Consider the following 43,718-nt stretch of genomic DNA (forward strand, 5'->3'; position numbering starts at 1 on the left):
TCGAGAACCCGGACTCGTGGGATAGAAACGCCTTGGCCGCCGAGCTGGGTGCCTGCTGCGACGAGCTGGCTTCGGGCTGTGCCGACTCCTGCATCGCGGCGAGTGTTGCGCTGCGGCTGTCCGGGTATCTGCGGCGGCTGGAGCCCTGCCGGAATCGGCAGGACCGGAGAGCGCGTCGCTGACGGACGCGCTGGATATTCTCAATCAGGCGGTGTGCGAAATGACCCGGCCGCTGGACACCATCCGGCATCAGGCAAAGACGGTAACGGTCGGTATCAGCCGGGCCTGATCGCTCAGACACAGTTGGGGCTGCATAGATTGATGCGGTTCCTGTGGGACTGGCGCGCTTCGTCGTATGCCCGGAGCGCGCCCGCCATGATGTCTTCGGGCGCGTCCACGCCGTTGCAGCCGAGGCCGCAGATGCCGAAGGCCGGGACGACCCGCGCCCCGAGCTTGTGCTTTCTGACTTCCTGATTCAGATGGCTGGCGATGCGGTTCGCCACCACCTGCGCCCCGTCCGTGCCGCTGTTCGGCAGCAGCAGGGCGAAGCTGTCCTCCCGTAACCGGGAAAAGATGTCACTGGTCCGAATGGATTTGAGGATGGTCTTGTCGATGGCCTTGCCGATGCCATTCGTCTTGGCCTGCGCCTTGATGCCGGGGCCTTCGAGGTCGTAGGAAAAGACCATCACGGCCATGGGGAAGTCGTGTCGCCTGCTGCGGTTGAATTCCAGCCTGAGCGAAACCAGAAAGAACCGCTCGTTGAATATCTGTTGTTGCGGGTCGAAGTGCTTGATGGCGTCGTTTTCCCGCTTGCAGGCCCTGAGCGCCACCAGCGCGCCGCCCACGCACCCGGCGGAATATGCCAGGAAGGGGATGGTCTGCGGCAGAATCCACTGTCCGGTCCACATGGCTGAAATGAGCAGCCACCCGATGGGGTACAGGCAGAATATCAGCGCGGGCAGGGCGTATGTCGAAATGCCCATTCGCCGGGCCAGAGGAATGCCGCTGCCATTCTTGCGCCTGTCCGGGCCGCCGGGATCGTTGATGCACCCGAGTTCTCTCGCCACGGTCCTCCTCCTTGCTTAACTAGTGGAAATTGCAATAAGTGTGCAATCTCCAGCGTCCTGATTTTCAAGGGGAATCGGGGGCTGAACGGTGTGAGAATGTAAGGATTTCCGACGGAACTGCGGCGGGTTTTAACAGAGGGGGGCCGATCAGGCGTAGGCCTTTTCCGCCTGTTTTTGCAGGGTTTCGGCCAGATTCTGGCCGGAATCCGCCAGCTCGCGGGCAGAATGGATGTCCTCGACCCGGCCGTTGCGGTAGATGACCACGGACTGGGCAAAGGCCGCCACGTCGTCGGAGTCGTGCGTGACCATGATAACCGGGATGTTGAAGCTTTTCAGCGAGCGGGAAAGCTCGTCGCGCATCCGGACGCGGAGGGGTTGGTCGAGTGCGGAAAACGGTTCGTCCAGCAGGAGGAGCCTCGGAGAGGTCCCCAGTGCTCTTGCCAGAGCGGTTCGTTGCTGTTGGCCGCCGGACAGGGCTGCCGGTTTCTGGTCGCCCACTGCACCCAGTCCAAAAGCGTCGAGCAACTCTTCCACCCGATCGCGGTCGCGTTTTGCCAGCCTTCCGAAAAGGGGCTTGAGGCCGAAGCCGATGTTTTCGCGCACGGTCAGGTGCGGAAACAGGGCGTAGTCCTGAAAGAGATAGCCGAGATTGCGGCGGCGGGCCGGGACGTTGATGCCCTGAGCGGAGTCGAAGAGCACCCGGCCGTTGCAGCGAATATGGCCCTCATCGGGCGTGAGCATTCCTGCAATGGCCTGAAGCGTCAGGGTCTTGCCCGACCCCGAAGGGCCGAAGAGCACCAGCGCCGCGTCCGTGGTCGCAAAGCGCGAGCGGAGGAGAAACTCGTCCCCTCCGCAGCGCAGGCGTTTTGTTATGTTCAGTTCAAACTGCATGGTCCGTTTGATGGTCAGGGGCGTTTGAAGCCGCGCGCTTCCAGCAGTGCCGCGCCTTCGTGACTCAGCACAAAGTCCACGAACGCCTTGGCCATGTCGGGATTTGCGCTCTCCTTGAGCACTGCCACGGGATAGGTGACCGGCTTGGGCAGGGGGATTTCCGCGATGATCTTCACCGCATCCCCGGCCTTGACCGCGTCCGTGCGGTACACGAAGCCGCAGTCGATCTCGCCGCGGGTCAGATAGTCGAGCACCTGCCGGACGGATTCGCCGAAGATCATTTTGGGCGAGAGCGTCCCGTAGAGGTTCTGCGCGTCCAGTGCGCTTTTGGCGTACTGCCCGGCAGGGACGGTCTCGGGCGTGCCGATGCCGATGCTTTTCACGTTCCCGCCGGTGAGATCCTTCAGGGCGGAGATTCCCGCGGGATTGTCTGCGGGCGTGGCGAGCACCAGCGAGTTGCGGGCAAAGATCACGTCAGAGCCCTTGGCAACGAATCCCTTGTCCACGGCCTTTTTCATCCACTTGGGATTGGCGGAGGCAAAGACGTCTGCGGGCGCGCCCTGTTCGATCTGGCGATAGAGCGCCCCGGACGAGGCGAAGTTCATGACCACGTCCGTGTCCGGATGGGCCTTTTCAAAGGCGGGTTCGATGTCGCTGAAAGCATCTGTGAGGCTCGCGGCGGCGGAGACGATCAGTTCCCCGGCAAATGCGGTGCCGGCGGCACAGGCGAGGACGAAAGACAGCAGCAGGACGGTAGCGGTGCGTTTCATGGTTGCTCCTTGGTTTCGAGTATCAGAATCCGGGTTGCAGCAGTTTGCTGGTAATCATGAGGATGACCACGCAGACGATGCTGATGATGAACACCAGTGTGTTTGCCAGTGCGTCGTTTCCGGCCTGAACGGCCGAGTAGACGGCAAGCGAGAGGGTCTGGGTGCGGCCCGGGAGGTTGCCCGCCACCATCAGGGTGGCCCCGAACTCGCCCATGGCCCGGGCAAAGGCGAGCATCCCGCCCGACAGCACGCCACGAAAGGCCAACGGGAGCGAGACGCGCAGGAACACGGCAAGTTCGTTCTGGCCCAGTGTGCGCGCGGCGTTTTCGTACTGTTCGCCAACGCTTTCCAGTGCGGCCCGGGCGGACTTGAAGACCAGCGGGAACGCTACCACCGTGGCGGCCAAGGCCGCACCCTGCCATGTGAACATCAGGGTAATGCCGAAGGTCTCCTGCAGCCACTGGCCGATGATGCCGCGTCGCCCGATGAACACCAGCAGATAGTATCCGAGTACGGTGGGCGGCATGACGATGGGCAGGGTGCAGACCGCGTCCAGAAAGTCTCTTCCGAAAAAGTTGCGCCGGGAGAGGGCGTATGCTGCGGCAACACCGAGAATGAGCGAGAGCAGCACCGCCACCCCCGCGACCTTCAGGGTCAGCAGCAGTGGGGAGAGGAATTCGGGTGCCGAAAGGTCGATCCAGACCATGCTCATGATTCACGCACTTCCTGTTTGGTTTTCCGCACTGTTCAAAGGGGTATTCATAGTGCTCTCGGGAACGCGGGACAACGCTGTCACGAAAATTCCGAAAATCGTGACCATTGGACGAATTTCCCGGTTGTGCAGGGCGGGCATGAATTGACATGAAACGCTCTTGGACCTATCCCTTTGCCTTCCGCAACGAGCTGAGCCTGCAGTGCGAACACGTACCGATCCGGAGTCATTCATGAGCGTCGAACAGAAGCTGCTTTTCGCCTTTCCCGAGAGCCGATCTGCCGGAGGAATATGCATCGGCCATCCCGCGGGAGTACCCCTACTATCTGGCCGACGGTGAACTGATCGAGTGGGACGGTCCCATGGAGGACGTCTATTCCTCCATGGAGGTGCGCGAGAACGGTGAGTCTTCGCCGCTGTTCCTCGGCCGTTGCCCGGTGCTTGACGACAAGGCCGCCATGCGGGCCGCCACTGCCGCGTCCCGAGCCTATGCCGACGGGCAGGGCCAGTGGCCGCGCATGCCCATGAACGAGCGCATCGCACATCTTGAGGCGTTCGCAACCCGCATGGCCGAGGTCCGGGACGAGGTCGTGCGGCTCATGACCCTGGAAATCTGCAAGCCCCGGCAGCAGGTTGAGGCGGAGTATGACCGTACCGTGGAATACATCGGCGATACCGTGGACGCGCTGCGCGAGGCTGGCGGTCGCGAGTTCAGCGCGGAGCAGGGCATCTTTGCCCACGTGCGCCGCGCACCGCTTGGGCCGGTGCTGTGCATGGGGCCGTATAATTTCCCCTACAACGAGACCTTTGCCACGCTCATCCCGGCCCTTGTCATGGGCAACACCGCCGTGGTCAAGCTCCCGAGAATCGGCAGGCTGCTTTTCACCCCCGTCATCAAGGCCCTGCGCGACTGTTTTCCGAAAGGCGTGGTCAACGTCATCACCGGCGACACGCACCTCGTGCACCCCATTCTCGAATCCGGCCTGATGAACGTGTTCGCCTTCATCGGTTCCAGCCGCGCAGCCAACGCTCTGCGCGGGCTGCATCCGCAGCCGCACCGCCTGCGCTGTATCTTCGGGCTAGACGCCAAGAATCAGGCCGTGGTGCTGCCCTGCGCGGACATGGACCTTGCCGCACGGGAAATCCTGACCGGGAGCCTCGGCTTCGGCGGCCAGCGCTGCACGGCTGTCAAGATCGTCTTCGTGCACCGCAGCCGGGCCGATGAACTGCTGGACAGGCTCAAGGACGGCATTGAAGGACTCAGAGTCGGGATGCCTTTCGAGGAGGGAGTGGACATCACGCCCATGCCCGAGCCGGGCAAGGTGGACTACCTGAAAGGGCTGGTGGATGACGCGCTGGCCAATGGCGCGCGTGTGGTCAATCCCGAGGGCGGCGCGTTTGCCCGGAGCCTGTTCCACCCGGCGCTTCTGTATCCTGTCACGCAGGATATGCGCGTCTACCGCGAGGAGCAGTTCGGGCCGGTGGTGCCGGTGGTGCCCTATGACGACGAAACCGAGCCGGTGCAGTACCAGATCCATTCAAACTTCGGGCAGCAGGCCAGCATTTTCGGTCAGGACCCCGAGGCCGTGGGGCGGCTCATCGACGCGCTGGCCCCGCAGGTTTGCCGTTTGAATATCAACAGCAAGTGTCAGCGCGGGCCGGATACGCTGCCGTTCAGCGGCAGAAAGGATTCGGCAGAGGGAACGCTCTCCGTGCGCGACGCGCTCCGGGCCTTCTCCATGCGCTCCGTGGTGGCGGCCAAGGATACGGCTGCCAACAGGGACATCCTTGAACGCATGATTCGCGATGGCGGGTCCTGCCTTTTGAACACCGATCACCTGCGCTGATCGTTCTTCGAAGAACCTATTTGTAACGCCCCGAGACCTCCTCCGGTCCGGGGCGTTTTTTTCTTTGTTACCCCAAGGGGATAATGCTTATTTTTGTACGTTTTGTGAGCTTTTTATTCAAGGTTTCAAAGGCATTGGAGGGTATATGAAGATGCGGCCCCAAATATCGCACCCCCGTTGACGACATGAGAGGACAGGGATACATTATGCCAATTTCGGCATGATGCTCGTTTGTCGTGCCATGTGATCGTTAAGGAAGTGCGTTCTTTTTGACTGTTATATAGCTGCTCAAGGTATTATGTCTTTTTAAGCATAATAAAAGAGGCTTCGCTTGTGCTTCGCCAGAGCGCTGATGATCGACTGCAAAATGGTTCACGGAGTCTTCCACATATGAAAACAGTACCCGTTCAAGAGGCCGTCGGCATGGTCCTGTGCCATGACATGACGCGCATTGTCCCCGGAGAGAGCAAAGGGCCCGCGTTCAGGAAGGGGCATGTCATCAGCGCAGGGGACATCCCCATGCTGCTGGAAATCGGCAAGGAGCACGTCTACGTGCTCAATCTGGAGAAGGGCCGGATTCACGAGAACGAGGCCGCAGAGCGCATCGCAAAGGCTGCGGCCGGACCCGGCATCACCCTGAGCCCCGTGTGCGAAGGGCGCATCAATTTCGAGGCCGCGCCCGGCCTCCTGAGCGTGAACGTCGAGGCATTGAACCGGATAAACTCCATCGACGAGGTGGTGCTGGCCACCATGCACGACGGCCAGCAGGTAACGGAAGCCCGCCCGGTTGCAGGAACACGCGTGGTGCCGCTGGTCATCGACGAGAAGAAGATCGAGGCTGTGGAGGCCATCTGCGCGGAGTACCCTTACGTGGTCGGCATCCGGCCGTTCATGCACCGCAATGTGGGGCTCGTGACCACCGGGAGCGAGGTCTACCATGGCAGGATCAAGGACAAGTTCGGTCCGGTCATCAGAAAGAAGTTTTCCCGCCTCGGCTCCACGGTCATGGATCAGCGGCTGACCTCGGACGACCCAAACATGACCCGTGATGCGATTCTCGACTTCATCGCCGAGGGCGCGGAGATGGTGGTGGTCACGGGCGGCATGTCCGTGGACCCCGACGACCAGACGCCCACGGCCATCCGCTCAACCGGAGCCGAGGTCGTGACCTACGGTTCCCCCACATTCCCCGGCGTGATGTTCATGCTGGCCGAGCTTGCAGGAGTGCCCATTCTCGGCCTGCCGGGGTGTGTCATGTACTACCGGGCCTCCATTTTCGATCTTGTGGTCCCCCGGCTTCTGGCCGGAGAGAAGATAACCCGTGAGGACATCGTGCCCATGGCGCACGGCGGATTCTGCGCGACCTGCGAGGTCTGCCGGTATCCGGTCTGTCCCTTCGGAAAATAGGACGCGCTGCCTCGGCCCGGTACGGGCCGGACAGGGCGGAGACTGGTGTATCACACTTTAAGGAGGATAGTTGTCGTGATTAAACGGACACTCCAGGTCAACGGCGTAGCAAAGCAGGTCATCTGCGAGCCGGACGAGTCGCTTGCGAACGTCCTGCGCGAGAACCTCGGGCTCACCAGCGTCAAGGTCGGTTGCGGAACCGGCCAGTGCGGAAGCTGCAGCGTCATCAAGGACGGCAAGCTCATCCGCTCCTGCTCCATGAAGATGAGCAGGGTGGACGACGGCTCCGTCATCACCACCACCGAAGGGATCGGTACCCCGGACAATCTGCACCCCATCCAGATGGCGTGGATCGCTCACGGCGGCGCGCAGTGCGGGTTCTGCACCCCCGGATTCATCGTTTCCACCAAGGCGCTGCTCGACGCCAACCCCAAGCCGACCCGCGAGGACGTGCGCGACTGGTTCCAGAAGTACAGGAACGCCTGCCGCTGCACCGGCTACAAACAGCTCGTGGACGCCGTTCTGGATGCGGCAGCCGTCATGCGCGGAGAAAAGACGCTTGGCGACCTGAGCTTCAAGCTGCCGGAAGACGGTCGCATCTGGGGCACCAAGTATCCCCGCCCCACGGCTGTGGCGAAAGTCACCGGCACGCTCGATTACGGCGCGGACCTCGGCATCAAGATGCCGCAGGGCACCCTGAAGCTCGCATTGGTGCAGGCCGAAGTCTCGCATGCGAAGATCCTTTCCATCGACACCTCCGAGGCTGAAAAGATGCCCGGAGTGGAAAAGGTCGTTACCTACAAGGACATCAAGGGCAAGAACCGCATCACCGGACTCATCACCTTCCCGACCAACAAGGGTGACGGCTGGGACCGTCCCATCCTGTGCGACGAGAAGGTCTTCCAGTACGGCGACGCCATCGCCATCGTCTGCGCGGATACGGACAAGAACGCCAAGCCGCTGCAGCCAAGGTCAAGGTGGAACTGGAGCGTCTGCCCGAATACATGAGCGCCCCCGCGGCCATGGCCGACGACGCCATTGAAATCCATCCGGGTACGCCCAACGTTTACTTTGAGCAGCGCATCGCCAAGGGCGACGAGACCGCACCGGTCTTCGACTCCGCAGCGCATGTCATTGAGGACGACTTCTACGTGGGCCGCCAGCCGCATATGCCCATCGAGCCGGACGTAGGGTTTGCCTACCTCGATGACGACGGCAAGCTCTGCATCCATTCCAAGTCCATCGGGCTGCACCTGCATCTCTACATGATCGCGCCGGGCCTCGGCGTGGACCCCGAGAAAATCGTCATGGTCCAGAACCCGGCGGGCGGCACCTTCGGCTACAAGTTCTCGCCCACCATGGAAGCCCTCGTGGGCGCGGCCTGCCTCGCCACCGGCAAGCCCGTCTTCCTGAACTACGACTGGCACCAGCAGCAGACCTACACCGGCAAGCGCTCCCCGTTCTTCATGAACGTGCGGCTGGCCTGCGACAACGACGGCAAGCTGCTGGCCATGGAATCGGATTGGACCGTTGACCACGGCCCGTACTCCGAGTTCGGCGACCTGCTGACCCTGCGCGGCGCCCAGTTCATCGGCGCGGGATACGACATTGCCAACATTCGCGGACTGGGCCGCACCGTGGCCACCAACCACGCGTGGGGTTCGGCCTTCCGTGGCTACGGCTCCCCGCAGTCTGAGTTCGCCTCGGAAGTGCTGGTGGACATGCTGGCCGAAAAGCTCGGCATGGATCCGCTGGAGTTCCGCTACAAGAACGTCTACCGCAAGGGTTCCACCACGCCCACCGGGCAGGACCCCGAAGTATACTCCCTGCCAGAGATCATCGATTCGGTTCGCCCGAAATACGAAGAGGCGAAAAAACGCGCTGCCGCCGAATCCACGGACGAGGTCAAGCGCGGCGTCGGTATCTCGCTGGGCGTTTACGGCTGCGGCCTTGACGGTCCGGATACCGCAGAGATCGACGTGGAGTTGAACGAGGACGGTACCGTCACGGTCTACGCCACCTGGCACGACCACGGGCAGGGCGCGGACATCGGCGTGCTGGGCACGGCCCACGAAGCCCTTCGTCCCCTCGGGCTCGCTCCGGAGCAGATCAAGCTGGTGCTCAACGACACCCGCACCTGTCCCAACGCAGGCCCGGCGGGCGGCTCCCGTTCGCAGGTCGTGGTCGGTCGCGCCATCAAGGCGGGCTGCGAGCTGCTGCTTGGCGGCATGCGCAAGAGCGACGGCAGCTTCCGCACCTACAAGGAAATGGTCGATGAGAACATCGCCGTGCGCTACAACGGCAAGTGGAGTGCTCCGGCCACGGAATGCGATGAAAACGGTCAGGGCAGCCCGTTTGCCAGCTACATGTACGGCCTGTTCATGGCCGAGGTCGCCGTGGAGGTCGCCACCGGCAAGACCACGGTGGAAAAGATGACCTGCGTGGCCGACGTGGGCAAGATCAACAACAAGCTCGCGGTGGACGGTCAGCTTTATGGCGGTCTGGCTCAGGCCATCGGTCTGGCGTTGTCCGAGGACTACGAGGACATCAAGAAGCACTCCACCATGAAGGGTGCCGGGTTCCCGTACATCAAGCAGATTCCGGACGACATCGTGCTCGAATACGTCGAGTCCGACCGCCCGGAAGGCCCGTTCGGCGCATCCGGCGTGGGCGAGCTGCCGCTGACCAGCCCGCACGCGGCGGTCATCAACGGCATCTACAACGCCTGCGGCGTCCGCATCAAGGAGCTGCCCGCGCTGCCTGAAAAGGTGCTTGCGGGTCTCAAAGGCTAACCAAAAGACACAACCGGGGCGGCGGTCCGAAACCGGACCGCCGCCCTGACATTTCCGGCGGAGACTATGGAACAGCATGAACTCAGGCAGTGGGAGCACAGGTGCATTCAGGAAGAGAAACCCGAATGCGTGGCCCGGTGTCCACTGCATGTGGATGCGCGCCAGTTCTGCTCGCTCATGGCGCAGCGGCGCTGGGACAAGGCGTGGGTGGTGCTCGTCAAGACCATGCCGCTGCCCGGCGTGCTGGCGCGGCTTTGTGAAGCTCCGTGCCGCGAGGCCTGTGTGCGAAAGGACGCCGGAGGAGCCATTGCGCTCGGTGCGCTGGAACGCTTTTGTGCGCACGAGGCAAAGCCCGCACCTCCGCCGCGTCCCTTGCCGTCGCGCGGGAAATCGGTCGCCGTGCTGGGCGGCAACATGGCCGGACTGTGCGCCGCGTGGGAGATGTCCCGGCGCGGCTTTGACGTGTCGCTGCAATGCGGCGACCCCGCCGTGGACCTTCGTGAGCTTGCTGCTGGTGCTCTTCCGCAAGGTACAGTTGAGCGCGAGTTGGAGAATCTTTCGCGTCTGGGCTGTCGCATTGAGTCGGGCGTGGACTGTTCCGCAGAGCTTCTTGAATCGCTTTTGGAAGATAACGACGCGGTGTTCGTGGACGCAGATGCGGTTCCGGACGATGTGTGGGGTTTCGGAGAGCCGGACGAACTGACCCTCGGCACGCGGCGCAGCGGACTGTTTTGCAGCCGGGCGGGAGAGACCCGGATTATCGAAAAGGCCGCAGCCGGGCGCAGGGCCGCCAACTCCATTGAACGCTACACGCAGGGCGTGTCCATGGTTTCCGGGCGCGAACGCGAGGGTGCGTATGAGACGCGCCTGTTTACGAGCCTTGCCAAGGTTGAGCCCTTGGGGCCAGCCTGTGGTGAAACCTGCACCGAAGCCGAGGCCCGCGACGAGGCGCGGCGGTGCCTTCAGTGCGAATGCATGGAGTGCGTGAAGGTCTGCGAGTACCTGCGCCACTACAAGTCATACCCCAAGATTTACGTCCGCCAGATTTACAACAACGACTCCATTGTCATGGGCACGCGGCAGGCAAACACCATGATAAATTCCTGTATGCTCTGCGGACTGTGCAAGACCGTCTGCCCCGAGGATTTCGACATGGCCGAAGTCTGCCTTGATGCGCGAAAGAGCATGGTGGAGAAGGGCAAGATGCCGCCCTCGGCGCATGAATTCGCCCTGCGGGACATGGACTTCGCCAACAGCGAAAAATGTACGCTCGCCCGGCACGCGCCCGGTGCGCAGTCCAGCTCGTACGTGTTTTTTTCCGGGCTGTCAGCTCGCCGCATCGGACCCTGAAGGAGTGGAAGCCGCATACGCCGATCTTCGCGCACGGCTTGGCGATGTGGGGCTAATGCTTCAGTGCTGCGGCGCACCGGCGCACTGGGCCGGACGACGCGAGAAGATTGGTGAGCTAGCCGGGACGTTGAACCAGCGGTGGCGAGAACTTGGCGAACCGCGCATCATCGCGGCCTGTCCTTCGTGTGTGTCCATGCTGCGGCAGGAGCTTGCCGGTGCCGAGATAGTCTCCCACTGGACCGTGCTTCGGGAGCTCGGTCCTCCGGAAGGTGCCGTGACGCCTCAAGAGGTGCTTGCAGTCAACGACCCCTGCGCCGCACGCGACGACAGGATGGTGCAGGAAGATTTCAGGGCCATGCTCAAAATGATGGGCGTCAGCTTCGTGGAACCGGAGCTGAGCGGCGACCTTACTCAGTGCTGCGGTTACGGCGGCCTGCTCAACGAGGCCAATCCCGAGCTTGGCAAGCGCGTCAGCGAGCTTCGGGCCGGGGCCGTGAACGAAGACTGGGTCACCTACTGCGTCATGTGCCGCGACCTGTTCGCCAAAAGCGGCAAGCGCGCCCTGCATCTGTATGATCTGTTGTACCCGCGCTCGGATGAGGCCGCGTCCCGGCCAGCGCCGGGGTATTCCGCCAGACGCGAGAACCGTGTGCGTTTGCGCGAAGGGTTGCTGAGGGAGTTGTGGCGTGAATCGGGCGAACATGTGGCGGAGCCGCATGAAACCGTTGCCGTCACGTTCAGCGACAAGGCATTAGAGGCTATGGAGACCCGGCGCATTCTGAAAAGCGATGTGCAGAAGGTTCTTATGCAGGTCCGTGAGACCGGCCGCTATCTCGTCAACGATGACGGGCGTCGGCTGGCGTCGTTCCGGCCCGCGGTGGTGACGTACTGGGTGGAATTCGAGCAGGACGGAGAGGCGTTTGTGGTTCAAAACGCGTGGAGCCACAGAATGTGCATCAAGGGAGGACAGCCATGAGCGTGATAAAGGTGCCGGAAGCGGACGTATCCGGCTGGAAATGCGCTGCCTGCGGCGAAGAGCTTGTCTCCATGCCTGTCGAGCTTGAATATCTGGAATCGCTTTTTACCGTGGAACTGCCTGCCTGTCCCGCGTGCCGGTTCGTGCTCATCCCCGAGGAACTGGCGCTGGGCAAGATGCATCAGGTGGAGCAACTTCTGGAGGACAAGTAGCCGTGGTCTGGCGCGAAGAACCGTTGTGGGAGCGTCCCGAACTGCGGGTGGCTGCCGGGCATACCCTGCGGCCGGGCGGGTTTGACCTTACGGACAGGGCCTTGGAACATGTGGGTGCGCTGCCGGGATGGCGTGTACTGGACGTGGGCAGCGGCCTCGGAGCAACGGTGGACCGGCTGCGGTCCCGGTACGGCGTCGAGGCGTGGGGCGTGGAGCCTTCGGCTGTGCAGATTGCGCGGTCGGGCCGCAGTGACGCGGTGATTCAGGCTCGCGGCGACTGCCTGCCGTTTGCGGGCGAATCGTTTGACGCGGTGCTCTGCGAGTGCGTTCTTTCCCTGCTGGATGACCGCAAGGCCGGGCTTGCCGAATTCGGGCGGGTGCTGCGTCCGGGCGGTTTTCTGATTTTATCCGATTTCGACGCGCCGGGGGCCTCGTCCGGAGACTCTTGCGTAGCGCGGGCCGAGCCGCTGTCTTTGGTGCAGGAACGGCTGGTGGCGGGCGGATTTTCCGTGCGGCTTGTGGAGGACCATACCGAACGGCTCAAGGAGCTTGCCGCGAGGCTTGTTTTTGCCGGTGGCGGTACGGGGACAATCTGCGGCGGCACCGGGCGTCCGAGGTATTATCTGATGATCGCGCAAAAGAAAGGAACCGACCATGATGGATGACGCCGGATTGGCGATAATGGAGCTGGCCGGAAAGGGGTACTGCTGTACCCAGATCATGCTGCTGCTCGCCCTTGACGAGATGGGCAGGGAGAACCCGGACCTTGTGCGTGCTGCCTCCGGGCTGTGCGACGGAATGGGCGACTGCTCCGGGCCATGCGGCGTGCTGAGCGGCGCGGCCATGGTCCTTGGCCTGTATGCGGGCAAGGGCACTGACATTGAAGACGCCGCCGAGGTCCTGCCTCTGATGCAGGAGGAATTGCGCGACTGGTTTTCCGCTGCCACGGACCCGTTCGGCGGCACGGCCTGCCGCGACATTCTTGACGGGCAATGCGGGCAGCCGGACCCGTCACGCTGCGGCGGGCTGATGAATCAGGCCAGCGCGCGGGTGCGGGAAATTCTGGTGAACAACGGATTCGACCTTGCCGAAGGGCGGGAGCAGGCGTGAACAGGGCCACTGAAAGCGTCTGCCCGGTCTGCCTGAGCCGCATCCCCGCACGGCATGAAACCGTGGGGGGCGACACCTTTCTGGTCAAGGTCTGTCCCGATCACGGGGCGTTCCGCGCAGTTGTGTGGCGGGGCGATCCCGGCTTCAGGGAGTGGTCGCGTCCGAAGATTCCTTCGCGTCCGGGAACGCCGTTCACCAAGGTGGAGCAGGGATGTCCGTTCGATTGCGGGCTCTGTGAGGCCCACCGCCAGCACTCCTGTACGGCGGTCATGGAGGTGACGTGGCGGTGCGACCTCGGGTGCCCGGTCTGTTTCGCCTCTTCCGGGGTTGATGCGCCGCCGGACCCGTCGCCCGAGGAGTTTGGCATGCTGCTCGACAGGGTTGTCGAGGCCTCCGGGTATTGCAACATCCAGCTTTCAGGCGGCGAACCGACCATGCGCGACGACCTGCCGGGCCTTGTCCGGCAGGCAAAGTCGAGGGGGTTCGGCTTCGTGCAGCTCAACACCAACGGCATCCGCATCGGGCGGGAGGGCGGTTATGCCAGCGCTCTGGCTGACGCCGGGCTAGACTCGGTCTTTCTACAGTTCGACGGAACACGCGACGGTATTTACAAGGCTCTTCGAGGCCGCCCGCTGCTGGAACGCAAGCTGGCCGCCATCCGTGCGCTGGCAGAGGCGGGCATAGGCATCGTGCTGGTTCCCACGGTGGTGCCGGGGATCAATGACGACGACCTCGGCGCGATTATCCGGTTCGCCGCTGAAAACTCCCCGGCTGTTCGCGGGGTGCATTTCCAGCCAGTCAGCTACTTCGGGCGGTATCCCGAGCCACCTGCCGACGCCCAGCGCATCACCCTGCCGGAAATTATGAATCTTCTGGAAGAGCAGAGCGGCGGAGTGATGCGTGCTTCGCACTTTCAGCCGCCGGGTTGCGAGCATTCGCACTGCTCCTGCCACGCGAACTATGTAGTGATCGAGGATGGCGGCCTGACCCGTCTGGCAGGCAACGGCGGTTGCGGATGCAAGCCCCGTCCGGCATCCGAGGGCGCGGACAGAGCCAAGGCTTTTGTGAAACGGCAGTGGGCCGCCTCCGGGCCGGACCTGCCCATGGCCGGTTCCGGGGACGATCTGGACCGTTTTATCAATCGGGCGTCGTCGCACATGCTGGCGGTTTCGGCCATGGCCTTTCAGGACTGCTGGACGCTTGATCTGGAGCGGCTCAAAGGGTGCTGCATCCACAGCGTCGCTCCGGACGGGCGGCTGATTCCGTTTTGCGCCTACAACCTGACGTCGCAGCGCGGTGAAACAGTGTACAGGGGAAAGTGTGATGGGCCAGTCCGCGCTTGACCGCTGGCTTCTTCGCCGCATGGGACGCCCGCCGGGAAGCGCGATGCCTTCCGGCGACGAGCTGCGCGACTGGCAGCTCGCGCGTTTGCGTGAGCTTGTGGCGCATGCGCGGGATAGCTGCCCGTTCTATGCGCAGCAGTTCGAGGGCGTGGATACGGATTTCAAGTCCCTTGAAGAATATGCTCGGCTGCCATTTGTCTTTCCGTTTCAGGTCCGTCAGGCTCCGGAGCGGATGCTTTGCGTGTCGCAGGATGCGGTTGCGCGGGTGGTGACGCTGAACAGCTCGGGCACCACCGGAAGCCCGAAACGGATTTTCAACACGGCCGAGGACCTTGAGGCGACCACCGAGTTTTTTGATTACGGCATGGTCAATCTGGTGCAAGAGGGCCAGACCGTGTTCGTGCTCATGCCCGGCGACAGGCCGGGGGGAGTGGGGCGGCTTCTGGCCGAGGCCCTCGGCAGGCGTAACATCAGGGTCGTGTCGCACGGTGTTTTGGAGAACGCGGACGAGGCTGCCCGGCATTGTCTCCTTGAAAAGGCGCACTGCGTTGTCGGTTCGCCCGCGCATGTCAATCTGTTTGCCCATGCATGGCGGAGAAGCGGCTTTCCGACCGGTGTCGTCCGCTCCGCGCTGCTGTGCTGGGACGCGATCCCGCAGGCTGCGGTGGGGAATGTGTCACGACTGCTCGGCTGCCGGGTGTTTCGGCACTGGGGCATGATCGAGACCGGCCTCGGCGGTGCGGTGGAATGCGAACCCTGCTCGGGCCTGCATCTGCGCGAATCCGACGTGTTCGTGGAGATTGTTGACCCTGTCACCGAGCGTCCGGTGCGCGATGGCGAACTCGGCGAGATAGTGGTGAGCACCCCTTTGCGAAGGGGGATGCCGTTCATCCGCTACCGCACAGGGGATACGGGGCGCATCCTGCCGGGTGCCTGCGTCTGCGGCAGTCCGCTGCGGCGGCTTGACCCGGTCATATCCCGCGCGGCCGGAAGCATTGATCTCGGCTCCGGATGGCTGTCGCTCAGAGTGCTGAACGAGTGCCTGTACTCAGTGCCGGGCCTTGGCGATTTTGCGGCGAGTCATGCGAACAAGACGCTGACGGTTGCGGTCTGCGGAGACAGGCCCGGACTGGAGGGCGAAGTGCGTGCCGCGCTTGAAAGTCTTGCTGTGGTGAAGCATGCTTTCAGGCGAGGTACCCTCAATCTGGAAATAGAACTGCGCGACGCCGCAACACCGGCCGTTGCCGGGCTCGGCAAGCGCAGGATAGAGCATACACTGGAGAACTGAACGTGAAATCATTGGTGCGTTGCGTGTGCGAGGCTGCCGGAAGGGGCGAGTCCGTGGTTATCGCCACCGTGGTGGAAAGCAGCGGGTCGACCCCCAGAACCTCCGGCGCGAAGATGATCGTGCGTGCGGATGGCTCCATCGAGGGCACCGTGGGCGGCGGGTTGGTCGAGGCCGCATCCTGCAAGGCCGGATGCGAGATGTTGAAGGCCGGGCACCCGGACGGGGCCGCGCGGCTGATGTTCGTCGACATGACGCAGGAGCTGGCGGCGTCTTCGGACATGATCTGCGGCGGCGGCCTATCTGTATTGCTGGAGGTGGCGGCCCCGGACGGATCGTGCGCAGAAGCGTACGGCATGCTGGACGATCTGCTGCGACGCGGGCGGAAGGCTGTTCTGTCCACTTCTCTGGAAGAAGGGGAGGCACTGGTTTCGGTCCGGCATGAGGTGCGGTGCGACAGCCTTCTCGGCGAACCGCTCCGGCTTTTGCGCGAGGGGGATGCCATGACGCTGGAAGAGGCCATGACACCGCCGCAGCCGCTCTATATCTTCGGTGCCGGTCATGTTTCACTGTTTACGGCCCGCGTGGGGAGCATGATCGGCTTTCGCACCGTGGTGCTTGACGACAGGGCCGATTTCGCCAGCCGGGAGCGTTTCCCCGAGGCTGACGAAGTTGTGGTCCTGCCGTCTTTTGACAAATGCTGCGACGGGCTGGATATAGACGGGGACTCGTTTGTGGTCATCGTCACCAGAGGCCACCTGCATGACCGCAATGTGCTGGCCAAGGTCCTTCGCACCAAGGCCGGATACGTGGGCATGATCGGCAGCAGCAAGAAGCGCGACAAGATTTACGAGTCCCTTCTGGCGGATGGCTTTACACAGGCGGACATCGACCGTTGCCATTGTCCCATCGGGCTTTCCATCGGCGGGCAGACGCCCGAGGAGATTGCGGTGAGCATCGCGGCCGAGCTTATTCAGGTCAGGGCGGAGGGCCGTGCATGACCGGGCTAGCGGCCATAATCCCGGCCGCCGGGTTGTCGTCGCGCATGGGCCGGTTCAAGCCGCTGCTTCCTCTTGGCGGCGGCACGGTGCTGTCCCGCTGTATCGGCGCGTTTGCCGGAACAGTGGAGAAACGCATCGTCGTCACCGGGAAGCGTGCTGACGAGGTCGCTGCCGAGGCCGTGTCTGCCGGGGCGATGGCTGTCCATAACCCGGCGTTTGAAGAGGGAATGTTTTCCTCGATTCAGACCGGTGTCCGGGCTCTGGATGATTCTGTCCGGGCATTCTTTGTCCTGCCTGCGGACATCCCGCTGGTCAGGCCCGAAACCGCGGGCAGGATCGCCGGGGCGTTCTGGGAGGCAACGCCGCCGGTTTTGTACCCGGTATTTGCGGGAAAGCGCGGTCATCCGCCGCTCGTTAGCCGCGAGTTGATACCAGAGATTCTTGCCCATGACGGTACGGGGGGCCTTCGGGCCGTGCTCGAGCGGCATGACTCCGGGGCCTTGGATTTGGATGTGGCGGACTTCGGCACGACCCACGATCTGGATTATCCGCAGGATTACGAGCTGGCAGTGCAGGTGGCGGAGTTTGAGGGACCGCTGGAGAGCGAATGTCGCGTGCTCTGGAAACTGCATGGCGTTGCCGAGCGGGTTCTGGACCACTGCCGGGCGGTTTCCGTTGTGGCTGCCGCACTGGCTGAGCGACTCAATGCACGGCAGGAGGGCGCGAAGCTCGACCCGGTGCTCGTGCGGGGTGCGGCCCTGACCCATGACATCGGGAAGGGAACCCGGCGGCATGAGGCGGCGGGAGCGGAAATTCTTCACTTACACGGGTTCCACGCGGCAGCGGAGATCGTGGCGGTCCATTCCGACCTGTCCCTTGCTCCAGATGCTCCGACCACGGAGCGTGAGGTGGTGTTTCTTGCGGACAAGCTGGTGCGGCGATGCGATCCGGTGGCGCTTGAAGACCGGTATCTGGAAAAGATTCAGATGTTCGGGCATGAACCCGGTGCCGAGGAGGCCATTCGCGGCCGCATGGAGCGGGCAAAGACGGTTTTGCGGCGGGTTGATCGGGAAATCGGCTGCTCCTGTGAGGCGTTGGCCCGGGAGGTGCTGCGGTGATTGTGCTCATGCGTCACGCACGGACAGAGGGCGGCGAGGGGTGTTGCATCGGCAGGACCACCTTGAAACTGTCGAAGGATGGCGCGCGGCAAGCCGTTGAAGCGGCGGAGGAGCTGCGGGACTGCGGATTTGCCCGGCTGGGCTGCAGTCCGTCCCTGCGGGCGTGCGACACGGTTGCCCCGCTGGCGGGACGCATGGAGCTGGACCCGGTCGTGATGCCCGGGCTCGACGAGATCGACATGGGCGCATGGGACGGCCTGACTTTTTCGGAAATCAGGGAACGGTTTCCCCGCGACTACGAGCTGCGCGGAAAGGATTTCGCCGGTTTCAAGCCTCTGAACGGAGAAAGTTTCAATGAGGTTGCCGACCGCGCCGTATCTGCTCTGGAGCGTTCGGCAGCCGGGCCTTTGCCACTTCTGGCCGTGACGCATGCCGGGGTCATTCGGGCAGTGCTCTGTCGCCTGACAGGGCATCCCATGAACAAGCTGTTCGATTATACGCCGGGCCACCTTGAGTGTTCCATACTCAAGAGTACGCCCACCGGGTTGAGCTTTGTCGCAACGGGCCTGCAGCCCGCTGCGGTCCGGTCTTTCTTCTGCGGCTGAATCGTCTTGTGGCGAGCCCCCAACACGCGCCTATTGTTGTCCGTTGCCTTGAATCACGGACACGTCTTTTGTGCATATGGCATTACTTCACTTGCCAACGATATGGCACTGGTCTTTTCAAGTCCGTAACAACTACTTTTGTGCATCTTATTTGCCTGTATTTGTTTATGATATGTCGACACTGTCGTTCGGCGTAATCAGTAATTTACCCTCCTTGTTACATGTTTTATCTCCACAAATACGGTGTGTTAGATTGCCTTGGTGTCAAACCTTGAGGTGGTCGAAAGGTGTTGTGCAGGTCATGGCAACTCCATAGGTGAGAACTATGCCGACTTGGGCATAGTAAGTCGTCCGGGCAATGCGTCCGGCGGACCTTGCACCGGCGTGCGGGGTCAAAACGCCTTTTCGGAGGATGTCATGCGTAGTCTACAGACAATGCCGTCAGGCGGTGATGTGGAAAGCTCGCCCACCATGCGAATGCACCTTTGGCTGGAAACGGCCGGGGGAGTGCTCTTCGGGCTGGGCAGGCTGCAACTGCTTCGCGAGGTGGAGCGTCGCGGCTCGCTCAAGGCAGCGGCTGAGTCTCTCGGCATGTCCTACCGGGGCGCGTGGGGGAAGATCAAGGCCACCGAGGAACTGTTCGGCGAAAAGCTCATCGAGCGGGCAGCCAGCCGCCGCGCCGGGTACCACCTCACGACGTTCGGCAGCGGCATCGCCCGCAATTTCGACGAGTGGTTCCGGAATGTCGAGTCCTATGCCCTGTCCAGCAGCCGGGAATACCTTCCGTTTTCTCTTGAAAAATATACCTGATGCTTTTCGTTGCTCTTTAATATGTTAAATATAACATATTGAAATAGTTGATTTTTGTGTTAAATTGGCAGTGCTCGCAAGTTGTTTTGCGAGTGAAATCACTGCCAAGCGATCGTTGCGAGGCACATACCAAGGAGGCCATGGGTTATGAAACTCGACCGCCGACGCTTTATGAAGCTCGCAGGTTCCGGAGCGGCGTGTCTCAGCCTCGGGCAGCTCGGAGTCAGTCTTGCTCCGGTCAAGGCCTACGCGGCGGAAATGAAGATTTCCGGTGCCAAAGAGGTCGTGACAGTCTGTCCGTTCTGTTCCGTGAGCTGTCACGTCATCGGCTATGTCAAGGACGGAAAGCTCGTCAACACCGAGGGCGACCCGGACTATCCCATCAACGAAGGCGCGCTGTGCGCCAAGGGCGCGGCCATGTTCACCATGACCACAAGCCACCACAGGCTGCAGAAGCCGCTTTACCGCGCTCCCTACAGCGACACGTGGGAAGAGAAGAGCTGGGAATGGATGTTTGACCGCATCGCCCGGCGAATCAAGGATACCCGCGACAAGGATCTCATCCTGAAAAACGGGAAGGGCGACACCGTCAACCGTCTCGAATCCATGTTCCTGCTGGGCACCTCCCATGCGGGCAACGAGGAATGTGCCATCGCCCATCAGGCGATGCGCGGCCTGGGGGTCGTCCACATGGACCACCAGGCGCGTATCTGACACAGCGCCACTGTTGCGGCTCTGGGAGAGTCGTTCGGACGCGGTGCGATGACCAACACTGGATCGACATCAAAAATGCCGATTCCATCCTCATAATGGGCAGTAATGCTGCCGAACACCACCCGATCTCGTTCAAGTGGGTGTTGCAGGCCAAGGACAAGGGCGCAACGGTCATGCACGTTGACCCCAAGTTCTCGCGCACATCCGCCAGATCGGACTTCCACGTCCCCCTGCGGTCCGGAACGGACATCGCCTTCCTGGGGGGCATGATCAAGTACATCCTCGACAACGAACTCTTCTTCAAGGAGTACGTGGTCGAATACACCAACGCCTCGCTCATCGTGGGCAAGGACTACGGTTTCGAGGACGGCCTGTTCTCGGGGTACGACGCCAAGACCCGCAGCTACGACAAGAGCAAGTGGGGATTCGAGCTGGACGCTGACGGCGTGCCCAAGCGCGACAAGTCGCTCAAGCATCCGCGCTGCGTGTATCAGCTCATGAAGAAGCACTATTCGCGCTACGGCATCGACGCGGTTTCGTCCACCACGGGCGTGTCCGCCGAGAACCTGCTGAAGGTCTACAAGGAGTTCGCGGCCACCGGACGCGCGGACAAGGCCGGGACGATCATGTACGCCCTCGGCTGGACCCAGCACACCGTCGGCGTGCAGAACATCCGCTCCGCAGGCATCATTCAGCTCCTGCTCGGCAACATCGGTGTTGCGGGCGGCGGAATCAACGCCCTGCGCGGCGAGCCCAACGTTCAGGGCTCCACGGACCACACGCTGCTGTACCACATCATTCCCGGCTACATGGCCATGCCCAACAACGAGTGGCAGACCTACGACGACTACGTCAAAGCCAACACCCCGGTCAGCAACGATCCCATGTCCGCCAACTGGTGGCAGCACAAGCCCAAGTACTTCGCCAGCCTGCTCAAGGCATGGTTCGGCGAGAACGCCACCCCCGAGAACGGATTCTGTTACGAGTATCTGCCCAAGATCGAAAAGGGCGAGGACTACTCCTACATGTACCTCTTTGACCGCATGTACGAGAACAAGATCCGTGGCGGCATCATCATCGGCCTGAACCCCATGAACAGCGTGCCCAACTCCAACAAGGTCAGGAAGGCGCTGGACAATCTGGACTGGCTGGTGACGTCCGAGCTGCACCACTCCGAAACCACGGACAACTGGAAGCGCCCCGGCGTCGATCCCAAGACCGTGAAGACGGAAGTGTTCCTGCTTCCCTCGGCCCACAGGCTGGAGAAGGAAGGCTCGGTCACGAACTCCGGGCGCTGGCTGCTCTGGCACTACAAGGCCATTGAGCCCGCCTTTGAGGCCAAGCCGTTCGGCGATATGTTCGTGGGCTTCATGAAGCGGGTGCAGGAGCTGTATCGCAAGGAGGGCGGAACCCTGCCAGAGGCGGTGCTCAAGCTCGATTATCCCGACAGGTATGACCCCGAAGAGCTCTGCGCCAAGATAAATGGCCGCTTTACCAAGGACACCGTGGTCAAGGGCAAGAAGTACAGGAAGGGCCAGCTGGTCCCGTCCTTCACCGCTCTTGCGGATGACGGGTCCACCAGCAGCCTGAACTGGCTCTACGCGGGCAGCTATACCGAAGAGGACGGCAACAAGGCCAAGCGCCGCAGCACCAGCCAGACTCCGATGCAGGCCAATATCGGCCTGTTCCCGAAGTGGGCGTGGTGCTGGCCGGTCAACCGCCGCATCCTCTACAACCGCGCATCCGTGGACCTGAACGGCAAGCCGTACAACCCGGAAAAGGCCGTCATCGAATGGAAGGACGGCAAGTGGGTCGGCGATGTGCCCGATGGCGGCTGGCCGCCCATGGCCACCGGCAAGGGACGGTACCCGTTCATCATGTCCAAGCACGGCTTCGGCCAGATATACGGTCCGGGCCGACAGGACGGACCCTTCTCCGAGCACTACGAGCCGGTGGAGACCCCCGTTGCCCGCAACATGTTCTCCAAGCAGCTCAACAGCCCGGTATACAAGTACGTCTCCAGCGAGATGGACAAGCTCTCCGCCCCGGCGGACCCGAACTATCCCATCGTGCTGACGACCTACAGCCTCACCGAGCACTGGTGTGGCGGCGGCGAGACTCGGAACATCCCGAATCTGCTTGAGGCAGAGCCTCAGCTCTATGTCGAGATGAGTCCGGAACTGGCAGAGGAAAAGGGCATTGCAAACGGCGACGGCGTGATCGTGGAGAGCGTTCGCGGACGTGTCGAGGCCATTGCCATGGTCACGGTGCGCATGCGGCCGCTCAGGGTGCATGGACGCATCATCCACGAGATCGGCATGCCGTTCTGCTTTGGCTGGACGACCCCGGGTACCGGCGACGCCACCAACAGGCTCACCCCTTCGGTCGGCGACCCGAACACCACCATCCCGGAATACAAGGCCTGCTGTGTCAATGTACGCAAGGCCGACAGGCTCACCGAGCTTGCAACCTAAAAGGAGGTCGTCATGCCCAAGTCGTTTCTCATCGACACATCCCGCTGCACCGCGTGCCGCGGCTGCCAGATAGCCTGCAAGGAATGGCATGAACTGCCCGCCAACAAAACCACGCAGTACGGGTGGGGGAGCCATCAGAATCCGCAGGACCTGAACGCCAACAACTACAAGTTGGTGCGGTTCAGCGAACACCTTGAAGATGGAGTGGTGCGCTGGAACTTCTTCCCGGACCAGTGCCGCCACTGCGTGGAACCCCCGTGCAGGGACATGGCCGACATGGTTCAGGAAGGAGCCATCGTGCGCGACGACAAGACCGGCGCGGTGCTCTTCACCGAGAAGACGGCCATGTTCAGTCCGGAGCAGTTCGAGGAGGTGCGTCAGGCCTGTCCCTACAACATCCCGCGGCGCAACGACGCCACCGGAATGATGCACAAGTGCACCATGTGCAACGAGCGCATTCACGGCGGAATGCTCCCGGCCTGCGTCAAGGTCTGCCCCACGGGCACCATGCAGTTCGGCGAGCGGGACGAGATGCTGCAGTTGGCCAGAACACGTCTGAAAAGACTCAAGAGGGACTGGCCCAACGCCATGCTGGCCGACCCAGAAGACGTCAACGTCATCTATCTGCTCACGGACAAGCCCGAGAACTATCATGAGTACTCGGTGGCATCGAACACCTTCGGCCCCATGTCGAAGAAGCAGTTCTTTGCCGCGCTGGCGCGTCCGTTCCGGGCCATGAAGGCCTAGCAGTCACACCGTAACACCCAGCCTCTCCGGGCCGGGGCGCATCGGCGTCCCGGCCCTGCGGGGCCCTCCATGGAGCGTTTCATGAATACCGCATCTGCCCCCGACACCGTTGAGAGAACGCTTGAAATCATTCGCAAACGCACCCCTGCCTACGGGGAACTGACCGACCGTTTCGGCTCGCTTTTCACCGCCTCCGCCAAGGTGTGCGACGAAGTGGCGACCAAGGGCGTGGCTGTGCCGGAGGTCGACCCGGCGCGCGTGTCTTCCGGCGTACCGGTTCTGGTGGGCTTTGATTTTGGGCTGTGGCGCGAAGCCTTTGCGCTTTCCGCCGAGCGGCTGATTCCGGTATTGTGCGAGGCACTTGAGTTGGAGGATACGGCCGCGAAAGAGCTGGCCGCCGTTTTTTCGGATGCCGATACGATTTTGGGACTCGTCCGGGCGCGGATCGAAGGCGACCTGCAACACTTTGAGAACACCTCCCTGCATTTCGATGCAACCCCCTCGGCCGTGTTGTTGTTTGCGTTGGAAACCGTCTGTTCGCCGGTGCTTCGAGCCGCTGTCCAGTCCATGGGCGAGTCTCTTTCCTCCCTTTCCTGGGACGAAGGCCACTGTCCGGCCTGTGGCTCCACGCCGTCCATCTCGCAGCTCTCGCCCAAGGAGTTTACCGATCTGGACCAGCTTGTGGGCGGCGGGGGCAAGAAGTTTCTTCACTGCTCTCTCTGCGGGCACGACTGGCGCTTCAAGCGCAACGCCTGTCCGTCCTGCGGCAATGACGACAGCGAGACCCGCGAGATTTTTTATGTGGATGATGTGCGCTTTGAGCACATCGAGGCCTGCCACAAGTGCGGCAGGTACTGTCTGAACATCGACATGCGCGAGTTCGAGCCGCGACCCGACCTCGACGCCCTGCAGATGGGGCTTATTCATCTCGACGTTCACGCGCAGGAAAACAGGCTGAGCCCGCTGACCGCGACGCTCTGGAATACCGTGGAGTAGGAGCAGCCATGGCCTTACCGCATTTGCATCCCGTCGGACGGGCCGACGAACGGACTCCCGAAGACCGGGGACTGGGTGCCGCGCAGGTTTCCCGTCCCGCCACCCTGCAGCGGTACGAAAACGGACGTTTCGTCCTGCGTGATGACGCCATTGCCGTGGAGACAGACCTGCGGTTGGTGGTCAACGGCAGGCAGGCGGGCGTGCTTTCCAGAACACCCGGCGACGACCTGAATCTCGTGGCCGGGCATCTCTTCTCCAACGCCCGCATCCGCGAGGCTGCGGATATGGCGGACGTGCGCTTCAATTATCGGGGCGTGAACCGCGCGGAGGTCACCCTCGGCAGCGATCCCGGCATCCGCAGGCTATACCCTTCGCCACGGCCCGTGAGAATCCGGCCCGAGCAGCTCTTCGAGTTCAAGGAAGCCTTTGAGAATCGGCAGAAGCTCTACCGGAACACCGGTTCGACCCATGCTGCGGCGTTGTTCTCGGCTGACGGGGAGTTCATCTCGTTCGGGGAGGACGTGGGCCGCCACAACGCCTTTGACAAGGCCATAGGCCGTGCTTTGCTGGAGGGGTGTCTTGAGCATGTCACCATTGCCATGCTCTCGTCCCGGCTCGCGCTGGAACTTGCGGTCAAGGCGTCCACCGCCAACATCCCGATCCTTTGCGGATTCTCGGCCGCCACCAGCTCGGGTATCTGTTACGCGGAGAGAAACAATCTCACCCTTGTGGGACGCCTGCGCCGACAGTCGTTCAACGTCTATTCCAACGGCTGGCGCATTCTGGCTGTGGATCATGACTGACGGTCCTTCGCAGCTTGTTTATCGCACCGCATTTCCGTATTGTCTGTGCGAGTTTTGGATGTAACATCGTGACCGCGCAACCCTATCAGCCGGGTGAGGATGAAAGTCGACAAACCCTCGGGCAGAGTCTGCCCGAAAGATTTCTTCCGTGTTTCCGAAGAGGTGAAGTACCTTGAACCGCCCATGATCGAGGCGTTCGAGGCTGCCTTTGCCGCGTGGAAGGATGGTGCAAGACGGGCAGACAGCATCCGTGCCCGAGCCCGTGCGTGGCTGATATTCCGGTTGCTCAGGCATTCCGGAGCGCGCCTCGGCGAAGTGCTCTTGCTGGACGATAGCGCCGCCTTTGACGGTCCCGGACCGTCCGTGCGGCTTGGGACCAACGGTCGCACTCGCGTGGTGCCGCTGCCTGAGGAGGTCCATGCCGAAATCATCCAGACTCTGGAAGGTCCCATCGGGTGCGGAATGCGCGGCGGGTTCTTCCGGCTCGACCCCGGCTATTTCCGGCGCATCTGCTACGCCCGCGGCGCAGAATGCGGCCTGACGCGGGACATGTCCGGTCCGACCGTGCTTCGCAACACCCGCGCCGTGGAGATGCTTCGCAGCGGCGTGCCCATCACGGTCGTCAAGGAAGTGCTCGGCCAGTCCTCGCTCGATCTCACCGCCGCATATCAACAGTTCACGCAGGGCGACGTGGTTTCCATCGTCCAGAAGAGCGTCCGCAACCGCACCAGCGCGCGCAATGCCTTTGTGGGGCATGTCACCGATATCCGCACCGACACAGTCATGGCCGAAGTCCGCATGGAAACACGGTCCGGAGTGCATATCAGCGCGGTCATCACCATGGACAGCCTGCATACGCTGCAATTGGAACCGGGTGCGCCGGTGGCTGCAACCGTCAAGGCCCCGCTGGTGAACGTTGTATCCCGTGACGATGCCGTTCTCGGCAGCGCCCGAAACCGCTTGCGGGCCAAAGTCATACGTCTTGTCGATTCTCCGGTGCTGACCGAGGTGCTTGGCCGCTTGCCCGATGGCACGGACGTTTGCGCCCTTGTCTCCTCGGAAAGCGCCAACTCGCTCAAACTGGTGCCCGGAACCGAAGTCGAGTTTTGGTTTAAGGCCCTATCCGTCGTCCTGAATACGGTCTAGCCGTTCACGCATCTCCGCAAATACATCGCAGCACCTTCGTTTGTCGAAAGGGTGCTGCTTGTGATTGTCCTGTACTATCGTGGTAATGCATCTTGTATTATGTTGTGCAGTGTATGACGATACACTTTCTGCACTGTTGAATAGTGTAAGTCAACAGGGGAAGGATTTGTACTACAGTGGTAAATTTAACCCCTTTTTGAAAGGGTTTTAGGTCGGAAAAAAGTGTGCTATACGTGCTCCCGAAAGGTCACTCGCGATGGGAGATAGTACATGCGAGTGGCCTTTTGACGTATAGCATCAGCAATTAATCGGGAGGACGACGTTGTTCAAAAACATGAGCATGCGGAGCAAGATTCTGGTTCCGATCTGTACGGCGGTGGTGATCGTTTTCATCGCCACCATGACCATAACCGGCATGAGCATGAGCGACACGCTCAAGCGGGATGCCGAGAAGCTGGCAACAGCGGTTGCCAAGGACTACGGCAGCGAGATCGGTTCGTCCGTGGACAAGGCCATGGAGAGCGCAAGGACGCTGGCCTCGTTTATGGGCGGAGCCAAGGAAGTTCGCGGCGTATTCGGCAGGGAGAAGGCCGTTGCCATGCTGAAGGCCGTCATTGAGAACAGTCCGTATCTGGACGGAATCTGGACTGTCTGGAAGGAAGACGGCTTTGACGGCGTGGACGGCGCCTTCAGCAACACACCTTTGCACGACGATACAGGCCGCTTTGTGCCGCGCTGGTTCAGAAAGGGCGGAAAGATAGAAGGCGAAGCGGTTGTCGACTACGCCGCAAAGGGCGAGAAGGGGCACTTTTACAGCGTGCCCGTCAAGACGCGAAAGCCTTATGTCACCTCCCCGCAGCAGGTGACGATTGATGGTGAAAAGGCCATGAAGGTCAGTGTCAGCGTGCCCATCATCGTGAAGGACGAGGTCTACGGCGTGGCCGGGGCCGACGTCATTCTCGACGACATGCAGGACATCGTCAGGGGCATTTCCCTGTTCGGGTCCGGTTACGGCTTTGTCATCAGTGACGAGGGCAAGCTTATCGCGCACCCCAAGGCGGAACTGATCGGCAATGACGCGCTTCAGTATTTCGAGGGCGAATACGGCGAGCGGCTGGCCAAGGCCGTGAAGGAGGGCACGCCGCTTGAAATGCGCTCGGTATCCGCTGTCACCGGCAAGGAAACATTTTACGTATTCGTGCCGTTCGAGCTTGCCGGAGCGGGCGTGAAGTGGCTGTTCGGGGTGAATGTGCCCATGGACAGCGTTACCGCCGAGTCGCAGCATCTCATGCTCATCAATGCGGGCATGGGCGCGGTCGCCCTCGTCATCATCGGGCTTATCATTTTCTTTGTGGCCGGGACCATCGTACGGCCGCTCAAGCGGATTGTCGCCTCTGCGGAAGACGTGGCGGCGGGTAATCTCGAAACCGACGTCGACATCCACCAGAAGGACGAGATCGGCGTGCTTGCGGACGTTCTTCGCAAGATGATCGCCAACCTTGTGGAGATGATCGAGACCGCCAAGCAGAAGACCGTGGAGGCCGAGGAGCAGACCCGCGCCGCCGAAGTGGCAACCGAAGAGGCGGAGGAGGCCCGGAAGAATGCGGAATCCGCCAAGCGGCAGGGCATGTTGCAGGCCGCAGAGGCGTTGCAGGACATCGTGCAGCGCATCACCTCTTCGTCCGAGGAGCTTTCCGGACAGGTTGCGCAGGCCAGCAAGGGTGCGGAGTCGCAGAGCAACATGGCCTCGGAAGTGGCTACCGCCATGGAACAGGTCAACGCCTCCGTGCTTGAAGTGGCCCGCAATGCCTCCCTTGCCGCAGAAAGCGCGGACGGGGCCAGCACGCAGGCGCATCGCGGCTCTGATGTCGTCTCCACGCTGGTGCAGGCCATCGGCGAGGTGGACAACCGCGCGGGCGAGGTCAAGGAACGGCTCTCCGGTCTTGGCGAAAAGGCCGAGGGCATCGGCCAGATCATGAACGTCATTACCGACATCGCGGACCAGACCAACCTGCTTGCGCTCAACGCGGCCATCGAGGCGGCGCGTGCGGGCGAGGCGGGACGCGGGTTCGCCGTGGTCGCCGACGAGGTCCGCAAACTGGCCGAAAAGACCATGACCGCCACCAAGGACGTGGAGGACTCGGTCAGCCAGATTCAGCAGGGCACGCGCGACAGCATCTCAAGCATGGAGTTCGCTGCCGACGCGGTTTCCCGCAGCACCGACCTTGCGGGCGACGCGGGCCAGTCCCTCGACGAGATCGTGACCATCGTCCACGAGACTGCGGATCAGGTCCGCAACATCGCCACGGCCTCGGAGGAACAGTCCTCAGCCAGCGAGCAGATCAGTCGTTCCGTGGACGAGGTGAACCGCATAACCGAGGACACGGCCGAGGTCATGCAGCAGTCCAGTCAGGCCATCACCCGTCTTGCGGACATGGCCACTGAACTGAGCGATCTCATCGTTCGGCTCAAGGAAGAATAACGCTCCAGCAAGACAGGCAACAAAGCCATGTCGGTGCTCCCCGGTTCAAACTGGTTTTATCCAGAAAAGACGAACCTGAAGGAGCCCGGCATGGCTTTTTTGTTTGCATGACGTTATCGGGTACGCCCGGCCAGAAAGTTGGCCAGCATGCCGCCCGGGGGGCCGGTGAGTCGCTCCGTGCCGATATATTGGGCGCTCTCGGCAAGTATCTTTGAGCGTTCGAGAACCTTGCGCAGCGTTTCAATGTGTGATGTGCGGCGCAACTTGACGCGGTAGCTCGTCTTGCCGGATTTGTGCATGAACAGGACCTGGGCATCACCAAGGCGGGGGAGCGTGAACTCGTGAATTACCTCGGTGAAGTCTCCGGAGGTACGAAGAAAGGTGGCCTGATCCCTTGCTTCGGGCAGGAGGAGCGGGCTGTAGCGCAAGCAGTACTTCCTGTGGGTGCCGTTGACGCTATCCACGCTCATTTGCGTTTGTGCATAGGCGCTCATGAGCTTCGGGTCGTTCAGGAGTCTTGCGAACTGGATGATCCGCTGCCTGAGGTCCAGTTTTTCAAGGGACGGCGAGTGCGGCTCCATGGCTGTCTGGAATTTGCGGCGTGCCTCAGTGAAGGCCATGACGCCGGTCAGTGCCGATGACATGCCGCCGGCGTCGAAGATTTCCTGAAGATGGATATGCGGATGCAGGCTGACGATCTTGAAGGCCAGCACTGACCCCGGGGCGGGACGTGAACTGAGGTTGGCAAGCAGTGGCTGGCCGTCAATGGCGATCCACGCCATGGCAGTCTCCTGCCACTTGAGGACGCGGCCGCGTACCTTCTGGCCCACGCGATGCGTTTTGCGGAATGCTTCGGTGCGGGATGCGCTCCCGCCGTAGTTTTTGCCGCGGCCGTCCACGCGCACGGGCTACGCCTGCCCGATGATGAGTTCCACTTCCTCGATGCTCAGGCCGAACTTGCGGGCAAGGTCTGCCGGAGTCTTGCCTGCCTTGTGGCCCGCCAGGATCACGTTGCGCATGAATTGAGGGGACTTGGCGTACTCGTCTGCGCGGTTGATGAGTTCCTTGATCGTATTCGAGCGGGCCTCGAGCTCTTCATTCAGCGAGGCCAGCTCCATTTGACGCTGTTCAAACGTGGCTACCAGCTCGCTTTCCAGTTTGGCGTTGAATTGCAAGCGGTTGATGAAGTCTTCCTGCTTGGCCTGCAGCTTGGACAGCAGGGCCTCGGACTTCTTGAGCCTGATGAAGAAGAGAATGACCACGCCGAGCAGGGCGAGCTCGCTGACGGTGAAGAAAATGAGAATGAAGGTGGAGGTGTTCATGAAATCCACGGGTTCGGGTTGCAATGTGTCCCGAGTATCGGGGAAATGCCGGGAAACTGCAACTGTCGGTCAGACCTTCATGTTCACGATGTTGCCGGACCATGGGGAGGATTCGGAGCCCTTGGTGTCCTCGTCCTGCTTCTTGCGTTCGCCAGCGGCCTGCTGTTCCTGACGGCTGCCGCCTTCGGGTTGATCCTTTTCGCGGTGGACGGCGTTGGGAGCTTCCTGTCCGTCCACCTTGCCGACGCGCTTGCTGTCGCGACGAAGGTGCTCGGCAATGAGCGGGGCGAAAAGCGACCGCTGGATTTCCGGCTTGCTCTGTTCCGCATTTTGCAGCTTCGCCACATGGGGGAGCTGCGAAATGAGAATGGGCAACTCAAGGGGGGATGAACTCATGGCTCACCTCACAAAGTATTGTTCGAAAAGAATCGTTTCGAACTGTCCGACACCGATATACTGGTTTATGACCGCCAGTAGCTCTTTTTTGAGCTTTTCGCTGTACTTTTTGCCGGTGAGGAACGTGAGGTCCTTGTTCTTGAGGTAGTAGTAGAGTGCGTTTCGTACGGCGTATGTTTCCTGATTAAACTGCAGGGCCATCTGCTGGTCGGTCGTGCTCAGCACGATCCTTACCTGCAGGAAGCGGATGTTGCCTTCTTCGTCGAGCTGTTCGACCAGGAACGGATCGAGACGAAGCAGTATGGCGTCCGGCTCGGTCTCTTCGACTACTGGTTCAGGCTGAACCGCTTCCGGCTTCTCTTTCGGCTCGACGGTTTCAGGAAGAGGAGCCGTCTGTTCAGCGGGCTTGCGTGCAAATATGAGCACGACGATGATTATCAGAAGGACGGCGATGATAAGCCCCATGTAGAACAGTTTGTTCTTCAGTATCGCGGGCAGTTGCCGCTTGGGCTTCTCTTCCGGCTCTTCCTCGAGGGGAGCTTCCTCGATTTCCTCCAGTTCCTCTTCGTCATCCTCGTCTTCGAGAAACGGAGCATCGTCCAGGTCGAGTTCGACCTTCTGTGAGGCCTTTGTGGCCTCGGAATCATCCAGTTCCGCTTTCGGTTGCTGGGATGAGTCGGAGGGAGTCGCAGTGTCTTCCGCGCTCTCTTCAGGCTCGTCCGGCACAACCATCAGAAACATATCACCGTCCCATGGAGCCTATGGCTACTGGAAAATCTTGTCGATCTTCTGGCTCATGGTTTCGGGGGTGAACGGCTTGACGATGTAGTTGGACACCTTTGCCTGTACGGCTTCGATGATGTTCTCCTGCTGCGCTTCAGCGGTGACCATCAGGAAGGGCACGTCGGCGTATTCTTCGCTGCCGCGGACCTTGCGGAGCAGTTCGATGCCGGACATGTTGGGCATGTTCCAGTCGGAGACGATGAAGTCGATGTTGTCCTTGTTCAGGACGTCCCATGCGGTGGTGCCGTCATCGGCTTCCACGATGTTCGTGTAGCCGAGCTGGCGGAGAATGTTCTTGATGATTTTCCTCATGGTGGAGAAATCGTCAACGACGAGGATGCGCATGTTGGTATCGGTGCTCATCGATATGCTCCTTTTTTATTCGTTTTCGAATCGTGCCCGGAAGTGAGTCCGGAGTTTCTTGAGTGCTTGTGAGTGTAACTGGGAGACACGGCCTTCGGTGATTTCCATAACCTCGGCGGTCTCCTTCATGTTCAGTTCCTCGCCATAATAAAGAGATATGACCAATTTTTCTCTCGGGGTCAATTCCTCAATGAGATTGGCGACTTTGTCAACTAGTTCCTGAAAGGCTGCGGACTGGTATGGTTCGTCATCAGACTGGCCGTTTCTACTCACCAGATGCTCGTTAAAGGCGTCCAGACTGACGCACATCTGGTTTTGAAGCGCTTCAAGGCCGTGCTGGACCTCTTTTTCGCTCAGTCCCGTGTGGTCGACGAGCTGGTCGCTGGTGGCCGGACGGCCGGTCTCGTGTTCGATCTGGCGCATGGCGTCTTCCAGCACCTTCACTTTCTGCCTGAGTCCGCGCGAGAACCAGTCCATGCGGCGCAGCTCGTCCAGCATGGCGCCCTTGATGCGGTTCTCGGAGTAGGTGTCGAACTTGATGCCGAGCTTGGGGTTGAACTTTCCGAGGGCGTCAAGCAGCCCAAGACTGCCGGCGCTGATGAGCTCTCCGAGCTCAACGCTTTGCGGCAGCTTGGCCTTCATCCTGAGAGCGAGAATACGAATCTTGGGGGCGAAATGGCGCACGAGGTCTTCGCGTTCACGTTCCGTGAACTCGTCCCACGCACGCTCACCCGACTCGAGTTCACGCCACGGATTGCTCCTGGAAGAGGAGCTTTTTCCAGAAGAACTTGATATTGCCATCGGTATTCGGTTCGGCCTTCCAGTTTTCTATGCTGCCAGCGGCCTGAACAATGGCCTGACTGGCGGGACTTCTCGGTGTCGCGTGGCAGAAGGGCACTTGGCTGATGACGCCCTTTCTCACGTTCGGGTCGTACGGGATGAATCCCACGAGATCCAATGATATCCCGTCAAGGAAATGGTCGCAAGCATTCAAAAGCTTTACGTATGCTTCCTTGGCGGCCCGCTTGTCCTTGACCATGTTGACCAGCACACGGAAGCGCTCTACGCCGTGATGCAGCTTGAGCACCTTGATGAGCGCGTAGGCGTCTGTCAGGGACGTGGGTTCCGGGGTCAGGACCAGCAGGCGTTCCTGAACCGCGAGATTGAAATAGAGTACGTTATCGTTGATGCCCGCGCCGGTGTCCACGATGAGGTAGTCGAGGTCGTCGTCGAGGGTATCCATGGCGTCGAGCAGGTCGAGTTTCTGTCCTCTGCTGAGGCTGACCATGTCGCTCACCCCGGAGGAGGCCGGAAGAATCCGGAATCCGTAGGGGGTTTCCATGAGGATTTTGTCCAGCGTCATGTTCTCGTGGAACAGATGGAACATGTTGTATTCCGGCGCAAGGCCGAGAATGACGTCCACGTTCGCCAGTCCGAGGTCGGCGTCAAGAAGCATGACCTTCTTGCCCGACTTGGCGAGCGTGTAGGCAGATTGGTGGAGATATTGGTTTTTCCCACGCCACCCTTGCCGGACGTGACCGAAAGGACCATGGGGAAGTTCGGGTTCATCGGATGGGCGCTCCTTTACTGCTTGTTCCCGGTGCCGGGAAACTGACGCTTGAAGATCAGTCGCCAGAGGCTGTCTCTGTCAGCCGGGGCGATGCTGTTCTTCAGCCCGTTGCCAAACGACAACGCGGAGACCGGCAGACCGGTGGCATGCGCCACGTTCAGTATGGCACCGAATGTACAGGCTTCATCGAGTTTCGTCCAGATAACGCTTGCAAGCTTTGGACATTCATATTTTTTGAGAAACATCTCGTATTGCGGCTGTGCGTAATACGGGTTCAGCACCAGATGCACTGCCACGTCCTCCTCGCTGGAGAGACCCATGATGTCCATCCAGTCGGAGAGGGTCGCTTTTCCATTCATTCCGGGAAGATCGATAAGCATTACGTCGAACTGGGACGCTTCGCTCATGACGTCCCGGCAGTCCTCGCGGGAATTCATCTCCCGGAAGGCCAGTCCGGAGAGGTCCGCGTAGTGCTTGAGCACCATGCGGCCCTTGCCGCGTCCGGAGTCTGCGGAAACGAGGCAGATGCGGGCGTCAGGCCGGTTCTTTTTTTCCTTGAGGGCCAGCCGGATGAGCGCGGACGTCTTGCCGGAGCCGTGAGGACCGGCGAAAGCGTGGATGCGGCGTCGCCACGTGCCGTTGCCGAAAGCCTTGGTGTAGGCCATGCGGTCCATGACCGGCAGGATGGGTGATTCGGGCGATTCGCGCAGGTCGCAGAAAACCTTGAGCAGCACCTCTTCACCAACGCCTTCGCGTTCGAGGTATTCCAGGGCCAACCGCTGCCGGGGCGCCAGCGAGTCGAGGCGCATCTGCGGCTTGAGCAGGGCCATGAGGTGCCCCTTGATCTGGCCCCATTCCTTTTGCCAGCCCACCGCGTCGTTCATGGCGGTGTCAAGAAAGGTATCACGGGTTGCCGCGGCCTGTTGGGTGGGCTGTTCAGCCGCCTTGGGCTTTTGGCCGTGGTCGGGGTCGACGGCGGCGACGACTTCGCAGACGCGTGCGCCTTCTTCGTCCACCGTGCGGTTGGAGAGGATCACGGCGTCGTCACCGAGTTCGGCCTTGACCTTGGCAAAGGCGGCAGGGGTGCTGGCGGCTCTGAATGTCTTCATCTTCATGGCTGGCTCGCTCTGTCAGTTCTACAGGTCTACGGTTGCAACGGCTTCGAGCTGAATGTCCGCCGGAATCTCCGCCTGGGAGATGACCGGAAGCGTCGGAATAAACCGGGTCAGCAGAGTGGCCAGATGCGGCCTGATCTGCGGGGTCGTCAGCAGCACGGGCTGTCCGTCGCTGATGAAGGTGCCTTCGAGGGTCGCGTTGATGTTCTGTATCATCTGCTGCGCGACGCTGGGCTCGAGGGCGAGGTAGCCGCCCTGTTCGACCGGCCGGATGGCGGTGGAGAGCGTCTGCTCCAGATCCGGGGCCATGGTCAGGATGGGCAGGTTGTTGTTCTCGCCCAGATACGGCTTGACGATGGTGCGGCCGAGCTTGGAGCGCACATACTCGGTGAGCTGCTGCGGGTCCTGCGTGGCAGGGCCGTAGTCGCCGAGGGTTTCCACGACCGTGAGCAGGTCGCGGATGGAGACGTTTTCGTCCACGAGGTGCTGGAGCACCTTCTGGACCACGCCGAGGGGCAGCAGGCCGGGAACCAGCGTTTCCACCGCCTTGGGGGCGCGCTTGGAGAGGTTGTCCAAAAGGTCCTGCACTTCCTGCCTGCCGAGGAATTCCGAGAGGTTGCGGCGGAAGACTTCGGTGAGGTGGGTGGCGATGACCGTTGCCGGGTCCACCACGGTGTAGCCTGCCAGCATGGCTTCTTCCTTCTGGGCTTCGGGCACCCAGACGGCCGGAAGATTGAATGCGGGCTCCACGGTTTCCACGCCGTCGATACGGTGCTTGGCATCGCCCGGGTCCATGGCCAGATAATGGTCGATGAGCAGTTCCGCTGTGGCCACCGGGTTGCCCTTGATGAGCACACGGTATTCGCCGGGCTTGAGCTGCAGGTTGTCGCGCAGATGAAGCGAGGGGATGACCACGCCCATGTCCAGCGCGAACTGTCGGCGGATGGAGCGGATGCGGGAGAGCAGGTTGCCGTTCTGGTCTTCGTCCACGAGCGGGATGAGGCCGTAGCCCACTTCCAGCTCGAGTTCGTCCAGCGGCAGCAGCGCCTGCACTTCTTCGGGAGAGTCGAGGGTCGGCATCTCTTCGGCCTTGCCGTTGGAGCTGTCCTTTTCGTCCAGTCCCATGGCTTCCTGCTGGCGGCGGGAGAGCTCGGAGAGTCCGAAGACGATGACGGCCATGAACAGGAACGGCAGGGTGGGCATGCCCGGGACAATGCCGAACACGGTCAGGATGCCGGCCACGAGGCGCAGGGCCTTGTGGTGATAGGTCAGCTGGCCGAGGAATTCTTCGCCCATCTTGGCTTCCGCGGCTGCGCGGGAGACGATGATACCGGCGGAGGTGGAAATGATCAGCGAGGGGATAGTGGAGACCAGACCGTCACCGATTGTCAGCAGAGTGTAAGTCTGGGCCGCGTCCATCCAGGACATGTCCTTCTGGAAGACGCCGATGAAGAAGCCGCCGATGATGTTGACCGCGGTAATGATAAGGCCTGCGGTTACGTCCCCGGAGACGAACTTGCCCGCACCGTCCATTGCGCCGTAAAAGTCTGCTTCGCGGCGAATGTATTCTCGCTGCTGGGTGGCCTCGTCCTCGTCGATCAGTCCCGCGTTGAGGTCGGCCTCGATGGCCATCTGCTTACCGGGCAGAGAGTCGAGGGTGAATCGTGCGGCGACTTCCGCGATACGCGTGGTACCTGTGACGATGACGACCTTGTTCAGGATGAACAGGATCATGAAGATGACCACACCGATGATGTAGTTACCACCGACAACGAACTCACCGAAGCTTTGAATGACCGAACCCGCCGCCGAGGTGCCTTCGTCCCCGTGCAGCAGAATGGTTCGGGTGGTGGCGACGTTCAATGCCAGCCGGAGCATGGTGGTCACCAGCAGGAGTGACGGGAAAATCGAGAACTCCAGCGGACTGGTCATGAACATGGACGTGACCAGCACGGTCAGGCCCAACGATATGCTGACCGTCAGCATGAAGTCGATGAAGGGGGTAGGCACCGGGATCAGCATGACGAACAGGATGACCACAACGCCTGCCGCCAGCATTATGTCGCCCTGCTTGGCGAACTTCTCATAATCGAGGTTCAGGATGCTGCTGGATTCGCTCTGGGACATATTTTTGACACCCCTTGTCTAGGCTGGTTGAGTCGTTTGTCTTGGTGTCGAATCCCCTGAAACTCAGCGTCCTGTCTGGAATTTGTCCAGTTGGGCCAGGATTGAGGCAACTGCCTGAAAGAGTTCCTCGGGGATTGTTTCGCCAATCTCAACCTGCTTATACAAGGCCTGTGCCAGAGGCTTGTTTTCGCGGATGGGAACATTGTTTTCGCGGGCGATGTCCTTGATCATTTCCGCCAGTCTGTCGGCGCCCTTGGCCACCACCATCGGGGCCGGGGCTTCCATGACGTTGTAGCGCAGGGCAACGGCAAAGTGAGTGGGGTTGGTCACGACCACGTCGGCTTTGGGGACTTCTGCCTGAAGACGGTGGGCCATGAATTCCATGAACTTCTGTTGCTGCTTTTGCTTGATTTCAGGGTCGCCTTCGGCCTGCTTTCTTTCGTCCTTGACCTCGTCCTTGGTCATCTTGATTCCTTCCTCGTAGCGCCAGCGCATGAACCAACAGTCGAGGATGGCGATGATGATCATGGGTACCATTGCGTACTTGAGCATCTTGTAGGCCACGGAGAGGATGTATGCCGAGAGCCCTTCCGGAGTCATGTAGAACAGCGGAACGAGGTTGTGCATCTCCTGTTTGATGACGATATACGGGGCAATGCCCACTGCGATCGCCTGCAGGATGCTCCTGCCGAGACGCATGAAAGCCTCGGGACTGAGCATGAGTTTCTTCAGCCCGCTCATCAGGTTGAACACCTTTCCGAACTTTGGCTTCAATGGAGTAAAGGTCCAGAGATGGCCGACCTGCAGGCGTTCCGAAAGGAAGGCAATGAAAGCCATGATTATCATGACGGGCAGGACCATCTTCGCCAGCACGACAGAACCCCATTTGAAGAGTTCATAGACTTTCGGCTGGTCCAGCTCGCTGATGAAAATGAGCTTTGTGAATGTGTGTTTAAAGGTATTGGTCAGCCCTGTGTAGAAGTATTCGAATAGGGCGCGAACCGTGAAAACGCCGGCCACGAGGACAAGGGTCTTGGTCAACTCCTGTCCTTTTGGGACGTTGCCTTTGTTGCGCTGCTTGTTGCGCTGTTTCGGGGTCGCCTTCTCTGTTCTGCTCGGATCTTTTGCCATGGTCAGATTCCGGCTCCGAGCCTGAGTATGTTGTTGAAGAGGGCGTCCATGCCGCGGATGAAGTCGGCTACATACCGGGCCAGAATGCCGAAGACGAAGGTAAGGAAGATAAAGCCAACGGTGATCTTGATGGGCAGGCCGACAACGAGGATATGCATTTGAGGTGCGGCGCGGGCAATGAGCGCGAGAGCAAGGTCGACGATGAGCACCGCGCCGAGCACCGGAGCGGCGATTCTGATAGCCAGCGTATACATGAGTGAGGAGAACGAGAAAATCTGGTTTGCCATGTCGGACGTGAGCAACAGCCCACCGGGCGGGATGAATTCAAAACTCTGGCCGATGGCCTTGAGCAGATACAGGTGCCCGTTGAGGGTGAGGAAGGTGAGCATGGTGCACATGTAAAGGAAGTGCGCAGTTACCGCCTCGTTGACGCCGGTGATCGGGTCCATGACGTTGACCATGGCAAATCCCATCTGGAACCCGATGATGTGTCCGCCGGTCTGCACGGCGGCGATGAGAATGCGGACCATCATGCCGAGGATCAGGCCGAGCAGCACTTCGCCGAGCACGAGCACAAGCAGTTCCCAGGGGCTGGCTGGCATCATGGAACCGGGGAACGAAAGCTGCGGCCAGACCGCAAAGGTCAGCACAAGCAGGAGCGCCGCCTTGACGGTTTTCGGAATGGAGCGGCCTCCGAAGAAGGGGAGCAGGTATAACACGATGCTGATCCTGAGAAACGTCAGAATCAGGCTGAGCATGTCATCTGCGCTAAAATGAAAAATATCCATTCCCGAAACCTAAGCAAAAGGTGGGCCACGCCCGTTTTTTTCAGGCGGGCCGTCCCGCTGTTGCGGGGCGTATACGAATACGGGCCCCCCGGCATGAAGCATCGGAGGGCCCGTTGATGTCGAGTCTGTCTGGCCTTAGTTCAGGATGAACTTCATTGGGTTCACCGCAACTTCGGCCTTGCGCACTTCGTAGTGCAGGTGCGGGCCGGTGCTGCGGCCCGAGTTGCCCACGTATCCGATGAGTTCCCCGCGGGTCACTTCCTGGCCCTGTTTCACGGCACTGCGCTTCATGTGCGCGTAACGGGTGACGGTGTTGCCGCCGTGATACAGCTTGACCTGAACGCCGTAACCGTCGTGCCTGTTGCCGGAAAGAATCACCTTGCCCTTTGCGGGGGCGTAGATGGGAGTGCCCGGAGGGGCGGAAATGTCGATGCCGGGATGGTGCTCGCGCTTGCCCGTGAAGGGAGAGGTTCGCCAGCCGAAGGGAGACGTCACCCAACCGGTGGTGGGCCAGATGGAAGGGGTCGATTCGAGCAGGTCGTTCTTTTCGCGAAGCTGCGCCAGAATCTCCTGCTGTTTGACCTCTTCGAGGCGGGCTTCCACATTCAGCTGCTTCAGGAAGCTGTGCATCTTTCTGGCGAGCAGCTCCTGACGGTAAAGCGGCAAGTAGCCGTTGGAAAATGTTTCGCTTTGAATGCCGCCCTTGGGGGTGACGGTCTGACTGCTGTCCTGATCGAGGTCGATCATGACGCGCAGCTTGGAATCGAAGTCGTGAATGCGGCTGAGGCTCTTTTGCAGTGCTCCGAGCTTTTGTGCCAACCCGAGCAACTGTGTTTTTTGTTCATGGATCGTTTTTTCGGCAAGGCTGAGACTCTTTTCAACCTTCATGCTCTGCGCATAGCGTTGCCACAGAAAGACATTTCCTGCGGCCATGCCTGCAAAGAGGAAGATGAACAAGAGGAACACCCCGCCGCGCAGTCCTACTTTACGGCAGGTTCCCTGTTTGTCCTTGAAAATAACGATATGGTACTTTTTGAACAGCATTGAGCGCTCACGTCCATTGCAGTTTAGTGTTTTGGGCATAAAAAGCCACTACCCACGGATAGTCTAGACTTCTCATGTTGTCAACCCTGATGGGCGGGAAATCCTCTGTTTCCAAGGACATTCCCACCGATTACAGGTCGATTCCGAAGCGGGTGACGGCGTTGAAAACGTTGCTGCGAATCCGCTTGTCTCCGTGCCAGCGCTGTTCAAGCCATCCCATGACATCGTCCCGCCGGGTGCTGCCGTTTGACGGGCAGACGTTTTCCCATATGGGAAGTTCCCATTGTTTCGCGGCTTTGATGACGGTTTTCTTCTCAAGGAGCATGGTCGGGCGGATGACTTTCAGTTTGCCGCCGAAGAAGTCTTCACATGCTGACATTCCTTCGGCCCGGCCATTCTGAAATATGTTCATGAAAAAGGTCGCAACGTTGTCATCCGCGTTATGCCCGAGCGCGAGGTGCGTAAGGTTGTATTGGTCGCAGAGTTCAAAAAGCCGTTTCCTGCGGTTCCATGCGCACAGGAAGCAGGGTGACTTTTTCCGGTTCTCTTCGGAGTGGGCCCGTGGGCCGAAGTCCGTGAGTTCGATGTGCGAGGCCATGCCGTTTTTCGCGCACCAATCGATCAGGGGTGCGTGGCTTTCCGGCTCGAAGCCGGGGTTGATGTGCAGAGCCATGATTTCCACGTCGAACGGCATGATCGCCTGACGGATGAGCATGACCTTGAGCAGCAGGAAGCTGTCGACCCCGCCGGAGGCGGCGATGCCGATGCGGGCGCCCGGCCGGACCATGTCCAGCCCCTGCATGAGTTTGCCGGTTGCCTTTACGCATTGGTTCTGCGCATAGGAGAGTTTGCCCCATGAGCCCATTGTGGTATACCTCCTTGACGAGAGTCGGAAAGGGCGTGGTAGTCGATTTGTTCTTGACTTGCAAGGTCCGTGGGGGTATTGGATTCGCTTCCCGGAAGCAACGGGAAGACGGCTCGGCAGCCCCGATTGCGAGGGGCTGTTTTTTTTGCCCATCCCCTTGTCCTAAGGCGTAAGGAGCGAGTCCTTTGAAAAGGATCGGTCTGACACTGACCATACTCATCCTGGCCGTTGCGGCATTGATCGTAGCGGGGGGATATCATTTTCTCGTGTCCGTAGACCGCGCGGGAGGCGTTGATAACTGGCTCTCCGTGGAGTCGGCAGACGTTACCGCCGTGGTCATCGACGGCCCGCACGGGGTTTTTCGCATTGAACGCGACGGCGACGGCTGGAATGCCGTGCGCGGCAATGTCCGCACCCGTGCAGACATCACACGCGTCAAATCCCTGCTTGATGCGCTGAACAACAGCCGTTCCGTTTCCGCAGACAGTGAGCCCGTGGCCGGTAAGCTCGGTTTCGGCCTTGATGACCCTTCGGCAAAGCTGACGCTCATTCTTGAGGGTGACGGCCGCATCCAGTTCAGGTTCGGCTCGCTTGATACTGCCATGGAACGCGTCTATTTTTGGACCAATGTCCGGGGCGGAGGCATCTATCAGGCCGATGCAGCCAGCCTGCGCTTTCTGGATAAGCCGCTGTCCTATTTTGAGGATCTGCGGCTATTGCCGCACATGTCTCTGGATGACGTGAAGAGCGTGCAGCTCGTCATGCGGTACGGCGCCGGGTGGAAGCTCGTGCGCGAGGGCGAGGAATTCGTGTTCGAATTGCCGGGATACCTCAAGGGCAAGCCCGCTTCGCTGCCCGAGGTGCGTCTTTATGTAGAATCCCTGTCGCAGATTCGTGCTGGCAGGTTGTTGCCCGGTGAAAGCGTCCCCGACCGACATCCGCACCTGACCGTGCTGGTGGAAGCGGAAAAGGGCGATCCCGAGCGGTTGGACCTCTATCGGGGAATCGGCTCCGCACCGTTCCTCGGCATGTCGTCATGGCAGCCGGTTTCGTTTGATCTGGATAGAACTGTGGTTTCCCAGATCGTGCGCACGCCGTTCGACATGCAGGGCCGCCGTGTGGTCGATCTCGAGATCGGCAAGATTCACAGCGTTGCGCTGACGTTCGACAACGTGACCCGCGTGGCGCAGCGCACCGAGAAGGGCTGGAGCGAGCCTGCAGGTGAAAATGACGTCATGGGCATTGACATGTCCCTCTGGCGACTTAATGAAATGAAGTTCGAGGCGATGCCGCTTGAGCGGATATCCGGGGAACTGCGCGAGTCCATGATTTGCGTCCTGCGGGACGAAAACGGCGAACCGCTCGCGTCCCTGTATTTTTATCAGGACCCCAGCCTGCCCGAAGGCCAGATATGGCTTCGCAACGGCGGGGGACTCTATTATCCCGTTCCGAGTCAGATCGTCGAGGACTTGCGCGGGTTGTTTCCTGCGCGCGGCACGGCCTCTGGTCGTCCGGACGCATAACAGACAGGAGAAAACGAACAATGGCAAGAATCACCGTTGAAGATTGTCTTGCACAGGTCAGCAACCGCTTCCTGATCACCCAGATGACCATCAAGCGTGTCAAACAGTACCGCGAAGGTTACCAGACTCTGGTGGACTCCAAAAACAAGGAAAACGTCACCGCGCTGCGTGAAATCGCTGCCGGAAAAGTGCTGCCTGAACGGCCGCTCGATGAAATCGAGCACGCCATCGAGGCCGATCAGGACGACGCATAGCTGTACGGCGGCTCCGACTCTGCGACCGTTCGTGCGCCACGCCGTGCATGAGCGGTTTTCGCGTTGGACACGCTGAATCGGCAAAAAACGAACGAAAGCATCAGGCTGAGAGGGCATGAGCAAACGCTGTTATTACGAGATCCTTGGCGTCTCCCGGGAATGCTCCGGGGATGAAGTCAAGTCGGCCTACCGCAAGCTGGCCTTCAAGTATCATCCCGACCGGAACCCCGACGATCCAGAAGCCGAGGAAAAATTCAAGGAAGCAGCCGAGGCCTACGAAGTGCTCGGCAACAGGGAAAAGCGCGAGCGCTATGATCGCTTCGGCCATGAAGGCGTGGCCGGAAACGGCTTCGAAGGGTTCAGCAACACCGAAGACATCTTTGGCGCGTTCAGCGACATCTTCGGCGAATTCTTTGGATTCAGCTCCGGACGTCGCGGCGGCGGCAACCGTCCCCGTGCGGGCGCGGATCTGCGCTACAATCTGAGCGTCTCCTTCCGCGACGCGGCCAAGGGCACCGAAGTCGACATCACCCTGCCCAAGGATGTGCCCTGTTCCGAGTGCGATGGAAGCGGCGCTGCTCCGGGAACCTCTGCGGAAACCTGCCCCGAATGTCACGGCTCCGGCCACATCGAGCAGGCGCAGGGCTTTTTCCGAATCGCTGTCGGTTGCCCCCGCTGTCACGGCAAGGGCAAGATCATCACCACCCCCTGCGACAACTGCCACGGGCGCGGCTCGGTCATCGAGGACCGCGAGCTGAGCGTGCGCATCCCGGCAGGAGTTGACAACAACTCCCGCCTGCGCCTGCGCGGCGAAGGCGAAATGGGCGAGAATGGCGGCCCCCCGGGCGACCTCTACGTCGTCGTTCAGGTGGAGCCGGACGAGATTTTCGAACGGCAGGGAACCACGCTGATTCTCCAGCAGGACATTACCTTCGTGCAGGCTACTCTCGGCGACCGCATCGAAGTCCCCACCCTGGATGACCCCATCAATTTCGATATCCCCAAAGGCACGCAGGGCGGCGAGGTATTCCGACTTCGCGGCCTCGGCCTGCCGCATCTCGGTAGCCCCCACAAGGGCGATCTGCTCGTTCAGGTCAAAGTGCTCACCCCCCGCAAGCTCACAAAGCGGCAGGAAGAACTGCTCCGCGAGTTTCAGGAGATCGAGGACAACAAACCCATGAAGCGTGCCAAGGACTTCTTCAAAAAAGCCAAAGACAGGGTCATGGGTGAATAGCATGGCAGGCGGTTTTTCCCACATGGACGCTGACGGCAATGCCCGCATGGTGGACGTTTCCGACAAGGGCGAGACCAAACGCGTGGCCGTTGTTCGCTGTCGCGTCCAACTGAACGAAGAAACCTTCGACATGCTCGTGCGCGACGCGCTGCCCAAAGGCGATGTGCTCGCTACAGCAAAGATCGCGGGAATCATGGCCGCCAAGCAGACCCACAACCTCATTCCCATGTGCCATCCGCTGCCGGTCAACTACGCGGACGTGCGTTTCGATGTGCGCGAAGAGGACCACACCGTCGGCATTGAGGCCGAAGTCCGCACCACCGGCAAGACCGGAGTCGAGATGGAAGCGCTCGTGGCCGCCCAGATCGCGGCGGCGACCATGTACGACATGTGCAAGGCCGTCCAAAAAGATATCGTCATCGACGAATGCAAACTGGTCTACAAGTCCGGCGGCAAATCCGGCACCTTCAAAAACGGCTGGTCTCCGGCCTGATTCGAATGACTATTGGTATTAAAAAGCCCGTCTTCTGGCGGGCTTTTTTGTT

The 43,718-nt window shown here is 60.8% G+C and carries 39 protein-coding genes and 3 pseudogenes; 25 read left to right on the plus strand and 17 right to left on the minus strand.

The genetic code is table 11. The features are described 5' to 3' along the window. On the plus strand, window positions 1-182 hold a 182-nt coding region (locus tag JCM12178_RS18645), incomplete at its 5' end, for a hypothetical protein (protein WP_172677084.1). Window positions 183-293: 111 nt separating this feature from the next. Here JCM12178_RS18645 and JCM12178_RS06810 read toward each other — a convergent pair. The 4 genes from JCM12178_RS06810 to modB form a co-directional block, all read right to left on the minus strand. Next, on the minus strand, window positions 294-1,067 hold the full coding sequence (locus JCM12178_RS06810; RefSeq protein WP_054649928.1) for a GGDEF domain-containing protein: 774 nt from the start codon (window positions 1,065-1,067) through the stop codon (window positions 294-296). Between the two features lie 147 nt (window positions 1,068-1,214). Further along, window positions 1,215-1,958: an ABC transporter ATP-binding protein gene (locus JCM12178_RS06815; RefSeq protein ID WP_054649930.1), complete on the minus strand. Its 744-nt coding sequence runs from the start codon at window positions 1,956-1,958 to the stop codon at window positions 1,215-1,217. A 14-nt stretch (window positions 1,959-1,972) separates the two neighbouring features. Then, window positions 1,973-2,728 carry a molybdate ABC transporter substrate-binding protein gene (gene modA / locus JCM12178_RS06820; RefSeq protein ID WP_054649932.1) on the minus strand — a complete coding sequence of 252 codons (756 nt, stop codon included), beginning with the start codon at window positions 2,726-2,728 and terminating at the stop codon, window positions 1,973-1,975. A 22-nt stretch (window positions 2,729-2,750) separates the two neighbouring features. Then, window positions 2,751-3,440 (minus strand): molybdate ABC transporter permease subunit, encoded by a 690-nt coding sequence (gene modB, locus JCM12178_RS06825; protein WP_054649934.1) that lies wholly within the window; start codon window positions 3,438-3,440, stop codon window positions 2,751-2,753. A gap of 362 nt (window positions 3,441-3,802) precedes the next feature. On the opposite strand from modB, the gene JCM12178_RS06830 reads away from it, so the two are divergent. The 20 genes and pseudogenes from JCM12178_RS06830 to JCM12178_RS06925 all read left to right on the plus strand — a co-directional run bounded on the left by JCM12178_RS06830 (window position 3,803) and on the right by JCM12178_RS06925 (window position 28,658). Continuing rightward, entirely contained in the window at window positions 3,803-5,287 is a 1,485-nt protein-coding gene (locus JCM12178_RS06830; protein WP_218185639.1) for an aldehyde dehydrogenase family protein, read from the plus strand. 390 nt (window positions 5,288-5,677) lie between these two features. Beyond that, window positions 5,678-6,694: a molybdopterin-binding protein gene (locus JCM12178_RS06835; RefSeq protein WP_054649938.1), complete on the plus strand. Its 1,017-nt coding sequence runs from the start codon at window positions 5,678-5,680 to the stop codon at window positions 6,692-6,694. A gap of 75 nt (window positions 6,695-6,769) precedes the next feature. Then, window positions 6,770-9,486, plus strand: a pseudogene (locus JCM12178_RS06840) (molybdopterin-dependent aldehyde oxidoreductase). 66 nt (window positions 9,487-9,552) lie between these two features. Beyond that, on the plus strand, window positions 9,553-10,836 hold the full coding sequence (locus JCM12178_RS19510) for a pyridine nucleotide-disulfide oxidoreductase/dicluster-binding protein (RefSeq protein WP_245628658.1): 1,284 nt from the start codon (window positions 9,553-9,555) through the stop codon (window positions 10,834-10,836). A gap of 4 nt (window positions 10,837-10,840) precedes the next feature. Then, entirely contained in the window at window positions 10,841-11,812 is a 972-nt protein-coding gene (locus JCM12178_RS19515; RefSeq protein WP_245628659.1) for a heterodisulfide reductase-related iron-sulfur binding cluster, read from the plus strand. Continuing rightward, entirely contained in the window at window positions 11,809-12,024 is a 216-nt protein-coding gene (locus tag JCM12178_RS06850) for a DVU_1557 family redox protein (RefSeq protein ID WP_054649940.1), read from the plus strand. The genes JCM12178_RS19515 and JCM12178_RS06850 overlap by 4 nt, the downstream gene beginning before the upstream one ends. Window positions 12,025-12,026: 2 nt before the next feature. Continuing rightward, window positions 12,027-12,689, plus strand: a complete 663-nt coding sequence (trsM, locus tag JCM12178_RS06855; RefSeq protein ID WP_054649942.1) for a DVU_1556 family methyltransferase — start codon at window positions 12,027-12,029, stop codon at window positions 12,687-12,689. Then, window positions 12,679-13,134: a DVU_1555 family C-GCAxxG-C-C protein gene (locus tag JCM12178_RS06860; RefSeq protein WP_054649944.1), complete on the plus strand. Its 456-nt coding sequence runs from the start codon at window positions 12,679-12,681 to the stop codon at window positions 13,132-13,134. Before trsM ends, JCM12178_RS06860 begins: the two co-directional genes overlap by 11 nt. After that, on the plus strand, window positions 13,131-14,477 hold the full coding sequence (gene trsS, locus JCM12178_RS06865; RefSeq protein ID WP_054649946.1) for a radical SAM (seleno)protein TrsS: 1,347 nt from the start codon (window positions 13,131-13,133) through the stop codon (window positions 14,475-14,477). Before JCM12178_RS06860 ends, trsS begins: the two co-directional genes overlap by 4 nt. After that, complete coding sequence (locus JCM12178_RS06870; RefSeq protein WP_054649948.1) at window positions 14,458-15,765, plus strand: DVU_1553 family AMP-dependent CoA ligase; 1,308 nt, start codon at window positions 14,458-14,460, stop codon at window positions 15,763-15,765. The genes trsS and JCM12178_RS06870 overlap by 20 nt, the downstream gene beginning before the upstream one ends. A gap of 2 nt (window positions 15,766-15,767) precedes the next feature. Beyond that, on the plus strand, window positions 15,768-16,763 hold the full coding sequence (locus JCM12178_RS06875) for an XdhC family aldehyde oxidoreductase maturation factor (protein WP_054649950.1): 996 nt from the start codon (window positions 15,768-15,770) through the stop codon (window positions 16,761-16,763). Then, a complete protein-coding gene (locus tag JCM12178_RS06880; protein WP_054649952.1) occupies window positions 16,760-17,881 on the plus strand; it encodes a DVU_1551 family NTP transferase in 1,122 nt (373 codons plus the stop codon). Before JCM12178_RS06875 ends, JCM12178_RS06880 begins: the two co-directional genes overlap by 4 nt. A gap of 8 nt (window positions 17,882-17,889) precedes the next feature. Next, a complete protein-coding gene (locus JCM12178_RS06885; protein WP_245628660.1) occupies window positions 17,890-18,486 on the plus strand; it encodes a histidine phosphatase family protein in 597 nt (198 codons plus the stop codon). Window positions 18,487-18,903: 417 nt separating this feature from the next. Further along, on the plus strand, window positions 18,904-19,296 hold the full coding sequence (locus JCM12178_RS06890) for a winged helix-turn-helix domain-containing protein (protein ID WP_054649956.1): 393 nt from the start codon (window positions 18,904-18,906) through the stop codon (window positions 19,294-19,296). A 147-nt stretch (window positions 19,297-19,443) separates the two neighbouring features. Beyond that, window positions 19,444-22,484: pseudogene (gene fdnG, locus JCM12178_RS06900) on the plus strand (formate dehydrogenase-N subunit alpha). 12 nt (window positions 22,485-22,496) lie between these two features. Beyond that, complete coding sequence (locus tag JCM12178_RS06905; RefSeq protein WP_054649962.1) at window positions 22,497-23,231, plus strand: 4Fe-4S dicluster domain-containing protein; 735 nt, start codon at window positions 22,497-22,499, stop codon at window positions 23,229-23,231. An 81-nt stretch (window positions 23,232-23,312) separates the two neighbouring features. After that, a complete protein-coding gene (locus JCM12178_RS06910) occupies window positions 23,313-24,227 on the plus strand; it encodes a formate dehydrogenase accessory protein FdhE (protein WP_054649964.1) in 915 nt (304 codons plus the stop codon). Between the two features lie 8 nt (window positions 24,228-24,235). Further along, window positions 24,236-25,030, plus strand: a complete 795-nt coding sequence (locus tag JCM12178_RS06915) for a formate dehydrogenase accessory sulfurtransferase FdhD (RefSeq protein WP_054649966.1) — start codon at window positions 24,236-24,238, stop codon at window positions 25,028-25,030. A 99-nt stretch (window positions 25,031-25,129) separates the two neighbouring features. Then, on the plus strand, window positions 25,130-26,176 hold the full coding sequence (locus JCM12178_RS06920; RefSeq protein ID WP_054649968.1) for a TOBE domain-containing protein: 1,047 nt from the start codon (window positions 25,130-25,132) through the stop codon (window positions 26,174-26,176). A gap of 322 nt (window positions 26,177-26,498) precedes the next feature. Continuing rightward, a complete protein-coding gene (locus tag JCM12178_RS06925) occupies window positions 26,499-28,658 on the plus strand; it encodes a methyl-accepting chemotaxis protein (RefSeq protein WP_054649970.1) in 2,160 nt (719 codons plus the stop codon). A 113-nt stretch (window positions 28,659-28,771) separates the two neighbouring features. Here the strand turns inward: JCM12178_RS06925 and JCM12178_RS06930 are convergent, their stop codons facing one another. The 13 genes and pseudogenes from JCM12178_RS06930 to JCM12178_RS06990 form a co-directional block, all read right to left on the minus strand. After that, a complete protein-coding gene (locus JCM12178_RS06930) occupies window positions 28,772-29,563 on the minus strand; it encodes a hypothetical protein (RefSeq protein WP_054649972.1) in 792 nt (263 codons plus the stop codon). 3 nt (window positions 29,564-29,566) lie between these two features. Continuing rightward, window positions 29,567-29,980: a hypothetical protein gene (locus JCM12178_RS06935; protein ID WP_054649974.1), complete on the minus strand. Its 414-nt coding sequence runs from the start codon at window positions 29,978-29,980 to the stop codon at window positions 29,567-29,569. Between the two features lie 69 nt (window positions 29,981-30,049). Next, on the minus strand, window positions 30,050-30,376 hold the full coding sequence (locus JCM12178_RS06940; protein WP_054649976.1) for a hypothetical protein: 327 nt from the start codon (window positions 30,374-30,376) through the stop codon (window positions 30,050-30,052). A gap of 3 nt (window positions 30,377-30,379) precedes the next feature. Beyond that, window positions 30,380-31,117, minus strand: coding sequence for a flagellar basal body-associated FliL family protein (locus JCM12178_RS06945; RefSeq protein ID WP_054649978.1), 738 nt, complete (start codon window positions 31,115-31,117; stop codon window positions 30,380-30,382). Between the two features lie 24 nt (window positions 31,118-31,141). Next, window positions 31,142-31,522 carry a chemotaxis response regulator CheY gene (locus tag JCM12178_RS06950; protein ID WP_054649980.1) on the minus strand — a complete coding sequence of 127 codons (381 nt, stop codon included), beginning with the start codon at window positions 31,520-31,522 and terminating at the stop codon, window positions 31,142-31,144. 15 nt (window positions 31,523-31,537) lie between these two features. Continuing rightward, on the minus strand, window positions 31,538-32,323 hold the full coding sequence (locus JCM12178_RS06955) for a FliA/WhiG family RNA polymerase sigma factor (protein ID WP_054649982.1): 786 nt from the start codon (window positions 32,321-32,323) through the stop codon (window positions 31,538-31,540). After that, window positions 32,265-33,091 (minus strand): annotated as a pseudogene (locus JCM12178_RS06960) (MinD/ParA family protein). The gene JCM12178_RS06955 and the pseudogene JCM12178_RS06960 overlap by 59 nt, the downstream one beginning before the upstream one ends. Window positions 33,092-33,106: 15 nt before the next feature. Next, window positions 33,107-34,207: a flagellar biosynthesis protein FlhF gene (locus JCM12178_RS06965; RefSeq protein ID WP_054649984.1), complete on the minus strand. Its 1,101-nt coding sequence runs from the start codon at window positions 34,205-34,207 to the stop codon at window positions 33,107-33,109. 21 nt (window positions 34,208-34,228) lie between these two features. After that, window positions 34,229-36,334: a flagellar biosynthesis protein FlhA gene (flhA, locus tag JCM12178_RS06970; RefSeq protein WP_054649986.1), complete on the minus strand. Its 2,106-nt coding sequence runs from the start codon at window positions 36,332-36,334 to the stop codon at window positions 34,229-34,231. A gap of 63 nt (window positions 36,335-36,397) precedes the next feature. Next, window positions 36,398-37,465 carry a flagellar type III secretion system protein FlhB gene (flhB, locus tag JCM12178_RS06975; RefSeq protein ID WP_054649988.1) on the minus strand — a complete coding sequence of 356 codons (1,068 nt, stop codon included), beginning with the start codon at window positions 37,463-37,465 and terminating at the stop codon, window positions 36,398-36,400. A 2-nt stretch (window positions 37,466-37,467) separates the two neighbouring features. Next, window positions 37,468-38,253, minus strand: a complete 786-nt coding sequence (gene fliR, locus JCM12178_RS06980; protein ID WP_054649990.1) for a flagellar biosynthetic protein FliR — start codon at window positions 38,251-38,253, stop codon at window positions 37,468-37,470. A 135-nt stretch (window positions 38,254-38,388) separates the two neighbouring features. Next, window positions 38,389-39,297, minus strand: coding sequence for a M23 family metallopeptidase (locus tag JCM12178_RS06985; RefSeq protein ID WP_054649992.1), 909 nt, complete (start codon window positions 39,295-39,297; stop codon window positions 38,389-38,391). 130 nt (window positions 39,298-39,427) lie between these two features. Further along, window positions 39,428-40,162, minus strand: a complete 735-nt coding sequence (locus JCM12178_RS06990) for a tRNA lysidine(34) synthetase (RefSeq protein WP_054649994.1) — start codon at window positions 40,160-40,162, stop codon at window positions 39,428-39,430. Between the two features lie 266 nt (window positions 40,163-40,428). Between JCM12178_RS06990 and JCM12178_RS06995 the strand changes: the two genes are divergently transcribed. From JCM12178_RS06995 to moaC, 4 genes are all read left to right on the plus strand, one after another. Next, a complete protein-coding gene (locus JCM12178_RS06995; RefSeq protein ID WP_172677085.1) occupies window positions 40,429-41,685 on the plus strand; it encodes a DUF4340 domain-containing protein in 1,257 nt (418 codons plus the stop codon). A 20-nt stretch (window positions 41,686-41,705) separates the two neighbouring features. Beyond that, window positions 41,706-41,939 carry a DNA-directed RNA polymerase subunit omega gene (rpoZ, locus tag JCM12178_RS07000; RefSeq protein WP_054649997.1) on the plus strand — a complete coding sequence of 78 codons (234 nt, stop codon included), beginning with the start codon at window positions 41,706-41,708 and terminating at the stop codon, window positions 41,937-41,939. A 115-nt stretch (window positions 41,940-42,054) separates the two neighbouring features. Next, window positions 42,055-43,173 carry a molecular chaperone DnaJ gene (gene dnaJ / locus JCM12178_RS07005; RefSeq protein ID WP_054649999.1) on the plus strand — a complete coding sequence of 373 codons (1,119 nt, stop codon included), beginning with the start codon at window positions 42,055-42,057 and terminating at the stop codon, window positions 43,171-43,173. 1 nt (window position 43,174) lies between these two features. Continuing rightward, a complete protein-coding gene (moaC, locus tag JCM12178_RS07010; RefSeq protein ID WP_054650001.1) occupies window positions 43,175-43,666 on the plus strand; it encodes a cyclic pyranopterin monophosphate synthase MoaC in 492 nt (163 codons plus the stop codon). Window positions 43,667-43,718: the final 52 nt, after the last annotated feature.

It is taken from the genome of Salidesulfovibrio brasiliensis JCM 12178 (assembly GCF_001311825.1).
GTDB lineage: Bacteria > Desulfobacterota > Desulfovibrionia > Desulfovibrionales > Desulfovibrionaceae > Pseudodesulfovibrio > Pseudodesulfovibrio brasiliensis.

What these genes read in the sequence shown, in the direction of transcription:
- JCM12178_RS06935 (WP_054649974.1), bottom strand. Translation starts at nt 29,980, where the DNA reads ATGAACACCTCCACCTTCATTCTCATTTTCTTCACCGTCAGCGAGCTC.
- JCM12178_RS06910 (WP_054649964.1), top strand. Translation starts at nt 23,313, where the DNA reads ATGAATACCGCATCTGCCCCCGACACCGTTGAGAGAACGCTTGAAATC.
- JCM12178_RS06850 (WP_054649940.1), top strand. Translation starts at nt 11,809, where the DNA reads ATGAGCGTGATAAAGGTGCCGGAAGCGGACGTATCCGGCTGGAAATGC.
- JCM12178_RS06920 (WP_054649968.1), top strand. Translation starts at nt 25,130, where the DNA reads ATGAAAGTCGACAAACCCTCGGGCAGAGTCTGCCCGAAAGATTTCTTC.
- JCM12178_RS06965 (WP_054649984.1), bottom strand. Translation starts at nt 34,207, where the DNA reads ATGAAGATGAAGACATTCAGAGCCGCCAGCACCCCTGCCGCCTTTGCC.
- dnaJ (WP_054649999.1), top strand. Translation starts at nt 42,055, where the DNA reads ATGAGCAAACGCTGTTATTACGAGATCCTTGGCGTCTCCCGGGAATGC.
- JCM12178_RS06870 (WP_054649948.1), top strand. Translation starts at nt 14,458, where the DNA reads ATGGGCCAGTCCGCGCTTGACCGCTGGCTTCTTCGCCGCATGGGACGC.
- fliR (WP_054649990.1), bottom strand. Translation starts at nt 38,253, where the DNA reads ATGGATATTTTTCATTTTAGCGCAGATGACATGCTCAGCCTGATTCTG.
- flhA (WP_054649986.1), bottom strand. Translation starts at nt 36,334, where the DNA reads ATGTCCCAGAGCGAATCCAGCAGCATCCTGAACCTCGATTATGAGAAG.
- flhB (WP_054649988.1), bottom strand. Translation starts at nt 37,465, where the DNA reads ATGGCAAAAGATCCGAGCAGAACAGAGAAGGCGACCCCGAAACAGCGC.
- JCM12178_RS06890 (WP_054649956.1), top strand. Translation starts at nt 18,904, where the DNA reads ATGCGTAGTCTACAGACAATGCCGTCAGGCGGTGATGTGGAAAGCTCG.
- JCM12178_RS06945 (WP_054649978.1), bottom strand. Translation starts at nt 31,117, where the DNA reads ATGTTTCTGATGGTTGTGCCGGACGAGCCTGAAGAGAGCGCGGAAGAC.
- JCM12178_RS06990 (WP_054649994.1), bottom strand. Translation starts at nt 40,162, where the DNA reads ATGGGCTCATGGGGCAAACTCTCCTATGCGCAGAACCAATGCGTAAAG.
- JCM12178_RS06985 (WP_054649992.1), bottom strand. Translation starts at nt 39,297, where the DNA reads ATGCTGTTCAAAAAGTACCATATCGTTATTTTCAAGGACAAACAGGGA.
- JCM12178_RS06915 (WP_054649966.1), top strand. Translation starts at nt 24,236, where the DNA reads ATGGCCTTACCGCATTTGCATCCCGTCGGACGGGCCGACGAACGGACT.
- JCM12178_RS06940 (WP_054649976.1), bottom strand. Translation starts at nt 30,376, where the DNA reads ATGAGTTCATCCCCCCTTGAGTTGCCCATTCTCATTTCGCAGCTCCCC.
- JCM12178_RS06830 (WP_218185639.1), top strand. Translation starts at nt 3,803, where the DNA reads ATGGAGGACGTCTATTCCTCCATGGAGGTGCGCGAGAACGGTGAGTCT.
- JCM12178_RS06955 (WP_054649982.1), bottom strand. Translation starts at nt 32,323, where the DNA reads ATGGCAATATCAAGTTCTTCTGGAAAAAGCTCCTCTTCCAGGAGCAAT.
- JCM12178_RS06860 (WP_054649944.1), top strand. Translation starts at nt 12,679, where the DNA reads ATGATGGATGACGCCGGATTGGCGATAATGGAGCTGGCCGGAAAGGGG.
- JCM12178_RS06950 (WP_054649980.1), bottom strand. Translation starts at nt 31,522, where the DNA reads ATGAGCACCGATACCAACATGCGCATCCTCGTCGTTGACGATTTCTCC.
- modB (WP_054649934.1), bottom strand. Translation starts at nt 3,440, where the DNA reads ATGAGCATGGTCTGGATCGACCTTTCGGCACCCGAATTCCTCTCCCCA.
- JCM12178_RS06835 (WP_054649938.1), top strand. Translation starts at nt 5,678, where the DNA reads ATGAAAACAGTACCCGTTCAAGAGGCCGTCGGCATGGTCCTGTGCCAT.
- JCM12178_RS06815 (WP_054649930.1), bottom strand. Translation starts at nt 1,958, where the DNA reads ATGCAGTTTGAACTGAACATAACAAAACGCCTGCGCTGCGGAGGGGAC.
- JCM12178_RS19510 (WP_245628658.1), top strand. Translation starts at nt 9,553, where the DNA reads ATGGAACAGCATGAACTCAGGCAGTGGGAGCACAGGTGCATTCAGGAA.
- JCM12178_RS06885 (WP_245628660.1), top strand. Translation starts at nt 17,890, where the DNA reads ATGCGTCACGCACGGACAGAGGGCGGCGAGGGGTGTTGCATCGGCAGG.
- JCM12178_RS06880 (WP_054649952.1), top strand. Translation starts at nt 16,760, where the DNA reads ATGACCGGGCTAGCGGCCATAATCCCGGCCGCCGGGTTGTCGTCGCGC.
- JCM12178_RS06905 (WP_054649962.1), top strand. Translation starts at nt 22,497, where the DNA reads ATGCCCAAGTCGTTTCTCATCGACACATCCCGCTGCACCGCGTGCCGC.
- moaC (WP_054650001.1), top strand. Translation starts at nt 43,175, where the DNA reads ATGGCAGGCGGTTTTTCCCACATGGACGCTGACGGCAATGCCCGCATG.
- rpoZ (WP_054649997.1), top strand. Translation starts at nt 41,706, where the DNA reads ATGGCAAGAATCACCGTTGAAGATTGTCTTGCACAGGTCAGCAACCGC.
- modA (WP_054649932.1), bottom strand. Translation starts at nt 2,728, where the DNA reads ATGAAACGCACCGCTACCGTCCTGCTGCTGTCTTTCGTCCTCGCCTGT.